Annotated in this window: 62 protein-coding genes (2 of these 62 only partly in view); 60 read left to right on the top strand and 2 right to left on the bottom strand. The window is 30.6% G+C overall.

All coding sequences use genetic code 11. The features are described 5' to 3' along the window. The 26 genes from FVE75_RS08175 to FVE75_RS08055 all read left to right on the top strand — a co-directional run. Positions 1-1,264, top strand: the 3' portion of a protein-coding gene (locus tag FVE75_RS08175) for a phage tail sheath protein (protein WP_147006017.1). Its footprint begins 182 nt before the window's first position; the window shows 1,264 of its 1,446 coding nt (coding positions 183-1,446); its start codon lies beyond the left edge, outside the window; the stop codon is at positions 1,262-1,264. Positions 1,265-1,275: 11 nt separating this feature from the next. Next, positions 1,276-1,803: a phage major tail tube protein gene (locus FVE75_RS08170; RefSeq protein WP_018450282.1), complete on the top strand. Its 528-nt coding sequence runs from the start codon at positions 1,276-1,278 to the stop codon at positions 1,801-1,803. A 10-nt stretch (positions 1,804-1,813) separates the two neighbouring features. Continuing rightward, entirely contained in the window at positions 1,814-2,146 is a 333-nt protein-coding gene (locus FVE75_RS08165) for a hypothetical protein (protein WP_147006016.1), read from the top strand. A 194-nt stretch (positions 2,147-2,340) separates the two neighbouring features. Continuing rightward, complete coding sequence (locus tag FVE75_RS08155; RefSeq protein WP_147006014.1) at positions 2,341-5,418, top strand: phage tail tape measure protein; 3,078 nt, start codon at positions 2,341-2,343, stop codon at positions 5,416-5,418. Continuing rightward, positions 5,418-5,639: a tail protein X gene (locus FVE75_RS08150; protein ID WP_147006013.1), complete on the top strand. Its 222-nt coding sequence runs from the start codon at positions 5,418-5,420 to the stop codon at positions 5,637-5,639. Before FVE75_RS08155 ends, FVE75_RS08150 begins: the two co-directional genes overlap by 1 nt. A gap of 2 nt (positions 5,640-5,641) precedes the next feature. Further along, positions 5,642-6,496, top strand: coding sequence for a phage late control D family protein (locus tag FVE75_RS08145; RefSeq protein ID WP_147006012.1), 855 nt, complete (start codon positions 5,642-5,644; stop codon positions 6,494-6,496). A gap of 10 nt (positions 6,497-6,506) precedes the next feature. Then, positions 6,507-7,055 (top strand): hypothetical protein, encoded by a 549-nt coding sequence (locus FVE75_RS08140; RefSeq protein WP_147006011.1) that lies wholly within the window; start codon positions 6,507-6,509, stop codon positions 7,053-7,055. A gap of 544 nt (positions 7,056-7,599) precedes the next feature. Beyond that, positions 7,600-8,058 (top strand): phage baseplate protein, encoded by a 459-nt coding sequence (locus FVE75_RS08135; RefSeq protein WP_232052511.1) that lies wholly within the window; start codon positions 7,600-7,602, stop codon positions 8,056-8,058. Further along, positions 8,055-8,585, top strand: coding sequence for a phage tail protein (locus FVE75_RS08130; protein WP_147006009.1), 531 nt, complete (start codon positions 8,055-8,057; stop codon positions 8,583-8,585). Before FVE75_RS08135 ends, FVE75_RS08130 begins: the two co-directional genes overlap by 4 nt. Next, positions 8,569-8,883 carry a hypothetical protein gene (locus tag FVE75_RS08125; protein ID WP_147006008.1) on the top strand — a complete coding sequence of 105 codons (315 nt, stop codon included), beginning with the start codon at positions 8,569-8,571 and terminating at the stop codon, positions 8,881-8,883. Before FVE75_RS08130 ends, FVE75_RS08125 begins: the two co-directional genes overlap by 17 nt. Continuing rightward, positions 8,876-9,994, top strand: a complete 1,119-nt coding sequence (locus tag FVE75_RS08120) for a baseplate assembly protein (protein ID WP_147006007.1) — start codon at positions 8,876-8,878, stop codon at positions 9,992-9,994. The genes FVE75_RS08125 and FVE75_RS08120 overlap by 8 nt, the downstream gene beginning before the upstream one ends. Then, positions 9,991-10,629, top strand: a complete 639-nt coding sequence (locus tag FVE75_RS08115; RefSeq protein WP_026745304.1) for a phage tail protein I — start codon at positions 9,991-9,993, stop codon at positions 10,627-10,629. The genes FVE75_RS08120 and FVE75_RS08115 overlap by 4 nt, the downstream gene beginning before the upstream one ends. A gap of 10 nt (positions 10,630-10,639) precedes the next feature. Then, a complete protein-coding gene (locus tag FVE75_RS08110) occupies positions 10,640-11,578 on the top strand; it encodes a phage tail-collar fiber domain-containing protein (RefSeq protein WP_232052510.1) in 939 nt (312 codons plus the stop codon). Between the two features lie 81 nt (positions 11,579-11,659). Continuing rightward, entirely contained in the window at positions 11,660-12,397 is a 738-nt protein-coding gene (locus FVE75_RS08105; protein WP_147006006.1) for a hypothetical protein, read from the top strand. Positions 12,398-12,415: 18 nt separating this feature from the next. Next, complete coding sequence (locus tag FVE75_RS11760) at positions 12,416-12,541, top strand: hypothetical protein (protein ID WP_269447643.1); 126 nt, start codon at positions 12,416-12,418, stop codon at positions 12,539-12,541. Continuing rightward, positions 12,542-13,078, top strand: coding sequence for a glycoside hydrolase family 108 protein (locus tag FVE75_RS08100; RefSeq protein WP_232052509.1), 537 nt, complete (start codon positions 12,542-12,544; stop codon positions 13,076-13,078). Position 13,079: 1 nt separating this feature from the next. Further along, positions 13,080-13,661: an N-acetylmuramoyl-L-alanine amidase family protein gene (locus FVE75_RS08095; protein ID WP_147006005.1), complete on the top strand. Its 582-nt coding sequence runs from the start codon at positions 13,080-13,082 to the stop codon at positions 13,659-13,661. Position 13,662: 1 nt separating this feature from the next. Beyond that, on the top strand, positions 13,663-14,058 hold the full coding sequence (locus FVE75_RS08090; RefSeq protein WP_147006004.1) for a hypothetical protein: 396 nt from the start codon (positions 13,663-13,665) through the stop codon (positions 14,056-14,058). 80 nt (positions 14,059-14,138) lie between these two features. Beyond that, entirely contained in the window at positions 14,139-14,318 is a 180-nt protein-coding gene (locus FVE75_RS08085; protein ID WP_147006003.1) for a hypothetical protein, read from the top strand. 8 nt (positions 14,319-14,326) lie between these two features. Continuing rightward, positions 14,327-14,893: a hypothetical protein gene (locus tag FVE75_RS08080; protein WP_172618802.1), complete on the top strand. Its 567-nt coding sequence runs from the start codon at positions 14,327-14,329 to the stop codon at positions 14,891-14,893. A 236-nt stretch (positions 14,894-15,129) separates the two neighbouring features. Further along, positions 15,130-15,279 (top strand): hypothetical protein, encoded by a 150-nt coding sequence (locus FVE75_RS10965; protein ID WP_172618801.1) that lies wholly within the window; start codon positions 15,130-15,132, stop codon positions 15,277-15,279. Between the two features lie 199 nt (positions 15,280-15,478). Further along, entirely contained in the window at positions 15,479-15,691 is a 213-nt protein-coding gene (locus FVE75_RS08075) for a hypothetical protein (protein ID WP_147006001.1), read from the top strand. Between the two features lie 85 nt (positions 15,692-15,776). Beyond that, a complete protein-coding gene (locus FVE75_RS08070) occupies positions 15,777-15,971 on the top strand; it encodes a hypothetical protein (RefSeq protein ID WP_147006000.1) in 195 nt (64 codons plus the stop codon). 1 nt (position 15,972) lies between these two features. After that, on the top strand, positions 15,973-16,428 hold the full coding sequence (locus FVE75_RS08065) for a DUF2335 domain-containing protein (protein WP_147005999.1): 456 nt from the start codon (positions 15,973-15,975) through the stop codon (positions 16,426-16,428). Positions 16,429-16,751: 323 nt separating this feature from the next. Further along, positions 16,752-17,471 carry a queuosine precursor transporter gene (locus FVE75_RS08060; protein ID WP_147005998.1) on the top strand — a complete coding sequence of 240 codons (720 nt, stop codon included), beginning with the start codon at positions 16,752-16,754 and terminating at the stop codon, positions 17,469-17,471. Positions 17,472-17,486: 15 nt separating this feature from the next. Continuing rightward, positions 17,487-18,191 (top strand): radical SAM protein, encoded by a 705-nt coding sequence (locus tag FVE75_RS08055; RefSeq protein ID WP_147005997.1) that lies wholly within the window; start codon positions 17,487-17,489, stop codon positions 18,189-18,191. 11 nt (positions 18,192-18,202) lie between these two features. Here FVE75_RS08055 and FVE75_RS08050 read toward each other — a convergent pair whose 3' ends face one another. Beyond that, complete coding sequence (locus FVE75_RS08050) at positions 18,203-18,586, bottom strand: hypothetical protein (RefSeq protein WP_147005996.1); 384 nt, start codon at positions 18,584-18,586, stop codon at positions 18,203-18,205. Positions 18,587-18,982: 396 nt separating this feature from the next. On the opposite strand from FVE75_RS08050, the gene lptB reads away from it, so the two are divergent. The 17 genes from lptB (at position 18,983) to FVE75_RS07970 (ending at position 37,689) form a co-directional block, all read left to right on the top strand. Further along, entirely contained in the window at positions 18,983-19,717 is a 735-nt protein-coding gene (gene lptB, locus FVE75_RS08045; RefSeq protein ID WP_026748294.1) for an LPS export ABC transporter ATP-binding protein, read from the top strand. An 85-nt stretch (positions 19,718-19,802) separates the two neighbouring features. Beyond that, positions 19,803-22,418: an alanine--tRNA ligase gene (alaS, locus tag FVE75_RS08040; protein WP_147005995.1), complete on the top strand. Its 2,616-nt coding sequence runs from the start codon at positions 19,803-19,805 to the stop codon at positions 22,416-22,418. A gap of 149 nt (positions 22,419-22,567) precedes the next feature. After that, a complete protein-coding gene (gene ruvX / locus FVE75_RS08035) occupies positions 22,568-22,984 on the top strand; it encodes a Holliday junction resolvase RuvX (RefSeq protein ID WP_147005994.1) in 417 nt (138 codons plus the stop codon). Positions 22,985-23,388: 404 nt separating this feature from the next. Further along, the gene (gene secD, locus FVE75_RS08030) at positions 23,389-24,564 is read left to right on the top strand and encodes a protein translocase subunit SecD (RefSeq protein ID WP_147005993.1); all 1,176 of its coding nucleotides are present in this window, start codon (positions 23,389-23,391) and stop codon (positions 24,562-24,564) included. Then, complete coding sequence (secF, locus tag FVE75_RS08025; protein WP_147005992.1) at positions 24,554-25,525, top strand: protein translocase subunit SecF; 972 nt, start codon at positions 24,554-24,556, stop codon at positions 25,523-25,525. Before secD ends, secF begins: the two co-directional genes overlap by 11 nt. A gap of 39 nt (positions 25,526-25,564) precedes the next feature. Continuing rightward, positions 25,565-26,662: an alanine racemase gene (gene alr, locus FVE75_RS08020; RefSeq protein ID WP_147005991.1), complete on the top strand. Its 1,098-nt coding sequence runs from the start codon at positions 25,565-25,567 to the stop codon at positions 26,660-26,662. 11 nt (positions 26,663-26,673) lie between these two features. Further along, a complete protein-coding gene (locus FVE75_RS08015) occupies positions 26,674-27,255 on the top strand; it encodes a CvpA family protein (protein ID WP_147005990.1) in 582 nt (193 codons plus the stop codon). Between the two features lie 71 nt (positions 27,256-27,326). Next, on the top strand, positions 27,327-28,424 hold the full coding sequence (locus tag FVE75_RS08010) for an LptF/LptG family permease (RefSeq protein WP_147005989.1): 1,098 nt from the start codon (positions 27,327-27,329) through the stop codon (positions 28,422-28,424). A 13-nt stretch (positions 28,425-28,437) separates the two neighbouring features. After that, positions 28,438-29,514 (top strand): LptF/LptG family permease, encoded by a 1,077-nt coding sequence (locus tag FVE75_RS08005; protein ID WP_147005988.1) that lies wholly within the window; start codon positions 28,438-28,440, stop codon positions 29,512-29,514. A gap of 342 nt (positions 29,515-29,856) precedes the next feature. Then, positions 29,857-30,555 carry a M16 family metallopeptidase gene (locus FVE75_RS11755; protein WP_269472154.1) on the top strand — a complete coding sequence of 233 codons (699 nt, stop codon included), beginning with the start codon at positions 29,857-29,859 and terminating at the stop codon, positions 30,553-30,555. Then, the gene (locus tag FVE75_RS11750; protein ID WP_332069809.1) at positions 30,537-31,076 is read left to right on the top strand and encodes a M16 family metallopeptidase; all 540 of its coding nucleotides are present in this window, start codon (positions 30,537-30,539) and stop codon (positions 31,074-31,076) included. Before FVE75_RS11755 ends, FVE75_RS11750 begins: the two co-directional genes overlap by 19 nt. A 132-nt stretch (positions 31,077-31,208) precedes the next feature. After that, positions 31,209-32,312 carry a rod shape-determining protein RodA gene (rodA, locus tag FVE75_RS07995; RefSeq protein ID WP_147005987.1) on the top strand — a complete coding sequence of 368 codons (1,104 nt, stop codon included), beginning with the start codon at positions 31,209-31,211 and terminating at the stop codon, positions 32,310-32,312. Between the two features lie 15 nt (positions 32,313-32,327). Then, the gene (locus tag FVE75_RS07990) at positions 32,328-33,302 is read left to right on the top strand and encodes an RluA family pseudouridine synthase (RefSeq protein ID WP_172618800.1); all 975 of its coding nucleotides are present in this window, start codon (positions 32,328-32,330) and stop codon (positions 33,300-33,302) included. Positions 33,303-33,409: 107 nt separating this feature from the next. Further along, positions 33,410-34,261, top strand: coding sequence for an acetyl-CoA carboxylase, carboxyltransferase subunit beta (gene accD, locus FVE75_RS07985; protein WP_147005985.1), 852 nt, complete (start codon positions 33,410-33,412; stop codon positions 34,259-34,261). Positions 34,262-34,293: 32 nt separating this feature from the next. Next, the gene (locus FVE75_RS07980; RefSeq protein ID WP_147005984.1) at positions 34,294-35,241 is read left to right on the top strand and encodes an acetyl-CoA carboxylase carboxyltransferase subunit alpha; all 948 of its coding nucleotides are present in this window, start codon (positions 34,294-34,296) and stop codon (positions 35,239-35,241) included. Between the two features lie 461 nt (positions 35,242-35,702). After that, a complete protein-coding gene (locus FVE75_RS07975; RefSeq protein ID WP_147005983.1) occupies positions 35,703-36,752 on the top strand; it encodes a 2,3-butanediol dehydrogenase in 1,050 nt (349 codons plus the stop codon). Positions 36,753-37,269: 517 nt separating this feature from the next. Beyond that, positions 37,270-37,689 (top strand): hypothetical protein, encoded by a 420-nt coding sequence (locus FVE75_RS07970; protein ID WP_147005982.1) that lies wholly within the window; start codon positions 37,270-37,272, stop codon positions 37,687-37,689. Positions 37,690-37,884: 195 nt separating this feature from the next. Here FVE75_RS07970 and FVE75_RS07965 read toward each other — a convergent pair whose 3' ends face one another. Continuing rightward, positions 37,885-38,553 carry a hypothetical protein gene (locus FVE75_RS07965; protein ID WP_147005981.1) on the bottom strand — a complete coding sequence of 223 codons (669 nt, stop codon included), beginning with the start codon at positions 38,551-38,553 and terminating at the stop codon, positions 37,885-37,887. A gap of 254 nt (positions 38,554-38,807) precedes the next feature. Here FVE75_RS07965 and FVE75_RS07960 point away from each other — a divergent pair, with 254 nt between their 5' ends. From FVE75_RS07960 to FVE75_RS07890, 17 genes are all read left to right on the top strand, one after another. Further along, entirely contained in the window at positions 38,808-40,913 is a 2,106-nt protein-coding gene (locus FVE75_RS07960; protein WP_147005980.1) for a glutamine synthetase III family protein, read from the top strand. 158 nt (positions 40,914-41,071) lie between these two features. After that, entirely contained in the window at positions 41,072-42,034 is a 963-nt protein-coding gene (locus FVE75_RS07955; RefSeq protein WP_147005979.1) for an AEC family transporter, read from the top strand. Positions 42,035-42,303: 269 nt separating this feature from the next. Beyond that, on the top strand, positions 42,304-42,819 hold the full coding sequence (locus FVE75_RS07950) for a hypothetical protein (protein WP_232052508.1): 516 nt from the start codon (positions 42,304-42,306) through the stop codon (positions 42,817-42,819). A gap of 46 nt (positions 42,820-42,865) precedes the next feature. Further along, positions 42,866-43,354, top strand: coding sequence for a hypothetical protein (locus FVE75_RS11550; RefSeq protein ID WP_232052507.1), 489 nt, complete (start codon positions 42,866-42,868; stop codon positions 43,352-43,354). Between the two features lie 137 nt (positions 43,355-43,491). Continuing rightward, positions 43,492-43,734, top strand: a complete 243-nt coding sequence (locus FVE75_RS11545) for a hypothetical protein (protein WP_232052506.1) — start codon at positions 43,492-43,494, stop codon at positions 43,732-43,734. A gap of 363 nt (positions 43,735-44,097) precedes the next feature. Further along, positions 44,098-44,961 (top strand): adenosylmethionine decarboxylase, encoded by an 864-nt coding sequence (gene speD / locus FVE75_RS07940; RefSeq protein WP_021746703.1) that lies wholly within the window; start codon positions 44,098-44,100, stop codon positions 44,959-44,961. A gap of 590 nt (positions 44,962-45,551) precedes the next feature. Then, positions 45,552-47,015: an aminotransferase class I/II-fold pyridoxal phosphate-dependent enzyme gene (locus tag FVE75_RS07935; protein ID WP_147006464.1), complete on the top strand. Its 1,464-nt coding sequence runs from the start codon at positions 45,552-45,554 to the stop codon at positions 47,013-47,015. A gap of 73 nt (positions 47,016-47,088) precedes the next feature. Further along, positions 47,089-47,619, top strand: a complete 531-nt coding sequence (locus FVE75_RS07930; protein ID WP_147005978.1) for a glycoside hydrolase family 108 protein — start codon at positions 47,089-47,091, stop codon at positions 47,617-47,619. A gap of 139 nt (positions 47,620-47,758) precedes the next feature. After that, positions 47,759-48,601, top strand: a complete 843-nt coding sequence (gene speE, locus FVE75_RS07925) for a polyamine aminopropyltransferase (protein ID WP_147005977.1) — start codon at positions 47,759-47,761, stop codon at positions 48,599-48,601. 30 nt (positions 48,602-48,631) lie between these two features. Next, a complete protein-coding gene (gene speB / locus FVE75_RS07920) occupies positions 48,632-49,483 on the top strand; it encodes an agmatinase (protein ID WP_147005976.1) in 852 nt (283 codons plus the stop codon). A 135-nt stretch (positions 49,484-49,618) separates the two neighbouring features. Then, entirely contained in the window at positions 49,619-51,586 is a 1,968-nt protein-coding gene (locus FVE75_RS07915; RefSeq protein ID WP_232052505.1) for a DUF2339 domain-containing protein, read from the top strand. An 86-nt stretch (positions 51,587-51,672) separates the two neighbouring features. Continuing rightward, positions 51,673-52,215 (top strand): DUF2339 domain-containing protein, encoded by a 543-nt coding sequence (locus tag FVE75_RS11540; protein ID WP_232052504.1) that lies wholly within the window; start codon positions 51,673-51,675, stop codon positions 52,213-52,215. Then, a complete protein-coding gene (locus FVE75_RS07910; RefSeq protein WP_147005975.1) occupies positions 52,199-53,371 on the top strand; it encodes a DUF3999 domain-containing protein in 1,173 nt (390 codons plus the stop codon). The genes FVE75_RS11540 and FVE75_RS07910 overlap by 17 nt, the downstream gene beginning before the upstream one ends. Positions 53,372-53,387: 16 nt before the next feature. Continuing rightward, complete coding sequence (locus tag FVE75_RS07905; RefSeq protein ID WP_021744016.1) at positions 53,388-53,954, top strand: LemA family protein; 567 nt, start codon at positions 53,388-53,390, stop codon at positions 53,952-53,954. Positions 53,955-53,991: 37 nt separating this feature from the next. Then, a complete protein-coding gene (locus tag FVE75_RS07900; protein ID WP_147005974.1) occupies positions 53,992-55,302 on the top strand; it encodes a DUF2207 family protein in 1,311 nt (436 codons plus the stop codon). Continuing rightward, positions 55,289-57,241, top strand: a complete 1,953-nt coding sequence (locus FVE75_RS07895; RefSeq protein WP_147005973.1) for a DUF2207 domain-containing protein — start codon at positions 55,289-55,291, stop codon at positions 57,239-57,241. Before FVE75_RS07900 ends, FVE75_RS07895 begins: the two co-directional genes overlap by 14 nt. A gap of 106 nt (positions 57,242-57,347) precedes the next feature. Then, positions 57,348-57,671, top strand: the beginning of a protein-coding gene (locus FVE75_RS07890; RefSeq protein WP_232052503.1) for a DUF2207 domain-containing protein. The gene runs 1,569 nt beyond the window's last position; the window shows 324 of its 1,893 coding nt (coding positions 1-324); the start codon lies at positions 57,348-57,350; its stop codon lies off the right edge, out of view.

Raw genomic sequence — 57,671 nt, 5'->3', positions numbered from 1 at the left:
GGACACTTACGACTTAGATTTTTCAATTTCACAAGCTATAAAAGTGTTTTTTGAACTATATAAAGTAGCGCCACTTTATGTTGTGAATATCTTAGATCTTGAAAAGCATAAAACAGTTAAAAAGACTCAAAATGATTTGAGCTTAACAAATGGTAAAGTTGTTATTCCAAACCACAAACTTATAACAGATACATTGGTAGTAAAAGAAAATGCAACATCACAAGTTATTTCAGACGCTGTAACGATGTGGACGAATGAAGGACTCGAAATATATGCTAAACCGTCAAATGGCACTAAAATTGATATTGAATATGAAGAAATCGACTTATCAAAAGTAACGAAAGCACAGGCTTTAGGTGGATATGATATTTCAACGATGAAAAGAACAGGGCTAGAGTTATTAGATGAAGTTTTTTTAAAATATTCGGAATTACCAGCTTTCATTGATATTCCAGATTTTTCAAGCGATAGTGAAGTTGCTGCAATTATGCAAACAAAAGCTAAAAATATAAATGGGAATATGTTTGAGGCAGTTGCTTTGATTAATGCACCGATAGACAAGCCTTATGACCAAATTCCAAAATGGAAAGATGATAATAACGTTAACGGAAATGACCAAATTGTGTTATATGGAACACTGGGATTGGCTGGTAAAAAATATATTCAGTCTATTCAGTATGCTGCTTTGTCGTTATCGGTAGATAATGAAAATGGTGGAGTTCCATCACAAACTCCGTCTAATTATTTATATAAATGTGACAGTTTATATTGGAAAAATTCGAGTGGAAATCTTGAAGAGATAATCTTGGATAAAGAACAACAAGCTAACTTATTAAATAAAAACGGAGTAGTAACCGCTATTAATTTCAAAGGTTGGAAATGTTGGGGGTCTGAAACTGCACTTAATCCAATGGCAACAGATCCTAAGGACAAATTCATATATACTCGTAGAATGTTTAAGTATATAGGGAATGAATTGGTTATAAGTTATTTTGATAAAGTGGATAAGAAATTTTCTAAAAAATTAGCTGAAACAGTAACAAAATCAATGAATATTAGATTAAACGCTATTGTAGCTAGAAATGATTTATTGAGTGCAAATGCTGCTTTATCAGCTGAAGATAATGACACGATTAATGTCACAAATGGGGATATAACTTGGGTTATTAAATTGGGAGTAATTCCTGGTATGAAATCAGCAACATTTAAGAAAAAATATGACGCAGATGCATTAACTGAGTTTGCAAATAGTTTAGGAAAATAGGAGGATAAAGAATGGCTAAAAAGAAACTGCCTTTGGGAATCGTTGACGCTGACCTTTATGTCAATGGTTCGAATGCATTAGAAGGAGTTGGAGTAGTAGAACTTCCAAACGTTGAGTCTGCAACAATAACAACTGAACAATTTGGTATGGCTGCAGAATTTGAAGCTCCGCTAATTGGACATTACAAAAAAATGTCAGCTAAGGTCAAAATGGATAGTATGAATGATACATTATTAAATTTTAATAATAATGATTCAATCACATTAGAGTGTTTGGGAGCTTTACAAGAATTAGATAGAATGTCGCACTCGCCAAAAGTAACTGGTGCAGATGCAACATTGAAAGGATTTATCACAAAATTTGATGGTCCAAAAGTTGAGAACGGTAAGAAATTTGAAGGTTCATTTGATTTGAGTATAACTTATTACAAATTAATGATAAATGGTAAAACAATCATTGAAATTGATGTGTTGAATGGAATTTCAAATGTAAATGGAAGTTTAAATAATATCATAAGACAATTATTAGGACATATTTAGGAGGAATAGAATGATTATAAAATTAACAAAAGAATATGATTTAGGAAGTAAAAAATACAAAGAAATAGATTTGAAACTGGATAATTTGACAGGGGCAGATTTATTGGAATGTGGAAAAGATTATAAATCAAGAATGAAGTCTAATGCCGAAAACTTTAAAGATTTTGATGATGCTTGGGCTTTGACTGTAGCTGAAAAGGCATCAGGTATTAAATATGGGCATTTAATGACATTAGGCGCTGAAGACTTTTTAAAAGTGGTAAATCAAACTAAGAATTTTTTAGTAAAAGGTTGGGGAACGGACGAAGACAAGGACGAGAAAACTCCAACGGCGGAAGCGTAACAGATGACTTTTTAGACTTGATTACAGATTTATTGAGTGGGCTCAACTATTTTAAAATGAATATTAGTTATGAAACGCTTATGAAATGTACATTTGATGAGCTGGATTACTGGATAGCAAGGGCTAATAAATTGATTGAGGAAGAAAAGGCGAGGCAAGAAGAAAGCGAATAAAAGGGAGGAGGGAGGTAAATTGTGGCAAAAAATTTAGAGTTGAACATAGTTCTGGGTGCAGCAGTAGCCAGTGCTATTAGTGGAATGAGTCAAGTTGCAAATGCTTTAAAAAATACGACGAAATCTGTCAAAGAATTTGAAAAAGAAATCAAAAGCATGGAAAAAGCACAAAAAGCTTTTCAAAATATGGACAAAGCTCGTGATGGATTAAATAAAATTAATTCAGAGTACAAAAAAGCTTCTGAACATTTGCAAAAATTGAAAGCTGAATATGAAAGAACTGGGAGTAGTAATAAACAGTTAGCTAAGGAAATAGAACAGGCTGAAAAAAATGTTGGAAAATTGAATAAGCAAAAAGAACAACAACAACATGCATTTGAAGCTGCAAGAAGTAAGATAGAAGCTGAAGGCGCTAGTTTATCTAACTACAGAAACAAGGTCCAGGAAGTTGAAAAAGAAATTGAAAAAATGAATAAACTGAAAGAAGCTCAAAAAAGATATGATGCTAGGCAAGAAACTGTTGGTAAAATGAAAGACTTTGGGGATAAGCAAATAATGCAAGGTGTGGGAATGGCTGGAGCTTTGGCTGTTCCTGTTAAATTAGCAGTTGATTTAGAAAATGCTCAAGCAGACTTAAAAAAAGTTGCTGATTTTAGTTCAAAACAAATGGAAACAGGATTTTACAAAGCAATGAGAAACTTTAGCGAAAACAGTCCACTATCTCAAGTAGAATTATTTCAAATTGCAGGAGCAGGAGCTCAAGCGGGAATAAAAACAGATGAATTGGAAAGATATACTAAAGATGCGGCTAAAATTAAAGTTGCTTTTGACATGAATACTGAGGCAGCAGGGAACTTTTTGGCAAAAACAAGGGCACAATTAAATTTGGATCAGAACGGAGTAATGCAATATGCTAACGTAATTAACTATTTAGCGAATAATGTAGCGGCAACAGCTCCTGAAATAGCTGATATTTCAAGCAGAGTAGCTGGACTTGGTGGTATGGCTGGAATTTCCAAAGAAGGAGTTGCGGCATTAGGAGCGAGTTTAGTGTCTGTTGGAGTTCCATCGGAAGTTGCAGCAACAGGATTAAAAAATATATCATTGGGATTAATGGCTGGAACATCAGCAACTAAAAAGCAAGCAGCAGCCTTTAAATCGTTAGGATTAGATGTGGAAGACGTAGCTAAGAGAATGACAAAAGATGGAGAAGGAACATTAATTGATGTTTTCCAAAGAATTAAAAAGCTTCCCAAAGATGTTCAGGCAGCGACTCTAAAAGAGTTATTTGGTAAAGAATCTATCCAATCAGCCTCTGAATTAGCAAAACATATTGATGAAGTTGGGACAAATATAAAGAATGCTCATGACAAGATGAAAACATCAGGAAGTGTTGATGCAGAATATAATCAAAGATTGAAAACAATGGGGAATTCTTTTGATACTTTAAAAAATAGAGTTATAAATATGGGAGTAGATTTAGGTTCAGCGTTAGGACCAAGTTTAGTACAAGTTGCTAACTCTTTTGGTCCACTTATTTCAAAATTTGCTCAATTTATTCAAAAACATCCACAATTAACTACAAATATTTTAAAAGGTGTAGCAGTATTAGCCGCTTTTAAAATAGGAATTGGTGGATTGACGAAAGGTTTTGCCCCTTTATTTAGTGGTGTATCTAAAGGGATTCTAATATTTGATAAATTTAAGGCTGCTGGAAGTTTTGCTGAAGGATTTAAAACGGCATTTCCTGTTTTAACTAGAGTAATATCGTTAATTAAATCTATTGGATTGGCTATAAATAGTGCTTTTTTATCCAATCCTGTGGGACTTATTATTGTAGCGATTGTTGCTGTCATAACAATACTTGTGGTTTTATATAATAAATGTGCTTGGTTTAGAAATGGAGTGAATGCGATATTTAAAGCAGTAGCTAACTTTATAAAACAAGTCTGGCAAGGGATAAAGCCAACAGTAATGAATGTGATAACAGGAATAAAAAATATTGTTAAACAAGGTGTGGATTTTATCAAGCAAATTTGGCAGATCATAAAGCCAACAGTTATGGAAGTATGGAATGCTATTAAGGTGGTGGCAAGCGTTGTTATGCAAGGTATAGCGATTTATGTAAAAACCTATATAGCCGTTATAAAAGCTGTTTGGAAAGTGTTGCAACCAGTGGTAGTTGCTGTGTGGAACGTTATTAAAGTCGTGGTAGCTGTTGTAATTAAAGCAATAGTGATGTATGTAAAAATGTATATCAACATTATAAAAATGGCTTGGAAAGCGCTGTCAGTAGCTGTTAAAGTTATATGGACTGTAATAAAAACAATAATTTTAGCTGTAATTATAGCGATTGTAATTCAAATAAGAATACGAATTATGGTAATAAAGGCTATATGGAGAACTTTAGTTGCTGTTGCACGATTTGTATGGAATGCAATTAAAGGAGTGGTTATTGGAGTATGGAATGTTATAAAAAGCAAGGCAGTAGAATTGTGGAATAAAATAAAAACTGGGATTGAGGATGTTAAATCTTATTTTTCAACTAAGTGGAATGAAATGAAAACAAAGGCAACAGAAGTTTGGAATGGAATAAAAAGTGCTTTTGATACAGTTGCTGGTGGGCTAAAAAAAGCTATTGATGGAGTAGTTGATTATTTTAAGCAAAAATGGAACGATATAAAATCAGCAGTTGCAAATAACCCGATTTCAAACGGAATCAAAGGAATGTTAGGAATGAATGCTGCTGGAACAAACTATTGGAGCGGAGGACTTACAACAGTAGCAGAACGTGGAGCAGAATTAATTCAAATGCCAGGTAAACCAGCTTTCTTAGCAGAACATGAAATGTTATTAAATTTACCTCGTGGTACTCAAATCTTGAATAATCGTGAAACTAGAAATAGTTTTAGAGATAAAATTAGTGGACTAAAAGAGAGAATGTCAGGGCTTAGAAATAATGAAGGTTCGAGTGGCGGAGATGTTATCAATATTAGCATAACAGTAAATGGAAATGCTGATACAAGTGCAATTGAGAAAGCAGTAATGAGAGCATTGGCGAAAGCTAAAAATAAAAAAGAAAGGACGGCGTTTGGATAATGGCTAACGTTAGAGTTTACAGGACACAAAGTGGTGACACTTGGGATTTGATAGCTTATAGAGTTTACAGAAGTGAAGGCTATTATCATGACCTTGTTAGAAGTAATTTAGCTTTAATCGACATCGCCGTCTTTGACGCAAATGTTCCAATTATTCTTCCTGAAATTGCTGAAGAAAGTAATAATGATACAAGTTTGCCACCTTGGAAAAGGGGTGAATAGAAGTGGCTTTTGCTAGGAACATAAGAGTAATTGTTATTTTTAATAAAGTTGATATTTCTGATGAGATAGCCCATTCTATTTCATCTCTAAACTATACTGATAATTCTAAGAATGCAATAGATGACTTGGAGCTGGAACTGGAAAATTTAGATTATCGCTGGCTTAAAGAATGGTATCCTGACGAGAACGCTCAATTACTTGTTGGGATTCATGAAGAGCTGGAAAATGAAACTAATTTTTTGGATTTGGGAACGTTTTATGTAGATGAGCCAACTTTTGAAAATAACAGGCTTAATCTGAAATGCTTAGCTTTACCATTAGACCAGAATATTCGAGACCAAAAGAATAGTGTTGCTTGGGAAAGGATAACTCTAAAAGAGCTTGTTACACAGATTGCCAATAAGCATGAAATGAATGCGGAAATATATGCAGATAACGAATTTTTTGAAAGACTTGACCAAAATCAGGAAACAGATTTAGCTTTTATTAATAGAGTTGTTAAGGAAACTGGATTAAATATGAAGGTATCTGATGACAAGATAATCATTTTTGATGACGAAGAAATGGAAAAGAATGATACTGTTGAGCTTTTTAACATTAATGATGAAAGAATAAGAAGTTTCAGCTTGAAAAAGAAAAATAAGGAAATTTATGACAAAGTTGAAGTTTCCTATTATGATCCTGACAAGAAAAAAGTTATTAAGGAAATTATTACAAAAAAAGAGCTTGAAAAACGTAATCAAGTTACAACTGAAAGCTCAGAAGAAAAATCATCAGAAAATAAAAAATCAAAGAACAATAACAAATCTTCTAAAAACAAGAAGTCTAGCAAAAAGGTTAAATCCAAGAAAAAATAAGAGGTAAAAAATGAGTTATGCGTCTTTTAAAAAGGAAAAAAGTAAAAAAACAGGAAGTAAAAATTCTTCCAAAAAAGGAAAAACAGTTAAGGAATCGAAAGAGAAGTTAAAAAATAAAGCCGAAGGTAAAAAGGGCAGAAGTAAAAAAGAAAAAACTTTAAAAGTTAAGACGAAAGGGAAAAGTACAGCCAAGAAAGTAGCTAAAAAGACATTAAAAGAAAACATGAAACAGGAATTTCAGATAACTTTAAATGTTGATGGAAATACTAAATATTTGGCAGGAGCAATAATAGAACTAGATGAGAGCTGGGGAAAATTTGAAGGTAAATATGTAATAGATAAAGTAACGCATAATGTAACTGGTGACTACGCTTGTGAAATCAATGCTATGAAACTTGGAGCAAGAGAAAATGCCGAACAAAATGCGATTGCCCAGACTAAAGAGGAGCAACGGCAAAAAGAAGCAGAAAAACAGGCTAAATCTAAAGGCAGAAAAGGTAGAAGTGGTAAGAGTTCTAGCAAGAAAAGAGGACGAAAAGCTAGAAATAAGAAGAAGTAAATTATTTATAGGACAATTACAATTAAATATAATAACTGTGATGATACATTGACAAATTCCAAGAGGTGCAATATAATAGTTCTGTAGAGAACGGAAAGGAGGATATGTGGTAATGAACATAATCGAAAAAATTCATCTACTTGCCAGTATCTGTACAATATTACAATTTGTATATATGATATACAAAGAGTATAAAGACGGAAACGACAAGAAGAAATAACCAACAACGAGGCTATGGTTGCCAAACCCTCTAGCCTTTTCTCTACACTTTAATAAAAAAATAGAAAGAGGTAGCTATTATGTATGAAAAAATACAACTGGTATTATCAATAACGATAATAATTTTATTCTGCACTTTCTGGACTATAAAGTTTATAAAATGGAAAAAAAGCAAAAAAAAATAAGCCCAACAACGAGGGCTTGAACATAATCGAATTTTATTTGATTATATTATAGCATATTTTGGAAAAAAGTCAATATAAAAACTATTATCACAGTTATTAATTTAGCTGTGATTTTTTTGTTACAAAAAGTGATAAGGCAGGTGGTTAAATTGATTGAAACATTAAAAGCAGGAGAAGTAAGTGCGATAGATTCAAAAACTGGAAAAGTAAGAGTGTTGTTAAAGGGCGATGATGATAAAACAACGGACTGGCTTAATGTGTTAGTTCCTTATTCTGAAAGCCACAGTGATAATTATACACTTGGACTAGGACAGACTGTTTATTGCTTATTTTTTTCAGAAATGCCTGAACAGGGAGTTGTGCTTGGTTGTCCTATGCGTGGTGCTTCTAGTAGCGAGAGTGAAGTAAAAAAGACTTTTTCTGATGGCGGAAGCTGGAGCTACGATAAAAATACGTTGACTTTGAATATTGGCAAGATTTTAATTAATGGAGATTTAGAAGTCAGTGGAACTACAAAAACTGGTGGAAGCATTAATCTTAATACACATAAACATGATGGAGTAACTGCTGGCGGAGATATGACTGGAGGTCCGCAATGATAGGAAGTTTTGGAGATGTAATTTTTGAAGCGTCAGAAGATCAGATTGTATCGCTTAATAATCAAATAAGCAGATCATACAAGGCTAAAATATCGGAACATCAAGCAATTTACGGTCCTGGAATGTTAAGATTCCAAGGTAGAGATTTACTAGAAGTTAGTTTTACAATGACTTTGGTATCATCTTTAATACAACAGACTACTTTGAAAGAAGAACTAGATACAATCAAGCAAATGCTTGAGCTTGGAGAATATGCTAATCTAGTCTTTGGTGGTCAAGTATTTGGCGAATACCCTTTTTTGATAACAGAATTATCAGAAGAAAGCAGTTATTTTAACAAAGAAGAGGGTGGATTTGATGTTGTTAAGTTGAATATTACGCTTAAAGAGTATATTAAAAATCCTAAGTTGTATAATCAATTAATTGAACAAAGAAAAATACAAAAAAATCAGCAAGTCACTGAAGAGAATCAAGATGACATCGAGAATGAGCAGAAGGAGGCTGTAAATAATGATAACAGTAAATAGTTCTGAAGAAATAAATTATAATCCGAAGAACACTTTAGAAGAAGTAGTTACAAACGTAGGAATGATTTTAAGAGTTTGCAAAGAAGAACAGCCACTCAATCGAGATTTTGCATTTGACAGTGATTTGATTGATAAGAACATTAATGTTGTGCAGAATAGGGTCACAAGCCACTTGACTAAAATTATAAGAGAATACGAGCCAAGGGCTGTTTTAAGACAAACTAGAATCATTATGAAAGATACATATAATAATGATTTTGACATTGAATTAGGAATTGAGGTGGTAAACATTGAGTGAACAGATAGATGAAAATTATGAAATTATAGATGCTGATTCATGGAAACTTAAAAGAGATATGATTGATAAATTTCAGGAATTAAGTGGAAGAAAGCTTACAGAATCAAGCCCAGAGACATTGATTTTTGAAACAGTAGCGTATTTATTTGGATTAAGAGAAGAAAAATACAACGATGAAATGAAACAGAATTATTTAAGATTTGCAAGAAATGAGCGGCTAGATTTGAAAGGAGAGTTTTACGGAAATAGAGGTAAAAGACTTGTAGAACAACCAGCCGTGGCGACATTTAGATTTTATATTACTGATATTCAAGTAACGGATATAATAATTCCGAAAGGGTCAAGGATTCAATACAATGAGTTGTATTTTTCAACAGATGAACAATATAAAATAGAGAAAGGCGATTTATATGTAGATGGAATCGCAACTTGCAACACATCAGGAACTGTTGGAAATGATATTCCAGTCGGACAAATTAACACGATGGTCGACATTTTTCCACATTACGATAAAGTCGAGAACATTACAGCATCAAATAATGGAGCTGAAATAGAGCAAGACGATAATTATAGAGCTAGAATCAGAGAAATCCCTGAATCGTTTACAACAGCTGGAAGTAAAGGAGCTTATGAATTTTGGGCTAAGTCGACAAGTACGAATATTGTTGATGTTGTAGCGTATAGTCCAAGTGCAACAAATGTGGATATTTATGTTTTAACTGATTCTCTGACACTAACAAATGAGCTAAAAAAGAGAATTGAAGAAATGCTGAATACTGATAATATAAGACCTCTAACGGATAATGTAACAGTAAAACAGGCAATAAAAACATCATACACAATTGATTTTGACTACTACATTGATAAATCTAATGAAACGCTTGTAAATGTTATTAAAAATAATGTTGAAAAAGCCGTGAAAGATTTTAAGATTTGGCAACAAAATAAAATGGGCAGAGATATTAATCCAGACGAGCTTATAAAGTTACTAAAATTAGCTGGAGTAAAAAGAGTTGTATTAAGAAGTCCAACATTTAGAGTTTTAGATTTTAATGAAATAGCAGAGAATACAAGTGTTACAAGCAATTATTTAGGAGTTGAAAATATATGATAACTATTGATGATTTAAAATTAACTGATATAGCAGCAAAATCAACTTTGAATGATAAAACGACGCATTGGATATATGAATCAATAAATTTTGCTATCAAAAAGAAGCATGAAGCGATTAAAAGAAAATTTTTTTTGGAGTTATCAGAGTTAAATGATGTAGAATTAGATTTTTTGATGTGGGAATATCATGTTGATTACATTGATTCTAATATCACAAGAGATACTAAAATAAAATTAATAAAAAGGTCTGTTTTTTCACACTTTAACAAAGGGACTGTAGGCGGAATTAAAGAAATATGTGAAATATTATTTAATGGAAACGTTGAAATAATAGAATGGTTTAAATATGGAGGAAATCCTGGATATTTTAAAGTAAATACAGATGGGAATTTATCAGATTATGAAGGCTACAAGAAAATAATTGAAGTTGTAGAGCAGTATAAAAATATTCGTTCTTGGCTTGAAGGAATAAGGCTTTTAAGAAAAGAAGAAAAGACAAATTATTATGGTTTCGTTGAAAAAAATAAAAAGAAATATTACTTGAACTCAACTGACATAAATATTCCAAATGAAATTATAACAGAAAATTTTGGAACAGTACACAGAACAAGAGTTCTAAGAGAAATAAGATAGGAGGTAAATTATGGCAAAATTTAATGGATTTATTTTAACGGAAAAAGGAAGAGAACTATTAGCAAAAGGATTGGCAGGAGAAACAATAACATTCACTAAAATGGGGATAGGAGATGGAACATCATTAACTTCTGAAAGAGAAAGGACAGCATTAGTCAATCAAATCACAACATTGCCAATTTTAAATATAAACGTAAAAAGAAATGGAACTTGTGAAATTAACGCTTTATTGACTAATAAATCAGTAACAACAGGGTTTTATATCAAAGAGTTAGGAATATTTGCACACGGAAATGATAACGTTGAAATACTTTATGCTTACAATATTTCGACTAGTCCAGATTTTGTGCCGCCTTTTTCGGCTAACAATGTCGTAGAGATTGAATATGTAGATACGATTATTGTAGATCAAGTGGCAAATGTGACGGCTATTATTGACCCAAGCATAACATATATTACTAAAAAATATGCGGATGAAAATTATTTATTTAGTTCGAGATTAGCTGAAATTCTAGGATTGCAATTTGGCGGAAATATTCAGGACACAGGAAACAAAGTAAAAGGGAAATTTTACTTTGATAGTGTGACTAAGTTCTATTATGAATGTATAGAGAATACAAATTTGACATATAACGATGCTACAAAATTTAGGGCAATAAGCAATAAGCCAATTTCAGATAGGGTAGAAGGGTTATTAGAAATCGGAAATAATCACATTAAATTTTCAAATGGGATTATTCTAGGATTTGGAACTTGCATAGCAAGTCCAGCAGGAACTATGAACAATTACGGAACAAATTTAGGGGGGATTGTTTCCTTGGTACTCACTGTAAATGGAGGTGCCTATATAGCTTCAGGAGAAACAATAAGTGGAACAGCATTTAAAGCTAGAACAAATGCTCCTGGAAGCGTTTCTGCGTCTTACTTAGCTATTGGGAAATGGAGATAGTGAGTATAAAAAATAAGCTGTTAGAAATTCGTAAAAAGGCATAATTTTAGCAGTAAATAGTAAAGAAATGGAGTGATAAAAATGACAGTAATTTACATTTATTTAATTGCAACAATGGAGTGCATAGCACGACCGACAGTTACAACAGCAGAGGAATTTAAAAAAAATCCAAGTTTATTTTATCCTGACTGGAATGAAGAAACAATGAAATCCTCAACATCGTTACTTTCGAATCCAGTCATTGATTCAAAAACTGGAGAACTTAGAGAAATGAGCGAAATAGAAAAACTGAAGTCCGGAAAAACAACTTTATCAGATGGAAGTTATTTAGATGAAGTTAATGAAACAATCGTAACAATTGCAAAGCCGAACGAATGGAGTGTATGGGATAAAAACTCGCACGCTTGGAAAGTTGACAATGATTTATTAAATGCAAAATTAAAAGAATTAAGAGAAAAAGCATTAAAAAACTTAGCAGAAGCTAAATCAAACTTTTTGAATCAGCCGCTTGAAATCGAAAAAAACAGCAAAAAATATACTTTTGAGAATAATGAAAAAAATAGGAATAGTTTATCATTAAAAATGTCTTTAATGTGGACTTTAGAACAAGACAAAATTGAAAAAGTAAAAGTTTTAAATGATAAAGGATTAGTTGAATTTATCGAATTGAATCGAGTTGAATTAAAAGTTTTGGCTAAAAAGATTCAGGATATTTTAGAAATTGCTGACATGGCGGAACAAATGGCGGTAGTGGGAATCAGTAGATATAACATTGAACAAATGTTAGAGTTAAATGTAAGCGATTTTTTTCAAAATTAATTAAGAGGAGTAATTTGAATGAATATAGAAAAATTGATATGCACAGAAATAGAATTGGATGGTAAAAAATATAAAGTTGTTGGAGTGAAATTTGAAGAAGACAACATAATATTGAATGTTGAAGAAATAAAGGAAGTGATGTAGATGGATAGATTTGACAAAATTTTCAACTTTACGTTGTCTGTCGAGGGTGGCTATACCAACGACAAAAATGATAAGGGTGGAGAAACAACTTGGGGAATTACAAAAGAGGAAGCAAGAAAGAATGGCTATCGTGGTTCTATGAAAGATTTAACGAAAGAGTTTGCCAAAAAAATATTGGAAAAAGACTATTACCTGAAAAATCGTTTGAATGAAGTAAAAAATGACAAGATTGCATTATCAATATGTGACTGGAGTTTTAACTCAGGAAAATGGGCAACTAAAAAGGCACAGGTAACGTTAAACAAATATTTTGGTTATGATTTAGTTGTAGACGGTATTTTTGGAAGCAAGACTATAAAAGCCTTGAATGAAGTGGAAGAACAAGGAAAGTCAGAAGAATTTTTGAAAGAATATCACGACATACAGAGAAAATTTTATCATTCTGTAGTCGAATATAATCCAACTCAGAAAGATTTTTTGACTGGGTGGTTGAATCGTGTTGACAGAAAAGAAAAATATTTAAAGGAGATGGTGTAAGATGAAAAAAATTTGTATAATAATTGGGCACGGCGGAAATGATTGCGGAGCAATTAACCCTTATACAAAAGAGACTGAGCTTGCTTATAATATCGAACTTGCTGATATGCTTATGGAAGCATTAAAAAATGAGTATGAAGTCGTAAAATATAACAGGGGATATAACAAGGTTGAAAATATTGAGATAGTCAACGGCTACAAATCAGACTTGATTTTATCACTGCATTGTAATTCATTTGATGGAATTGCTTCAGGAACAGAGGCACTTTACTGGCATTCAAGTGAAAAATCTAAAAAATTAGCAGAGATATTAAGTAAAAATATTTCCGAAACTTTTGGAATTCATAACAGAGGAGCAAAACCAAGAGTTACAAACGAAATTAAAAAGCGAAATCCTGTCAAGTTTAAGGATATGGAAACGAGGGGTAGCTATTTGCTATATAAAACCAATGCACCTTGCAACATTATTGAACCGTTTTTCATAGATAACAATAGCGATTTGAAGCTCGGAAAACAGAAAAAGCAAGAATATGTGGAAGCTATAAAAAAATCTATAAAAGAATATTTTGAAGGAGTGATGTAAAATGAACATGATAACAACAGTATTAAATCAATTTGGAGCAAATTTAACAAATTTAGTGGCGGTAGCATTAGCCGGACTGATAGCAAGGGGATTATCTTTAATTGTAATTAATGGGCATAAGTATTTGCTTAAAAGAAAAATATCTAAATATGTACTTAAGTTTATTCCGCAGGGAATAGCTTACGGAGACATGCTGAAAGGCATAAAGCCAAATCATGAAAGACTGGTTCAGGCTGTTCTAACTGTTCAAAATAGAGTTCTGAAAATGTTCCCTGAAAAACAGAGACCAACAATAGATAGATTGATAGATGAAAATGCTATCGCAAGGGAAATAGAAAGAAAGTTGAACGAGTACAAGCAGGAGGGTTTAGCAAAGCCGACAGCAGTGGAAGAATAAAAGCTACTGTCGGAGAGAAAATAGAAAAAGTAACTGAACAGGCTACGGAAAAAGCAATTGATAAGGTAATTGAAAAGGTAGTGGAGAGTGGAAAACTCTCTGCTACTGACAATAATAAACTGAACTTCAATGTGATTGATTATAAGCGTGACTACAGTCGAAGTAATATATATGCTGATATAAATTACCGTGATAATTTCAGAGGAGACAGAGAATTGCTTGCCAGAGCTGGGTTCGTTTATTATTTTGATAGAAAGTAGGAATAGCAATGCAGTTAAAGGAACTTATATTGTACATAGAAAACCATGGGATTTCAATAGTATTTATGTGTCTGACAATAATTATACTCTACCGTTCTGTAGTTCCTTTCATGAAAGAAGCTCTTGAAACACAGAAAGAAATGAAGAAGTTTATGCAGAGTATGAACATGAATACTATGAGAGGAAAAGGGCTTGAGATGGTATTAAACTTTACATCTCAAGGGCTAAGATGGAGCTTGCAGAAGAGAATAGTTCAGTATATCGTAGATAATAATATCAGCCTTAACTGGATAATAATATTAAGGGAAATAGACCTGAAAATAGAAGAAAAGAAACATGAAATATATACAGATTTAAGAGATATAATTGACAAAGCTGTATTAAAAGTGTTTATGACAATTTTAGATGAAGAACTCACTGAAACTAAAAATCTCATAATTGCTCTACTTGAAGACTTAAAAGAGCATGGTAAACAAGATAAATCACTCTATGTGACAGCAGAAAGAAGTGTAGAAACACATTTTGAACATTTTGAAAATAGAATGTATAACAAGATAAAAGATTTGTTGAATTAGGATACTTTATGTATCCTTTTTTTAAAAAAATACAGTATTTATACATATCGCGAAATGCTTATTTATAAGGATTACAAGTAATCGTAATAGGGGTATTTTAAGGTATATTTTTTGCAGAAATTACCATTATTTTTAAATTTTGAAAAAAATAAAAATATTTTATCAAAAACGCTTTCGTTTTACATAAAAATATGTTACTATACATATGTAAGAGGGAGATAGAAAGGTGGTGGACAATGAAAAGAAAATTAAGTCGAAAGGAAAAAGAAAGGAGGCGAAAAAAAGAGGACTTAAAACAAGTCCTCGAAATAATCAAATTGTTAGCAGAAATCATACTCGCAATATTGACGATACTAACAATTTTAATAAAAGGGCTTTTTAAATAAAGCCCTCCCCCTTAGGGGACGACTTAATTATATCTTTTTATAAAGATTATGTCAAATAACAATTTATGGATAATATTTGCATTGGTAAATGGATATTTTGCTTTTGCAGGACAAAAAAAATATACTGTAGCAAGAACAATAAGCTTAATAGCATGTATATTAAGTCTAATAATGTTTTTCTTAAGATAGGAGAGTGACTATGGAAAAAAAAGAAACCAGGGGGGCTAAAAAAGGCAGACCAAAGCCCCTGGGGAGTGGAAGAAAAAAAACATTAGAGCCAAAACGTGATAAAGTCTTTACTGTAAGATTTACAGTAAAGGAACTGGAGTTTATAAACAACAAATTAAAAAAGGTGGGTGGAAGCAAACCTGACGCATTACTTAAATTACTGAATTATAAAGACGAAAAATAGAAAATATACTTTATATTCAAAAAAAATTTGTTTTTTTTAGAAAAATTTGTTATACTTTATTAAACAAAATTAGGAGGAAATTTTTATGAAAAAACATTTACAAGACTTTATAAACGGGATTGCAGATATTGTTTATTCTCCTGAAATATCGTTAAAAAAAAGTAATTCTAATTTTGAAAAAAATGATTTAAAAGCATTACAGTCAGATTGGGAAAAAGTTGGGAATGATATAAGAAATGCAATGTCTGAATATGATAAACAATACAAAGTAGGTAAATAGAATGTCTAAGAGAAAAACAAATAAACCACCAGTGTCCCAAACTTCAAAAATTGGAACAAGAGCAGTTGCTAAAAGTGTTTCTTTCCGTTCTGCCCCTATACCAACAGTTGAAGAATTACAAGGATATGAAAATATTCAAGAGGGATTAGCAAGCAGAATTGTAGCAATGGCAGAAAATCAACAGAAAAACAGACAAAAAATAGAATTACAGGAGTCAGAGAGTTTTCAGAAATGTCAAGAAAAGTTAGTTAATGGAGCAGTAACATATAGAATTTTAGGACAGGTAATAGGTGGAATAGTAGTTTTATCTGCTCTAATAGGTGGGATATATCTGTTAAGTATAGGGCGTAATTTAGCAGGATATGTAACTATGTTAGGAGCTATAGGTGGATTAGCTATTTCTGTAGGTTTAAGAAATAAAGATGAAAATAAAAATCAATCAGAAGAAGAACAGTAAAATCTGTTCTTTTTCTTTTAAAATATATTTGTGGTATTGATAGAGAATTTTTATTTTATCAATCAGGGGGCAAAAAAGGGGCAAATTTTTAAAAAATTATTATTTTCTTGCATTTTTTGCTAAATGCTTGTATAATAAAAGACAATAAAAATAACTATAAATAATAGTAATAAAAAATATAATGATGTTTGGGAAAATCCATCTCTAAAAAAAACCTTTTGGAAACACATATTATTCAAAAGGATAGTGTGTGTTTTTTATTTGTCTAAAAAAATAGGGAAAATTTAATTAAATAAAAAATAAAAATTATAAGGAGGAAAATTTTGGAATTTTTTAGAAACTTTCAGTTTGGAGTAAATGAATTAATGTGGTTAGGATATTTGTTACTTAATTTTACAGCGGTTATCTTGGCTTATAGATTTTGGGGAAAGGCAGGATTGCTTTCAATTGTACCACTTTCAATAGTTATCGCAAATATTCAGGTTGGGAAGATGATGACCTTGTTTGGTGTGGATACGACAATGGGAAATATTGCATTCGGTGGGATTTATTTAGCATCAGATATCCTTTCTGAAAATGAAGGGAAGAAGTATGCTAGAAAAGTAGTTTCACTAGGATTTGCCTCAATGCTGTTTACAACTTTTATTATGCAAATTGTCCTAAAAATACAGGTAGCACCGTCTGACACCATGCAAGGGGCTTTGAGTCAAGTGTTTGGATTTATGCCAAGACTGGCAATAGCAAGTGTAACTGGATTTGCGGCTTCACAGGCATTTGACATCTGGTCTTATCAGGCAATCAGAAAATTGCGTCCGGGCTTTAAAGATATTTGGATTAGAAATAATGCAAGCACTATGTTAAGTCAAATACTTGATAATATAGTATTCTCGTTTATGGCATTTTTAGGAGTTTATTCAATGAAAGAAATAATTGTAATTATATTTTCAACTTATTTCCTAAAAGTAGTAATTGCATTATTGGATACACCGTTTGTATATATTGCAACAATTTGGAAAAATAACGGAAAAGTAAGTGAAGACTAATGAAAAGGAATAAAAATGATAAGATATAGTGTAATAAAAGAAAAAAATCCTAGAGAAATAGTACTTTTAAAAGGATTCAGCTGTGCATATGGAAAATGTGCATTTTGTAATTATATTTTGGATAATACAGATGATGAAGAGGAAATGAACAGAGTAAATTTGGAGGCGATTAATCAGATTACTGGTGAAAAAGGAGTTTTACAGGTTATAAACTCTGGCTCTGTTTTTGAACTGAACGATTTTACGCTTTCTAAAATTAAGGAAGTTTGCAGTGAGAAAAATATAAAAATATTGTATTTTGAAGCGTATTTTGGGTATATAAACAGGCTTAATGAAATTAGGGAATATTTTAGTGAGCAGGAAGTGCGGTTTGCTATTGGAATGGAAACTTTTGATAATGAATTTAGAACAAAAGTGCTTACCAAAAATTTTATTACAAATGATAAAGTTTTGGAAAAAATAAAAAAAGAATATAAGATGGGACTTTTTATGATTTGTATAAAAGGGCAGACAAAAGAAATGATTTTACAAGATATAGAACTTGCTCAGGAGTATTTTGATGAAATAGCCTTAAGTGTATTTGTGAATAATGATACAAAAGTGGAGCGGGATGAAGAACTTGTAAAATGGTTTTTGACAGAAATTTATCCAGAGTTAAACAAAAAGAAGAATATTGAAATTCTTGTGGACAATAAAGATTTTGGAGTATATGTACAATAAAAAAGGGGGAGTTATTCCCCTTTATTTTTTGAAACTCCAATTCCGTTTTCAAACATATCAATTTCATTTTCCAGTTCCTTTAAATCGCTTCGGACATAATGCTCATTGTCAGTTCCAAGTCTAAAAGTACGAATCAGTGGATTATTTTTATGATTTACTTCAAACATGTATTCTTCCACAACCATTTTTTTCCGATTGTTAGTCAAATCATCTTCAAAATCTATAACAAGTGTCACATTCAAATCAGAAAGTTCACTAATATCTATCCCTTTTTCATTCACTAAATAGTTCAAAATACTTTGCTTTATTACAAATTCAAGTTCTTCTTCAATTATTTCACGTGGTTTTTCAATATTTTGCGTTAAGTATAAAATAGCTTTATCTAAAAAAATCATATTTATTCCTCCTTTGATAATTATATTTTTTATTATATCATAATTATTAATGTTAAATCCAATATTTAAAAAAATTTTAGAAATTCAATAAGATATTTAAATATAAAAATAGTTTTAAAGTTCAGATTAAGTATTATAACTGCTTTATTTAAATATAGTTTTTCCTTATTAAATTAGTTAAATTTTGAGAAAAAGAAAATATAATATAAGTGAAATTAATAAAAATAATTATTAATTTAATAAGATATACTAAATTTTTACATTATCAATTTTAAAAAAAAGTAGAAAAAAAAGCAAAAATGATTTATAATATAGCGAAGTAATAATAATTTTAATAATTTAAAGTTATTGGAATATATAAATAGATATTTATTAAAATATAAAATAGGAGAAGATATGGCTAGAAAAATTAGTATAGAAGCCGATAGCTTGAAAAAGATATATAAAAACAGGGAAGTTGTAAAAAGTGTGAGCCTGTCGATGGAAAAGGGTGAAGTTGTAGGACTTCTTGGGCCTAATGGAGCAGGAAAGACGACTACCTTTTATATGATTACGGGGATTGTAAGGCCTAATCATGGCAGAGTAATGTATAACGGGGAAGAAATTACAAATTTGCCGATGTATAAGAGAGCTAGGCTTGGGCTTGGTTATTTGCCACAGGAGGCATCTGTCTTTAGGAACTTGACTGTGGAGGAAAATATTGTATCGGTTCTTGAAATGCGAGGAGTCAATAAAAAAGAAAGAATTGCCACAATGGAAAATCTTATCGAAGAATTTAAATTATCTCATGTAGCAAAAAGCTTGGGATATGCACTTTCTGGAGGGGAACGTAGACGTGTGGAGATTGCTAGAACTATTTCTACAAATCCAGATTTTATACTGCTTGATGAGCCTTTTGCGGGAGTAGATCCGATTGCGGTTGAGGATATTCAGAATATAATAATGCAGTTAAAGGAACGTGGGCTTGGAATACTGATTACCGATCATAACGTGCGTGAAACCTTGAGAATTACGGAAAGAGCTTATATAATGGCGGAAGGTACAATTCTGATTGCAGGAACAGGACAGCAGATTGCAAATGACGAAACAGCGAGAAGGGTTTATCTGGGTGATAACTTCAAGTTAGATTAGAAAATTAAAAATAATAATTTTACAATAATAAAATAAAGATACAATAGGAAAGGAGCGGGATTGTTTCAACAATCTCAAACAAATAATGACAGGAAATGAAATAAGAAAAAGTTTTGTAGATTTTTTTAAATCAAAAGAGCATAAGCATTTTGAAAGTGCATCGCTTATACCAGACGATAAGAGCTTATTGTTAACAGTAGCAGGAATGGTACCGTTTAAGCCATTCTTTTTAGGAGAAAAGGAGGCACCATTTAAAAGAATCACTACTTATCAAAAATGTATTAGAACTAATGACTTGGAAAATGTAGGAAGAACGCCTAGACATCATACATTTTTTGAAATGTTAGGTAATTTCTCGTTTGGAGATTATTTTAAAAAGGAAGCTATTGAATGGTCTTGGGAGTATATAACGAAAGTATTGAAACTGGAAGAGGACAGACTTTGGGTATCTGTGTATAAAACAGATGATGAGGCTTATGAAATTTGGAACAAGGAAATTGGAGTGCCAGCAGAAAGAATTGTTAGGCTTGGAGAAGAGGATAACTGGTGGGCAGCAGGACCTGTGGGATCTTGCGGGCCTTGTAGCGAAATTTATTACGATACTCAGAATATGGGAAAAAATAATGAAGAAGCTGACAGAAAGCCAGGAGATGACGGAGATAGATTTTTAGAAATCTGGAATTTGGTATTTACTGAATGGAACAGGCTTGAAGATGGTTCACTTGTGCCTCTTCCAGAAAAAAATATTGACACAGGGGCAGGACTTGAAAGAATTGCTTCAGTTGTACAAAACAAGGATAATAACTTTGATACTGATTTGTTTACAAATATTACAAAAGGGATAAAATCTGTACTTGAAATTCAAGGAAATGAAAATGAGGAAGCAATAAAAATTATTGCCGATCACGTTAGAGCCTCTGTATTTTTGATTGGAGATGGGGTATTGCCGTCAAATGAAGGACGTGGATATATTTTAAGAAAAATTATAAGACGTGCTTTTGGAGCTGGAAGTTCTGCAAAACAGAAAGTTTTTGAAAAAGAAGATATATTTCTTTATAAATTAGTGCCTTACGTTCTTGAAACAATGAATGAAGCATATCCAGAGTTAGCGGAAAAGCAGGAATATATCGAAAAAGTTATAAGACTGGAAGAAGAAAGATTTGCAACAACTTTGAAAAATGGAACTGAAATGCTGGAAGAAGAAATTCAGAAATTAAAAGCGGAAAATCAGAAAGAATTGCCGGCTGAACTGACTTTCAAACTGTATGATACTTTTGGATTCCCGTTTGAACTTACAAAACTAATTTTGGAAAATCAAGGATTTGAAGCATCGGAAGAAGAATTTGAGAAAAAGCTGGCAGAACAGGTGCAACGTTCAAAGGACAGCAGAACAACAATTTCTGATATGATAAAAGATGAATTTATAGATGAGTTTTTTGAAAAACATGGGAAAACAGAATTTACTGGATATTTACAAAATTTTGAGGGAAAAAGCACTCTTTTACATATTGCCAAAAGTGAAGGAATTTCAGGATATGAGATGATTTTTGATAAAACTCCGTTTTATGCTGAATCTGGAGGGCAAGTTGCTGATACAGGAATTATCACTTCTGGAGAATTTGAAGGAAAAGTTGTAAACGTGGTTAAAAAACACGATGTCTTTATTCATCAGGTTGAAATCACAAGGGGAATTGCTCCAGCGGTAGGCGTAGAAGTGAAATTGCAAATTGATGTAAACCGTAGAAAAGATATTCAGAGAAATCATACAGCTACACATATTTTACACAAAGTTTTAAGAGAAAATCTAGGAACACATGTAGAGCAGTCTGGATCACTTGTGGATGATGAAAAATTAAGATTTGACTTTTCACATTACGAAGCAATCAATCCAGAAATGATTCAAAAAATTGAAAAAGGTGTAAATGACATTATTTTATCAAATTTACAGGTAAAAATAAATTACGAAAATATTGAAGATGCAAAAGCAAGAGGGGCGATGGCATTATTTTCAGACAAATATGGAGATATAGTTCGTGTTGTTGAAATTGACGGATATTCTATTGAGCTTTGCGGAGGAACACACGTTAAATCAACTGGAGAAATAGGGTTATTCAATATTGAATCTGAAAGCGGAATTGCTTCAGGAACACGTAGAATTACAGCTACAACTGGATATAAAAGTTTAAGTTATGTAAATAGGCTTGAAGATAAAATAAAGGAAATATCTGATATTTTTAGAACAGATGAAAAAAATGTTGTCGATATTATCGAAAAATATATTGGAGATATGAAAGCGGCAGTAAAAGTGCATGAAGAAATGCAAACAAAACTTGTAAAATATGAAATTAATGAAATGCTTGAAAATGTTGAAGCAGTAAATGGTGTGAAAGTGCTAAAATCTTCATTTGAAGATAAAAATGTTGATGAACTGAAAGAGATTGTAGACAGAGGAAAAGAAAAAATGCAGTCTGGAATCATTATTTTGGGAACAAATAACAATGGAAAGGCAGTTTTTGTAGTTGGAGTTACAAAAGACTTGATTTCAAAAGTGAAGGCTGGAGAAATAGTAAAAGTTGCAGCACAAGTCGCTGGCGGAAACGGTGGAGGACGTCCTGATTTTGCACAGGCTGGTGGAAAAGATGGAAGTGCTGTAAAAGAAGCTGTTGAAAAAGCATTTGAATTTGTAACTGAAAAATTATAATAAATTTACTTTTAGATATACAGGTTTAGATTTTTACTAAAGCAGATGTTATTAAGTAAGGGGGTAATCTCCCCCTTTCAAGATAATCTAAAAAATAATTTTATTAAGTCTATAAAATAGTAAATTGTTTAAGAAATGAGAAATAAAAAATGAAAAAATTTATTGGATTGGATGTGGGAGATGTCAGAATTGGAGTTGCAAAATGCGATCCTTTGGGAATTCTTGCAACTGCTCTCGAAGTAATTGACAGAACAAAGACAAATCCTGTTGAAAGAATAAAGGAAATATTAGATGATGAAGGCACAAAAAAAGTTGTTGTGGGAATGCCAAAGAGCCTTGATGGCACAAAAAAACGTCAGGTGGAAAAAGTAGAGGAATTTGTGGAAGAGTTGAAAAAGAATATTCCAAATATTCAGATTATCTTTGTGGATGAGCGTTACACAACAACAGAAGCTGAGCATTATCTAAAAAACTATTCCAAAAAAAATGGAAAAGAACGTAGAAAAGTAGTAGATATGGTTGCAGCGTCAATAATTTTGCAGAAATATCTTGATACATTGACTTAAAAACTCTAAATGTAAAATTTTTAATTAGAATAACAATTAAATTTTATTATAAGCGTTGATGTATTTTAAAATAAGCAAAATTTCGTTAAAAGAAAAATAGCTGTTTGAGCTTTTGGAATAAATTTTGAAATATATTTAATTATTTATATTAAAAATAATTGAAATTGAAAAGCGAGTTCTATTTTTCTTTTATAAGAAAGTTTTGTGTAAAGTCGGGATGCAAGGACATGGCGTTTGATGTCCTTGCTTAAATAAAACTTAAAAATAAATAAAACTTAAAAAGTAATAAAAATATATTTATTTTAAAATGTATTAAACATATTTATAAGAATAGTATTTAAATAAAATAAAAAAGAAAGGATGATAAAAGGAGACACTAAAAATCACATTATGTTTGGTTACTTTTGGTAATTTTTGTTCCAGCTCTTATTTTGTACTTTAATAAAGTAAAACTGGGACTTGATTTACGTGGTGGAACATCAGTTGTATTACAGGCACAGGGGAAAATTGAGCCTGATACAATGAGCAAAGTTAAAAATATTATTGAAAGAAGGGTAAATAGTATTGGAGTTGCTGAGCCTGTTATTCAGCTTAGTGGAAATGATAAATTGATAGTGGAGCTTGCGGGGATAAAAGATCCTCAAAAGGCTATTGAATTGATTGGTACGACAGCAAAACTTGAGTTTAGAATAAAAAATAAGGACGGTTACGGGCCTGTTTTATTAGAAGGTTCTGCATTAAAGACAGCAGGAGTTTCTAGAGATCAGGTTGGGATGCCTTCTGTAAGTTTTGAATTAAATTCACAAGGAGCAAACACTTTTGCTAAGATTACAAGGGAGAATATAGGAAAACAGCTGGCAATAATGCTTGATAACAAGGAACAGTCAGCACCTACAATTAACAGTGAAATTAACGGAGGAAGCGGAATTATAACTGGAAGATTTTCAATCGAAGAAGCAAATAATCTTGCAAATCTGTTAAAATCAGGGGCATTGCCTGTGGAAATTAAAATTGTTGAAAATAGAACAGTTGGAGCGACACTTGGAGTAGATTCAATAAGACAGACTGGAATAGCTGGGCTGATTGCTCTAGGTGTAATTTCAGTATTTATGATTGCTATTTATAAAATACCTGGAATTGTTGCAGATATAGCACTTTTAATAAATGGAGTTCTAGTTTTAGGATTACTTAGCGGAATCGGTGCGGCGTTGACACTTCCTGGAATTGCAGGATTTATATTAACATTAGGAATGGCAGTTGATTCAAATGTAATTACTTATGAGAGAATAAAGGAAGAATTACGGTTTGGAGAATCGCTTCATGATGCAGTTGAAAGAGGTTATGAAAATGCTTTTCCTGCCATAATTGATGGAAATTTGACTACAATGCTTGTGGCGGCTGTGCTGTTTTTCCTAGGAACTGGGCCAATTAAAGGATTCGCAGTAACATTGGCACTTGGTGTGGTTGCTACTGTAATTACAGGAGTATTTGTTTCAAAAATATTTTTGAAATTATTCATAAAAACATTTAACATAAAAAGAGAACAGCTGTTCTGGAAAGGAGCTTTAAATGAAGATTAATTTAAAAGTTATACAACGTAGAAACCTTTATTTAGGTATTTCAGCAATAATGGTTATAGTTTCATTGATTTCGCTGTTTGCAATAAAGCTAAATCTTGGTGTAGATTTTAAAGGTGGAGAATTAATTCAGTTAAAATATGATAAGAAAATTGATCAAAATGCAGTAAATGAGACATTAAACAGTTTAATTGGCGAAATTCCTAAATTAAAGGCAAAAAGAGTTCAGTTTTCAGATACAGATAATACTGTTATCATAAGAACAGAACAGCTTGATAATACACAAAAAACAAAAATAATGTCAGAATTAAGCAAAAAAACTGGTAAATATGAAGTTGTAAAAAATGAAACTGTGGGAGCAGTAATCGGTAAGGAATTAACTGCAAATGCAATTCAGTCTTTAATAATAGGAAGTATCCTGATTATTATTTATGTTACTATAAGATTTGAGTTTGTTTATGCTCTGGCAGGAGTTATAGCACTTATTCACGATGTTATTATTGCCTTTGGAGTTATTGCGATACTTAAATATGAGATTGATACTCCATTTATAGCTGCAATTCTTACAATTTTAGGATATTCTATTAATGATACGATTGTTGTATTTGATAGAATTCGTGAAAATATTCAGAAAAATAGAAAAGGTAAAAATAAAACTGTGGAACCATTTGATCTTGTTATTGAAAAATCAATAAATCAAGTGTTCACAAGATCGATTTATACTTCATTGACAACTCTATTTTCAGTAATTGTACTTCTGATTTTAGGTGGAGATACATTAAAAACATTTAGTATGACTCTATTTGTAGGAATGCTTGTTGGAACGTATTCATCAGTATTTGTAGCAAGTCCTTTAGTTTACATAATGAAAAAAGGTAAAAATGAGCCTAAAGTTAAAGATGTTATAAAAAGTTCTGGTAAAACAGTAAATGGATATGATGAAAAAGATAAAGTACTGGTATAATTAAAAATAAAATGATAAATTTAGAAGGTGAATTGAAAAATGCGATGCTGGGCAGAAATAAATATAAATAATCTATATAGCAATGTTGATGAAATTGAAAAAATTGTAGCAAAGGATAAAATAATAGCAGTTATAAAAGCAGATGCTTACGGGCATGGAATGCTTGAAATTTGTAATGCTCTTATAAAAAAAGGGATTAAGAATTTTGCAGTTGCAACAAGTGACGAAGCGCTTAAAATAAAAGAACTTCATGATGATATTATGGTGCTGATATTAGGACCTGTGGAAAATGAGTACATGGATTTGATTGCTGATAAAAATATTTATTTTATGGTAACAGATTTTGAGGAAATAGAATATTTGGAAAAAACTGGAAAAGAAAAAGGGAAAACTACAGATGTGTTTATAAAGATAGATACAGGAATGGGACGTGTAGGCTTTCAGGAAAGTGAGACTGAAAAACTGAATGAAATTCTTAAAAATTCCAGTCATATTAATCCAATAGGAATTTTCTCGCATTTTTCATCATCGGATAGTGACAAAGACTATACAAAATTGCAGGAAAGCAAATTTAAAGCAATGTGTGAAAAAATATCAAGTGGGATATCATCAATAAAATACAGACATCTGCACAACAGTTTTGGAACTTTGAAGTTTCAAGATAGCATAGAAGATTTTGTGAGAGTGGGAATTATACTTTATGGAGGGGTTACAGACAAAGAAACAGCTCCGTATAAATTTAAGCCAGTAATGTCTCTCTTTGCAAAAATCAGCTATATAAAGACATTAAAGGAAGATAGTTTTATAAGTTATGGAAATACATATAAAGGAAAAGCTGGAAAAACCTATGCTACAGTTTCTATTGGATATGCTGACGGAGTAAGACGTGACTTGTCAAATAAAGGCTATGTTTTTTATAAAGGATATAAATGTGAAATTGTAGGACGTGTCTGTATGGATCAGCTTATAATTTTACTTCCTGAAGAATTGAAAAATGAAGCTAAAAAAGGCGATGTTGTAGAATTTTTTGGTGAAAATATAAGTGTTGTAGAGGTTGCTGATTTATGTAATACTATTTCGTATGAGATTTTATGTGGAATAAGTCAGAGAGTGCCTAGAATTTATGTGGAAAAATAGAGGTAGGGAAAATGATGCTGGATATTGGCTTTATAGTTTTACTGATAATATTTATTTTTCTTGGATATAGAAGAGGATTTTCTTTGGAATTTTTCAATATGTTTAAATATATTTTTATTATTTTTATAACAAATTATATTTGTAAACTTTTTTTTAATTCAGAGAAAATTAAACCTCAAAATCAGTTAAAAATTTTTGTTATTATAGTTTTAGTCCAATGTATTGTCTATTCTGTAGTTCTTATAGCCAATAGAAAATTTTTAAAAAGTATAAAAATAAAAAGATTTGATAAATTTTCTGGAATGATATTCGGAATAATGGAGTTATTCTTTGTTGCAGTTATTGTTTATATTACAGTAATTACAGGATCTATAGGAAGTAAAAGAATACGTGAAATAAGGGACAAAAGCCTTTCTGTTCAGTTTATGACAAAACATGCATTAAAATTTGCAGATTCTTTTCCAAAATTCATAAAAGATGATGTGGAAAGATATGTTGTTAGCCAGAGAGAGAAAGAAGTAATAGATGACGTTTTAAATAATTATAAAAATCCAAAATCAGATAAATTTGAAAAAACAAAAGATATTGAATAAACACCTTGGTACAGAAATAAAAAAATGATTATTAAGATAAAAAGAAAAATAAAAAAGGAAAATTGATAAAAATGAAAATAATTGACAGATATATTTACAATTCACTTTTTTTGCCGTCAATATTTGGAATTAGCATATTTACATTTATTATGATGTTAAATGTGATAATGGAAGTTATGGAACGTCTGTTTGCAAGTGATTTGCCATTTATATCTATAATAGACTATCTATTTTATGCTATACCGGGAGTTCTTGTGCAGACAATACCTATGGGAGCATTTCTTGGGGTTATGCTTGTTTATGGAGGACTTTCAGAAACGAATGAAATCGTTGCAATGGAAGGTTCTGGAATAGGACTTTTTAGAATAATCCGGCCAGCATTTATTTTTGGAATAATATTGACGTTGATTGGCTTAGGACTTGAAATATATGTAAATCCCCGTGCTTTAAAAAATATAAATGCACAGACAAAACAAATTCTAGCTTCAAAACCAAGTTCATTGTCAGAGGAAAAAGTTTTTTTGACAAATGAGGAAAAAGGTTTCGGATTTTACATTGATGAAGTAAATAATGAAAAAGCTACGGCTAAGAATTTCCTGATTATAAATAAACGTGGAGATAATCCATATCCTATAGTATTTCTTGCAGAAAATGCAAAATTTGATCCAGGAATTATACGATTGAAGAAAGTAAAAGGATATGCTTTTGATAAAGACGGTAATAGCCAAGTTTCTGCTTTGTATCAGGAGCAGGAAATACCAATCACTACTTTTTTTAGGGAAAATAAGAAGGAAGTTAAAAAAAGCCGTAAAGAGATGGATATAAAAGAATTGAATGAATTTTATAAACAGAATATAAAAAATCCTGAAGAAAAGGAAACTGCACTAAAAGCACAGGTAGAAATTTACCAAAGACTTATAGGACCATTTGCAAGTACATTTTTATGCTGGCTGGGAGTACTGCTTTCGGTAGGGCATAGACGAAGTGGAAGAGGAATAAGTTTTGGAATAAGTTTGATTGTTATATTTGGTTATATAGGAATGGCAAGTTATGCAAAGATCATGGTGCTAAAAAATAATGTACCTGCAAACATTGCAATGTGGGTTCCTAATTTTGTTTTATTTATAATGTGCATATATTTTTCAATAAAGAAATATAAGGGAAATTAGCGAAAGGAGGAGTATGAATAAATTAGATAAATATATAATTCTAAACTATGTAAAAAGTTTTATTTTAGGAATGATGATGTTTTTCTTAATATTTTTACTAGCTGAAAGTATTAGTCTTACGGGATGGATTATGGACGGAAAGCTTAAAGGACATGACGCCATAAGATATCTGAGATACGGAACACCTGAAATAATAACAAATACAGCTCCTCTTGGAGTTCTGCTTGGAAGTCTTCTATGTATAAGCAAGATGGCAAAACAGCTGGAAATCGCAGCAATGAAAACAAGTGGAATCAGTTTCGCAAGAATAGCTTTATTTCCAATGATTTTTTCATTTCTTGTAAGTATGGGCGTATTTTGGTTAAATTACGACGCTTTAGGAAAATCAAACACTAAAAAAGAAAATTTAAAATCTTTAAAAATTGATAATAAGGAACCTGTCAAGGCGGAGAAAAAATTTATTTTTGTAAAAATTGACAAAAAAACAGTACTTTTTAGTGAACACGCAAATAAAAATACTGGGACCATGGAGAATATTGAAATACTGAAATTTGAAAAAGGCTTTAAGGAAATAAGCAAAATATACACTTCTCCTTTTGGAAAAATTAACCCCAAAACAAATGAATGGACTTTCAAAGACTTAAAGGAGTACGATGATAAAACTAATTTAATGAAGCCTGCTGATACAAAAAAATTCAAATTTATTGCAAAAATGGAGGATGTACTGGCAAGTCCAGTCAAGGCAAAAAATTTGACAATGCCTGAATTACGTGAAAAGGTAGTTTATTTTACAAGAGTTGGAGCAGATTCCTTAAATTTAAGAATAGAATTTTATTATAGAATATCTTTTGCATTATCTTCATTCGTTATGTGTCTAATTGGACTTTCACTAGGAAGTAGGTATGTAAGAGGGGGAGCAGCTCTAAATATAGGATTATCTGTAATAATTGGTTATGCCTATTACGGTGTCAGCACGATTTTACGTTCAATGGCAGTATCTGGAGCAGTTCCAATTTATGCAGCCTGTTTTATTCCATTAATTATATTTTTAATAGTTGGAATAAAATTATTTAGGGATTCTGAATACTAACGAGGATTTTTATCTCTATGAAATGAAAGTATGTTATAAATACTTATTTTTTAAGTTTTATTTTAATAAATTGACGTAGATTTTAGTTGTTCAACTACGATTGTCTGACGACTGAAAGGAGGAGTTTCGGAGTTGGGCAAATAAAAGTCGTAGTCTAGCCATAGGTGCAGGATTTGCGGCAATGAGCAATCCTGCAAAAAAAAGAAGAAACATAACAAAAATAGTAAAAACTGTTATTACGAAATAATAGGTATGGTATTTAATACCTTTGTGTTAAAAAATTAATATAAATAGATGAAAAATAAATATTAATTAGAATAAAATAAAAAAGAAGGGAATGGTATGATAGAGAAGATAAGGACAAATAGTGGAATAGAAGTTATTTTTGATAGGCTTGAAAGTATTTCTACCTGCTCAGTTGGAGTATTTGTAAAAACTGGCTCACGAGATGAAAGTGATACGGAGGAAGGAATCTCTCATGTACTGGAACATATGATTTTTAAAGGGACTCCTACTAGAAATTATTTTGAAATTTCTGAAGAAATTGATTATCTTGGGGCAAATGTGAATGCACATACGACTAAAGAAGAAACAGTTTTTTATATAAATGCCTTAACACAGTTTCTAGGAAAGTCTGTAGATATTTTGTTTGACATTGTTACAAATTCTACGATTGATGAAAAGGAATTGGAAAAAGAAAAAGATGTAATCGTGGAAGAAATTAAGATGTATAAGGATTCGCCAGATGATTTAGTATTTGAAATGAATTATGCAGACAGTATAAATGGGCAGTATGGAAAGCCTATTATTGGAACAGAAGCTAGTGTAAAAGGCTTTACTGCAGATGAAATCAGAAAATATTATAAGGAAAGATACACAAAAGACAATATTTTGGTTGTAGTTTCTGGAAATTTTGATAAAAATGAGATTATTCAGAAAATCGATCAATATTTTTCAAAATTAGGTGCTAAAAAGATTGATAGACGTGATAAAATAGATTTTTCATTTAATGCTGGAAAAAAATTGTCTCAAAAGATATAAATCAAGTTAATATCTGTATTTCTCATCAAAGTGAAGATTATAACAGTAAAAATAAAATATATACGGATATTTTAGCAAATATTATTGGTGGTTCAATGAGTTCTAGACTTTTTCAGGAAATCCGTGAGAAAAATGGACTTGCCTATTCTGTTTATACGTATAATCAATATTATTTATCAGGAGGCCTGACATCGACGTACATTGGAACGAATCTGGAAAATTATGAAAAGGCAATAGAAATAACGCTTTCAGAATTTAAAAAGTTACGTGAAAATGGAGTTACAGAAGATGAACTTCAGAAAGCAAAAAACAAATATATGAGCAGAATCGCCTTTGCAATGGAAAATCCACGTTCAAGAATGGGAATTATAGGAAATTATTATATTAGAAAAAATGAAATTTTAGATACTGAAAAAATGAAAAATGAAGTTAATGACGTAAAAATTGAGGATGTAAATACTTTTGCAAAAACGAAATATTTAGCAGAAAATATAACGGTTTTGGGAAATATCAATAACTAACTAACAAAATTTTTAATAGTGTACTTGAATTTTTTCAAAATTTAGTCAGTATTAGATTGAATAAATAGTTATAACTTTTAAACTTAGTTTTGAAGTAACTTTATTACTAAAAATAAGAATTAGGAGAAAAAAATGTTTCAAAAACAAAGATTAACTGACCGAATAAAAAATAGTATTTTTCGGATGGATAAAATGATTTTATCAATTGTTTATGCTCTTACAACAATTAGCACTATATTTGTATATAGTGCAACAAGGCAAAATGGTATGGTTATTAGGAACATTCTGTGGATTGCAATAGGAACAATACTAGTGTTTGCTATAGCTTCGATTGATTATAAAATTCTAAAATTATATATTTGGCATATTTATGGAATAGGAGCAGTTTTATTGCTGTTGGTTCGATTTGCAGGGAAAAAGACGCTTGGAGCACAACGGTGGATTGCACTGGGACCATTTCAGCTACAGCCGTCAGAATTTGTAAAAGTAGGGATTATTTTGATTATAGCGTACTGGATTGTAACAAGATACAGAGAAGGAATTAATAACTTAAAGGATATTATTGGTTCTATTCTTCCTGCACTACCGCTTATCTTATTAATCTTAATACAGCCTGATTTGGGAACAACACTGATAACAATTTCTTCATTTTTGTTTATGATTTTTTTATACGGTGCAGATATGAAGCCAATTTGGGTAATAGGAATTGTAGTACTTTTGTCAGTTTATCCAGTTTATAGATTTGTTTTGGACGATTATCAAAGAGACCGTGTCGAAACTTTTTTGCATCCTGAAAAAGATAGAAAGGGAAGCGGATGGCACGTAATTCAATCGAAAATTTCTGTCGGAGCAGGAGGAATAATGGGGAAAGGAGTTCTGCAAGGGAGTCAGAGCCGATTGGAATTTTTACCTGAAGCACAGACAGACTTTATTTTTTCAGTATTGTCTGAAGAATTAGGATTTGTAGGCTCTTCATTAGTCTTACTTTTATATTTTATGTTAATCTATGAGATTATGAGGATAGCCCGAATTATACAGGATGATTTTGGCCGCCTCATATTATATGGGTTAGCAGGAGTTATCTTTATGCATGTAATCGTAAATGTAGGAATGACAATTGGACTTGTTCCAGTTACAGGAAAACCATTATTGTTTATGAGTTACGGTGGAAGTTCATTTCTAGCTTCATTTATAATGATAGGAATAATTGAAAGCATAAAAATTCATAATAATTAAGAAATGAGGAAAATCTTGGAAAAAAAGGATGTTGTTGTAAATTCTGAGATGGAAGGAATGCGGCTGGATCGATATTTGAGAAAAAATTTTAAGGATGAGCCGCTTAGCAGAATTTTTGGGGCGGTAAGATCTGGAGATGTTAAAATCAATGGAAAAAAGTCAAAGGAGAACTATCGTCTCTTGTTAAATGATAAAATTACAATAAGAAATTTGTCTGCAGGAAATACTGAAAAAATAGCAGGAATTGAAAATTCAGGCAAAGTAAGAAATTTGAAGATTTCAGAAAACGAATTGCAAAAATATAAGAATATGATTATTTTTGAAAATGATGATTTTTTTATTGTGAATAAAAAGGAAAATATTCCGATGCATAAAGGAACAGGACATAACTATGGACTTGCTGAAGTTTTTAAGGCAATTTATAAAAGCGAAAATATTAATTTTGCGAACAGACTCGATTTTGAAACATCGGGTCTTGTTATTGGCTGTAAAACCTTAAAGTTTCTTAGATATATTTCTCAAAAAATTAGAGATAATAAAATTCATAAAAAATATTTTGCGATTGTTCATAATAGAAAGATAACTGAACATCCTAAGTTTAAAGAAAAAAATCTTAATTTGAAAGATTTTAAAATTGAAAATTATTTGACAACAATGGAAAATAAAGTTATTGTCTCTGAAAAGCCTATTTCAGGAGAGTCTAAAAAAAGTATCACTTATTTTAAGCAGATAAATCTTGATAAATTAAAAAATTCAAAAAAAATATTAAAATTACTAGAAAAAAATAATAAAAATATTTTACTTTTAGATATTGAACTGATTACTGGAAGGAAACATCAGATAAGAGCTCAACTTGCTCACGAAGGTCTTTTTATAGTGGGCGATAAGAAGTATGGCATAAAAGATGGAAGTAGCAGATTTTTTCTTTGCTGTTATTCACTTTCTTTTGACAACTATAATTTTTCGATTATAGACAAAGCATTTTTTTAAAAAGTATTTTTATCAAAGAAAAATCTAATATAAATGTAGTATCATATAAGGTATTGTAACACCTGTTATTTTAACTTAAAAATATAAAATTCTTGAGAGGTGAAGAAATGGGATTATTTTCAAGCAGAAAATCAAAAAATAAATATGTAACACTTACATCCAAATCAAAATTGACAGTTGATATTGTGGATGACAACAAGTGGAAAAAATGTAGTCAATGTAATGAGATTATTTATAATGAGGATTTGAAAAATAATTTAAATGTATGTCCAAAATGTGGAAATTATTTTAGGCTTACAGCTTTTGAAAGAATTGAGCTGTTAATTGATGAAGGAACTTTTATTGAGGAAGATATGACACTTAATTCAAAAGATGTATTAAATTTTCCTGGATACGAGGAAAAATTGGAATTAGCACGTGAGAAAAGTCGAATGTTAGATGGTGTTATTAGTGGAGTTGGAAAAATTAATGGACTAGAAGTGAGTATTGCCGCAATGGAATTTAGCTTTATGGGTGGAAGTATGGGATCTGTTGTTGGAGAAAAGATTACAAGGGCATTAGAAAGAGGGCTTAAAAGAAAAATACCAGTTGTAGTAGTTTCAAGCTCTGGTGGTGCAAGAATGCAGGAAGGAATCTTGTCACTTATGCAAATGGCAAAAACTTCAGGAGCAGTAAAAAGATTGAATGAAGCAGGAATTCCGTTTATTTCTGTACCTGTTGATCCGACTACTGGTGGAGTGACAGCTTCTTTTGCGATGCTAGGAGATGTTATTATAACAGAGCCAAATGCTTTTATTGCTTTTGCAGGGCCTAGGGTAATCGAGCAGACTGTAAATCAGAAATTGCCAAAAGGGTTTCAAAGGGCAGAATTTTTGCTAGAACACGGAATGATTGATATAATTTCAGAAAGAAAAGACTTAAAAACAACGATTTATAGAGTATTGGAAAAATTAGTGTAAGTTTTAAAATTTTTCAAACGAAAGGATAGAATATGAGTATAAAAGATGAAATTAAAGAATTGGAAGATAATATAGCCGAGTTAAAAAGATTTTCAGCTGAAAGAGACATTGATTTTTCTGCTCAAATAACAGAACTTGAAAAAAACCTCGAAGATAAATATAGAGATTTTGAGGAAAATGAAATGGATGCCTGGAATAGAATTCAAATTTCAAGAAATCCTCAAAGACCATATACTTTGGATTATATAAAAGAATTGACGCAGGATTTTGTAGAACTTCACGGTGACAGGCTTTCAAAGGATGATAATGCCATTGTAGGAGGGCTTGCAACAATTGATGGTTATAAAATAATGATAATAGGGCAGCAAAAAGGAAGAGATATTGAATCAAATATTTTTAGAAATTTTGGTATGGCGAGTCCTGAAGGGTATAGAAAGGCTCTTAGATTAATGAGAATGGCAGAACGTTTTAAATTACCAATTCTGACATTAATTGATACAGCTGGAGCGTATCCTGGAATAGAAGCCGAAGAAAAAGGGCAAGGAGAGGCTATTGCTAAAAACTTGGCAGAAATGTTTGGATTCCGTGTACCAATTATGTCTGTTGTTATTGGAGAAGGTGGAAGTGGAGGAGCATTAGGAATTGGTGTAGCAGACTCAATTTTAATGTTTGAAAATAGTGTATATTCTGTTATTTCCCCAGAGGGATGTGCCTCAATTCTTTTTAATGATTCAACAAAGGCTGCAGAAGCTGCAAAAAGTCTAAGAATGGATGCTATCAGCCTAAAAAGTCTTGGAATAATAGATGAGATCATAAAAGAGCCTTTAGGCGGAGCACATAGAAACTTTGAAGAAACAGCGCAAAATTTAAAAGAAATGGTTGTGAAGGAATTTAAGCGTATAGATAAATTTTCATTAAGGGAATTGCTAAAAAGAAGATATGATAAATATAGAAAAATTGGTGAATTTTTTGAAGAATAAAAATTTAAAATAATTATTTTGGGTTATCATAAGTGATTGATAATCCTTTTTTATTTAATCAATTTAGAATGATATACTATTTTCTAATAGGATTTAGTATTAGATTATTTTATTTAATAAACATTTTTTGCTATTTTTATTATATCTTTTCTTTTTTTATTTTCGTAGGATTGCTCATTGCCGCAAATCCTTACCTTGCAATAAATATTTATCCTAATAATTAAAATTATGGCAAGATTGCTACGCAATAACCTATGGCTAGTCTACGACATTTTTTTGCACTGACAAAAAACTCGCGATGCTCAAACAGTTTTGTCATCGCATAAAAATGCTCCGACGAATTAATTTATACTATATTTTATTAAAAAAAAGAAAAATAAGAAGAGGATATTGATTTTAAGAAAAAGTAGGGTATACTATTAAGGTAAGAAATAAAATAGGAAAAATAGGAGGAAATCAAAATGGCAACAATGAAAGCTGCAAGATGGCACAATAGAAAAGATGTAAGAGTAGAAGAAGTTGAAGTACCAGAAATTACAAGAGAAAATCAAATTAAAATAGCAGTAAAATATTCAGGAATATGTGGTAGTGACTTACATGAATATTTAGGAGGACCAATATTTATTCCAGCAAATGCTCCACATCCATATACAAATGAAAAAGCCCCAATCACAATGGGACACGAATTTTGTGGAGAAGTCGTGGAAATAGGAAGCGGAATTACAAAATTTAAAGTAGGAGACAGAGTTACAGTTGAGCCAATTTTAGCAAAAAATGGATTAATTGGGAAATATAATTTGGATCCTAACTTGAACTTTATCGGACTTGCTGGTGGAGGAGGGGGATTCTCTGAATTTGTAGTTGTAAATGAGGATCAGGCTCATAAATTACCAGATGAAATTGATTATGAACAGGGAGCATTGACAGAACCTGCAGCAGTAGCAGTTTACGCAGTTAGACAAAGTAGATTTAATACAGGAGATACAGCAGCAGTATTTGGTTGTGGACCAATTGGACTTCTTATAATTGACGCATTGAGAGCATCTGGAGCAACAGAAATTTATGCTGTGGAAGTTTCACCTGAAAGACAGGAAATCGCTAAAAAATTGGGAGCAATAATCGTAGATCCTACAAAAGTAAATACAGTTGAATATATAAAGGAAAAAACAAATGGTGGAGTAAATGTTTCTTATGAAGTTACAGGAGTTCCTGCTGTATTGCAACAATCTTTAGAAGTTGCTGAAAAAGATGGAGAATTGATGGTTGTAAGTATCTGGGAAACAGAAGCTCCAATTCAGCCTAATGAAGTAGTAATTCAAGAAAGAACAATAAAAGGAGTTATTGCATACCGTGATGTATTCCCTAAAACATTGGAATTAATGAAACAAGGATACTTCTCGAAAGATTTATTAGTAACAAAAAGAATTAAATTAGAAGACATCGTAAATGAAGGATTTGAAGCACTTGTAAAAGAAAAAAGCCAAGTTAAGATTTTAGTATCGCCTAAATAATTGTAAAATATAAGATGTATATACTAGCTTTAAAATCGGAAAAACTTAATTTAACTTATTAATAAGGATTAGTTTCTAAATAAATCAGGGACTAATCCTTTTAATTTGTCACTTATCCTTTTTTGAAATTTTAGTTTAAAATGAGAGTAAGAAACTAGGCTATATTTATAATCAATTCATTATTTTTAAATATTTTTCTTAAATTTTCAAGTAGATTGACTGTATCATAAAATTATGATATAAATTTGTGGAATATAATAAAAAAATTAGAAATAAATGAAAGGAAAAAGATGAAAATAAAATATTCTTGGTTTGATTTTAACCTAATTGATATCTTTGGTATATTTGTTGGGAAGATTGTATATATTTTTATAGATTTATTATTACAATTTTTTGAAAAATACACAGCAATAAATTTTGAAAAATAAAAATAACTATTAATGGATTATTTATGAAAAAGAAATTTATTATGACGACATAAAATTCATATCTATTAGAAAAATTTTTAAAGTATGATTTGGTAATAAATCTTGATGAAACTACCACTTTTTTTAAGTATGCATGTAATTATATTACTGATGCTTTTTCATCAGGTAAAGATAAAAAAAATACTTTTGTTATTTGTGAAATAAAAAATATAAATGAAATCATAAAAGATTTATTAGAAAAAATGGAATTTAATTATGATGATTTTAATAATACTGAAAAAAGCACAATTTACTCTGATAAAGTTCATAAGAAATATAGTTTTTCAAAATCAAAAAACTATAAAAGTAAAGAAATAATAAAAATTTCAGATGGCAATAATAGTATCTATGTGATTGATAACTTTGTTGAAAATGATAAAAGCATAATTTTAGACTGTCCTCTCAATAAAATGCTATATCAAATATTATATAGACCTATGCCGTTGAAATACAGCAAGCAATTAAATTAAAAATGAGAGGTGTATATCAAAATGACTAAAAGAATATTTTGAATACAGGGATAAAGGTTATATTAAAGTTAAATAATTTTTATATACAGTCAATTAAAATAATAATAAAAGGAGTTATTGCATATATTCCCTGAAATATTAGAATTAATAAAATGTAGGGCTACCTGAAAATGGGTAGCCTTTTATAATTTTTTATTAATTTACAGATTTATATATTTCTCTAAAGTTTTTAAGTTTTTCATCAAGTTCAGCAATTCCCCATTTTCCATTATCTTTTTCTAAATAAATTGTTGTTTTCATAGAAGCATACTTATCGGTTCTTTGGAAGGATTGTTTCATTGAGCTAAACATTTTTGTTATTATTTTATCAAAGATTTCGTCTTCTGAGAAATTATCTAGATTTTTCATTTCTTTTTCGTTTAGAAAGTTGCTGTTCATTAATTCTGAATATTTTTGTAAATTTGTTGTGAAATCTGGGGTTTTTATATTTAATGTTACTTCGACAATATCATTTGTAACATATCTTATTTTTTCAACGTCAATTTTGTTTTTATTCATTATATAATCGAACATGTCATTATATAATTCGTTCATTTTTTTCTGAAATTTAAGAGAATTTTTTTGACTTATTGCAGGTAATTGAATTTGTTCATCCATCATTCTGGAAATCATAGATTTCATCCCAACTGATACTGCTCGTTTAATTGAATCATAATCCCTTTTGGCCGCAATCTCAATTTCACTATTATTTTTTGTAATTTCCTGCTGTGATAAAGTAACCCCTTTCTTTAGGACAACTTTATAATTGGCTGAGAATAGCTGGATTGACAGTGTTAGTAAAAGAAAAGTTAGTAGTTTTTTCATGGGTAATAAACTCCTTTGGTAGTTTTGTTTATGTTAGTATTTTAACATATTTTTTAAGTTTTTACTATTTTTTATAGCATAAAGTTTTTTTTGAGTGTGTTTTATCATACAGTCTATCAAATAGAAAAAGAAAATAAGAAATTTTTTGTTTGACTTATATTTTCTCACATTGTATAATAAAACATAGTTAGAAAAATGGAGAGTGGAAAAGCACTGTTCCATAAGAAATTGATACAGAAAAGAGGTTAAATTTTATGGAAAACGCTATGAAAAGCTTTGGAGAAAACGTTTTTAGAGACAGTAATTTGAAAAAAAGAGTTTCCAAAGCCGTTTTTAAAGAGTTTAAGGCGTCGCAACTAGGTGAAACTGAATTGTCGAAAGAAACTGCTGAAGTTATTGCAAATGCAATTAAGGACTGGGCAACTAAAAGAGGAGCTACTCACTTCTGTCACTGGTTTCAGCCATTAAATGACTTGACAGCAGAAAAGCATGATTCATTTTTGGAACCTGTTGAAAATGAGGAGGTTATTTACAAATTTTCTGGAAATAATTTGATAAAAGGTGAATCTGATGCATCTTCATTTCCAAACGGAGGGCTTCGTAGCACATTTGAGGCAAGAGGTTACACAATTTGGGATACAAGTTCATATCCGTTCATAAGAGAAAATAAAAATGGAGTTACATTATATATTCCTACAGCCTTTATTTCATTTACTGGTGAAGCGTTGGACAAAAAGGTACCTTTATTAAGAACAATGAAATATATAAGTGAACAAGCATTAAGAGTTTTACGGGCTTTGGGAAATACTACGGCTAATCACGTATTTAACACTTTAGGAGTGGAACAGGAATATTTTCTTGTAAAAAAAGATATGTTTGAAGCAAGAGATGACTTATTGCTTACAGGAAGAACATTATTTGGAGCATCTGCACCTAAAGGACAGGAACTAAGTGACCACTATTACGGAAAAATCAAAGAAAAAGTAATAAACTTTATGAGTGATGTTGATGTTGAACTTTGGAAATTAGGGATTCCCTCAAAAACAAGACATAATGAAGTTGCTCCAAACCAGTTTGAAGTAGCACCGCTATTTTCAGTAGCAAACTTGGCATCAGATCAGAATCAGATAATAATGGAAACTATTGAAAAAACAGCATTAAGACACGATCTGGTAGCATTGCTTCACGAAAAGCCATTTGCAGGAGTAAACGGTTCAGGGAAACATAATAACTGGTCGCTAGGAACTGATGATGGTAAAAATCTTTTCAGTCCTGGAAAAGATATGAAATCAAATACGCAATTTTTAATCTTTGTGGCCGCAGTAATTGAAGCTGTTGACAGATATTATCCAATGTTAAGATATGCAACTGCAACTGCAACAAATGATCATAGACTTGGTGGACACGAAGCACCACCTGCAATTATCTCAGTTTTTTTGGGAGATGAATTGACAACAGTTTTGAATAATATTGCATACAAAAAAGATGCACCTGTGTCAGAATCATCAAAAGTAAACTTGTCAGTTGATGTATTACCAACATTTAGTATGGATGCTGGAGATAGAAATAGAACTTCGCCATTTGCATTTACTGGAAATAAATTTGAGTTTAGAATGCCAGGGTCAAGCTCTACACCTGCAACTTCTGCGGCTGTAATAAATGCTATGGTAGGAAAAGTTCTGTCTGAATATGCAGATAAACTTGAAAAAGCAACTGAGAAATCTCTGCAAAAAGTGGCAAATGAAATTATTGCAAATGCCTATAAAAAACACCATAGAATAATTTTCAATGGAAATGGATATAGTGAAGAATGGGCAAAAGAAGCTAAAAAACGTGGACTTACAAATGAAGTAGCTTCAAATACAGCACTTAGAAAAATGATAGATAAAGATGTTCTTGAATTAACTCAGGAAATTGGAATGCTTTCTGAACAGGAATCTATCGCAAGATACAATGCCTATGCAGACAGATATGTAACGCAATTAAGCATAGAGTCAAGAACATTGATTGACATTGCAAATAAAAATATCTTGCCATCTGGATTGAAATATGCCAATTTATTAGCTGATCATATTGAAAAAAATGCCAAATATGGAAAAGCATTTATAAAAGAGCAGGAAGAAATATTAAAAGATGTGCTTAAAAATATTACAACTTTAAGAAAAGAAGTAAAATCACTCGAAAAAGAAATTAACAGAGTAAGAAATGAAAAAGATTTAGTAAAACAGACAGATTTAGCAAAAGAAAAATTAGTAACAGGACTGGAAGCGTTAAGAGTACCTTGTGATAATTTGGAAAAAATTATTGATAAGGAATACTGGAATTTCCCAACTTATACTGATTTACTGTTTAAGTTATAATATTGATAAAAAGTGCAGGGACTTTAACGAGTCCTTGCTTTGTTTGTTTAAAATAATATTTTTGTAGTGAATTGTTGTAAAATCAACTTTAAATGTTATGGAATTATTAGATTTGATTTTGAAAGAAATGGGTGTAGTAAAGAAAGGAAAGTTTAAAAATGATTTTTTTGAAATCACTGGGAAGTATTTTCCCTATTATTGTTATGATTGCGATTGGATATATTTTGAAAAAAAGACACTGGTTTCATCACACATTTAGTGAAAATGTGTCAAAACTTATTACAAATGTGGCTTTGCCTTGTTCGATATTCTATTCAGTCTTGAAATATTTGAATATGGATGCTTTGAAGGAAGTGTCAAATCGTTTGATTTTTACATTTGCTTCGGTTATTATCGGATATACTGCAGCTTTTTTTGTAATAAAGCTAGTGAAGATGAGAGAAGGTCGACGTGGAGTCTTTTATAATGCGGTAGTAAATGCAAATACGATATTTATTGGACTTCCGTTGAATATGGCACTTTTTGGAGAAGCGGCTTCCAAATATTATTTAATGTATTATATTACAAATACTGTATCAATTTGGACTTTAGGGTATATGCTTCTGGCAGGTGATTCATTGGAAGGCAATAAAGATGAAAAAAGTGGATTTAATCTGAAAAAGTTGTTATCGCCTCCACTTATTGCTTTTGTAATAGCCTTTATTGTACTTTTATCAGGCATAAAAGTAATAACTCCAATTGTGGAAACTACAAAATATCTTGGAAGTGTTGTAACACCTCTTGCATTACTATATATTGGAATAGTATTGGCAGATGCAGGGCTTCACAGTATTCGGTTTGATTTGGATACAAACTTGGCTTTACTTGGAAGATTTGTATTTTCATCAATTGTCATGATTGTGTTATTGAAAATTGCTGGACATTTTGTGCAGTTAAATGATTTGGAAATAAAAACGTTTGTGCTACAGTCAGCAGCACCAGTGTTTGCAGCATTGCCAATTTTAGTTAATGAAACTAATGGAGATATTGGATATTCCACAAATGTAGTTACAACAAGTACGATTTTATTCATATTGGTTGTTCCAATTCTGATGAGTATTTTGAATATAATTCATATATAAAATTTTAAATTTTGAAAATCATTAATTTGATTTTCTTTTTTTGCAAAAATTTGAAAATATAGTAAATCTTGAAATTAATAAAAAAATGTGGTAAACTTTTATTGAAAAAATTCAATAACGGAAATAAAAGGCAAAATAAAAATTATATAAATCATTTTAAAATTAATAACATATGTAGTTATAAGTTTAAAATATATTTTTTCAAAACTAATTATAATGAATAATTTATAAAATATTTAATGTAATAATTGTAAATTTTAGGAGGAAAAGTGAAAAAATTAATAATAATACTTGTTTTATTGGTATCAGGAATTTCATTTTCAAATATAAATACTTGTAAATGGATAAAAAATCCTAATATATATGTATCTAAGGAAATTGAATTAATAAGCCGTTCTAGACTAAAAGGAAATGTTTATTGTGATGTTGAACGTGATTTTATGACATATTACGTTGGAATAGGGAATCTTGAAGTTGGTCTGGTTTATAATATACGAGAAAGAAAAGAGCTTAGGTATGAAAACATTTTTAGAATATTAGTTGATTTTGAGAACGATATTGCTAAACTCATACCTACAAATCTTCCAAAAAAAGATACAAAAGATAAACCAAGATACTATACTTTTAGATTATATGCTTATGATGCAAGAAAAAAGGATACTTTTATGCTGTTTAAGTATATTTTGGATACAGATAAAGTTGATGGAGATTGGAAAACTTATTATAACAACGAAATTTTTTCAAAAACAAGTGCACAAACACATGTTAAAAACTTTGAAAGATAGCGGGTATCTTCCGACAGAAGATATAGTATACTAATTAAGGGGAAAAATGGAATTAATTTTAGAAGAAGATATAAAATATAAAACACCGATAAATGACTTTGGAGTTGAGCCAATAAATAAAAGAATCATAACGACAGGAGAAAAGCTTATATATTTTAATAAAGAAAAGTTTGAGAAGGAAAGTGGCGGAAAGGTAAAAAACTGTGAAATCATAAAATATATAAAAGAAAAAAATCAGTTATTTGTTTCAAGTATGTTTTTTGTTTCTACTCCTAATGGAAAAGTATACAAATGTGACGGAAATAAAAAGAAAATCGTTGAGCTTGTATTTGATATAGAAGATTCAATTGGAGTAATGAACTTTATAACAAGTGGTAGAATTGTATACATCAAAAATAACGATCTTTTTTCATATGATGTCGATACAAAAGAATTAATTTCCGCTAAGCTCACCAAAAATAGAAAAAATGGAAATTATAAAATATTTACAATTGCCAACTGTGCAACAAAATTTAGGGAAAATGGAAACATATAAACATTATAAGTATTTTTGAAAATAAATTAAAAAAAATATTTGAAGTAAAAACTGAAACAAATCACACTTATTCAAAAATAGTTGGACTCCAATACTTTGCAGGAACAGAAGATGGAGAAATTGAAATATGGAATATTTTGGATCAGGAACTTTATAATTCGATAAAAATTTCTGACAGAAAAATAACATATATTGAAGAATTTGAAGGAAAATATTTTATTGGCTTAGAAAATGGAGAATTGGTAATTACAGATGGTAAGTTCAATATTTTAAAACAGGAGAAAGTATTGAAGGAAAGAATTGTAAAAATTTGTGTAATTGAGAATGAAATTTATGTTATGGGGTGTGAAAATAGGATAGTAAAGTATAGAATAATTTGAAATATTTTATTATAATCACAGTTAGTAATTTAGCTGTGATTTTTTTTGAAAATTCATTTTGTAATTTTAATTGTAAAAATTGTGTATAAATGATATAATTTGGCGAAAAATAAAATAAAAAATAAATAAAAATATGTAAAAAATAAATAAATTTTTAAGACTGAGTCAGTAATGTTTTGAAAATATACTCAAACCTATTTAAAATTAAACTACTAAAAATTATATAAATTTAGGGTTTGAGTAAAATAGTCATAACCTTTTGAGTTTAGTTTTAAAGCAGTTTTACTATAATGCTCAAATTAAAGGTTTATTTGATTTTTAAAGGAATTTTTAGTGTAATATGAAGAAATGGGAGAGGAAGTGATGAATGAGTTGGAAAATAATAAAATTAAGTTATATGGATTTAACAATTTAACAAAAACATTAAGTTTTAATATTTATGATATTTGCTATGCGGAAACAGAGAGGGAGCAGAAGGACTATATTGCATACATTGATGAGCAATATAATTCAGAAAGGCTTACAAAAATACTTATTCGTGTGGCAGAAATGATTGGAGCACAAGTCTTGAACATATCAAAGCAGGATTACGAGCCACAAGGGGCCTCTGTAAACGTTTTGATTGCAGAAGAAAGAATAAGTCCAGAAAATATCGACAAGTCTTGTAATAGAGGAAAGCCATTTTTTGAGGAAATTGGAATGGATGAAAACAGTATAAAAAAAGGTGGGGCAAGTCAGGATACGGATACAGTCCACGCCCATTTGGATAAAAGCCATATAACAGTGCATACTTTCCCAGAATACCATCCAGATAATTCAATTTCCACTTTTAGAGTGGATATTGATATTGCAACTTGCGGGGAAATTTCGCCGCTAAATACGTTAAACTATCTGATAGACAGCTTTGATTCTGATATAATTACGATTGATTACAGAATACGTGGATTTACAAGGGATATTTCAGGAAAGAAATTTTTTACAGATCATAATATAACTTCTATTCAAGATTATATTGAGCCTGAAAAATTAAAAATATACGATGCGATTGACGTAAATGTATACCAGTCTAACATTTTCCATACAAAAATGCTAATAAAGGAAATCAGATTACAAAATTATCTATTCAATCAAGATGTTTATGAAATCGCACCTAAAAAAAGGCTGGAAATTACGGATAGACTTAGGAAGGAAATGATTGAAATTTATAGTGGAATGAATATTTATTAAACATATTTTATACTTAAATTAAGTCTTCAAATTAACTGTTGTATAAATTTTATTATAGATTTGTCTAGTTAATAGTTATTTTTTATTTTTTTATATTATTTATTTTAACGTAAGGGCATCAAACGCCATGCCCTTACAACCCCGCTTAACGCAAAACTTTCTTATAAAAGAAAAATAGAACTCGCTTTTGAGTATAAATTGTTTTAATACGAATAAATATATTTAACTTCAAAATAAATTACAAAAGCTCAAACAGCTATTTTTCTTCTAACGAAATTTTGCTTGGTATCTATTTTCATCAAATTACATATTATAATTGAATCGAAAATGCTTAGACGAGCTGGGATTAGTGCGTAGTGCTTTCGCCAAAATCTTCAGATATTATAATTTGAAGAAATTGAAATAACTAATATTGCGAAATAAAAGGGGATGGCGATTGTTCCCCTTTGCTTTTAAGAAAAAAACATATAAATTATAAAAAAATAGTTACTAATCAAAATGTAAATGTAATTTGTCTAAATATTTAGTGAAAAATTTTGAAATTTAGAATTGTAATAATTAAAAGTAAAAATATGAAAGGAGTTGAAGAAATGGGGAAAAATATTGATACAGATAGACAGAATAAGACAGTTCTTTTTGATGCTTTAAAAAATCATCTTTCTAATAGGGTTGTGAGATTTGATGTACCGGGGCATAAAGGAGGGCGTGGAAACAAGGAATTTCGGGACTTTATTGGGCTAGATGCGATGCAGATGGATGTTAATTCGATGAAGCCGCTTGATAACTTATGCCATCCAACTTCGGTTATTAAAGAGGCTCAGGATATAGCGGCGGAGGCTTTTGGGGCAAAAGAGGCTTATTTTATGGTAAGTGGAACAACTGGGGCTGTGCAGGCTATGATTATGGCGACTTGTAAAGCTGGAGATAAAATTATTATTCCGAGAAATGTGCATAGAAGTGCCATTAATGCAATGGTAATTTGTGGAGCAATTCCAGTTTATATTAACCCTGGACTTAACAAAAAATTGGGAATATCACTTGGAATGTCGATTAATGATGTGAAAAAGGCAATTCAGGAAAATCCTGATGCAAAAGCAATATTAGTGAATAATCCCACTTATTACGGAATTTGTTCAGATTTAAAATCTATTGTAAAACTGGCACATGAAAATGATATGTTTGTGTTAGTTGATGAGGCACATGGAGCACATTTTTACTTTGATGAAAATTTACCAATTTCAGCTATGGAAGCTGGAGCAGATATGGCGGCAATTAGTATGCATAAGACAGGTGGTTCTTTAACACAAAGTTCGATTTTGTTAAGTGGTGAGAGAATAAACGCTGATTATGTTCGGCAAGTTATAAACTTGACTCAAACTACGAGTGCATCGTATTTGCTTATGACTTCGCTTGATGTGGCAAGAAAAAATTTAGCAATAAATGGAAGGGAACTTTTTGAAAAGACAGTTAAATTTGCAGAATATGCCAGAAATGAAATTAATAAACTAGGTGGATATTATGCCTATGGGAAAGAACTGATTGATGGAGATTCGGTTTATGACTTTGATACGACAAAATTATCTGTGTATACAAAGGATATTGGGCTTGCTGGAATTGAAGTTTATGATATTTTGCGGGATGATTATGAAATTCAGATTGAATTTGGAGATTTGGGAAATATTTTGGCGATAATTTCGGCGGGAGACAGAGGTTTGGAAATAGAACGGCTAATATCTTCACTTGCAGAAATTAAACGGCTTTACTCAAAAGACTCTACAGGAATGTTTGATCATGAATATATAAATCCTGATGTTGTGCTTCCGCCACAAAAAGCCTTTTATTCAGAAAAGGAAATGATTCCCATAAAAGAAAGTGCTGGTAAAATAAGTGGTGAATTTGTTATGGCTTATCCGCCAGGGATACCAATATTAGCACCAGGAGAGCGAATTACTGAGGAAATCATAAATTATATTGAATATGCAAAGGAAAAAGGATGTCTATTAACAGGAACTGAGGATATGCATGTTGAAAAGATAAATGTTGTTTTGGAGTGAAAATTTTTGATGTAAAAACGCAGACAGTATCTGCGAAATTCCAATTAAAATAAATGAAAGAAGGAAACCAAAAATGGCTGACAGCAGATTTTTGAAATTTTTTAATTATATTTTATTAGTTGAAGGAAGCTACTCTAATGATAAGAATGATAAAGGCGGGGAAACAAAATATGGTATTACTAAGGAACGAGCCAGAGAATGTGGATACAAAGGTAGCATGAAAGATTTAACAAAAGCAATGGCACAAAAAATTTATGAGGAAAAATATTATAAGGCTAGAAAATTGGATCAAGTCAAAAATGATAAAGTGGCACTAAGCATATTTGATTTTTCAGTAAATGCTGGAAGATATGGAATTAAAAAGGCTCAGGAAGCTGTAAACAAGGTTTATGGTAAAAATGTAATTAGTGTAGATGGAGCGGTTGGGCCTATGACATTAAAATATTTAAACGAAGTTAATCCAGCTAAATTTTTGATGGTTTATCATAATTTACAGCGTGAATATTACAAATCTCTTGCTAAAAATAATGTAACTCAGAATGATTTTCTAGCTGGATGGCTGAACAGAGTTAAGGTTAAGGAAAATTATTTGAGAAACGTTTAATGAGTGTAAGAAATAGAATAAAATTATAAACAATGGAAATTTTGAGGAATTTATAAAAAAGTTTTAAAGTACAAAACATTGGAAATAAAAGATTAGATATTAAAAAAATAGGTAATACAAATTGAAAGGAGTGTAGCAGATGGAATTATGGTACACAGAAGAACATACGAAAAATGTTCGTTTTTCTATAAAGATTGATAAGCAGTTAGTTAGTGCGAAAAGTGATTTTCAGAGAATTGATATTTTTGAGTCGCCAGAGTTTGGGCGATTTTTGACATTGGATGGATTTATGATGCTGACAGAAAAGGATGAGTTTATTTACCATGAAATGATAACTCACGTTCCTATGGCTGTAAATCCTAAGGCTAAGAAAATATTGGTAATCGGTGCTGGAGATGGCGGTACTGTTCGTGAACTTATAAAATATGAGCATATTGAGAGAATTGATATGGTGGAAATTGACAAGATGGTTGTCGACCTTTGTCGTGAATATTTACCTAAGACAGCGAATAAGCTGGATGACAAGAGAGTTCATATTTATTATGAGGATGGATTGAAATTTGTACGTTCCAAGGCAAATGAATATGATATTGTAATTGTGGATTCGACAGATCCGTTTGGGCCTGGAGAAGATTTATTTACAAGAGAATTTTATGGAAACTGCTTTAATGCATTAAAAGAAGACGGAATTCTTGTGAATCAGCACGAGAGCCCATATTATGAGGCAGATGCTAAAGCAACAGCAAGGGCAAACAAACAATTAAGGGCGGTTTTCCCATTTGCAACAGTTTATCAACTGCATATACCGACATATCCGTCAGGACATTGGCTATTTGGATTTGCTTCAAAAAAATTCAATCCTGTAGAAGATTTGAAGGCTGATGAATGGAATAAGTTTGGGATAGAAACGAAATATTATAACACGGAATTGCATAAAGGAGCATTTGCTTTGCCAAATTATGTGAAAGATTTAATAAAATAATTTAGAATAAATACGATAAGGAGAATTTATATGAGAAATAAAAATATACATACATTTATAGGTTGCGACAATGAATACAATGAGAGTAAAATTGCTATTTTTGGGGCGCCGTTTGACAGTACAACTTCGTTTAGACCAGGGACTAGATTTGCTTCAGCAGTTATGAGAAATGAGAGTTTTGGAATAGAAACGTATAGTCCTTATCAAGATAAGGATTTGGAGGATATTAAGGTTTTTGATGGAGGAGATTTGGAACTTTCGTTTGGAAATTCAGAAAGTGCATTGCAGGATATTCAGGATGAAACGGCAGAAATTTTGAAGGATGGGAAAATTCCGTTTATGATTGGTGGAGAGCATTCTGTTACATTGGGAGCTGTAAGAGCGGTTGCTGAGAAATATCCAGATTTGCATATTATACAGTTTGACGCACATACAGACTTGAGAGATGAGTATTTAGGACAGTATTATTCACACGCTTCTGTAATTAGAAGATGTTGGGACATTGTTGGAGATGGCAGAATTTTTCAGTTTGGAATAAGAAGCGGTGAAAGAGATGAATGGAAATTTGCAAAGGAACATCTTCATACAACAAAATTTAATTTTGATGGACTTGATGAAGTTGTAGAAAAATTAAAAGGGAAACCTGTGTATTTTACATTAGACTTAGATGTACTTGATCCATCGGAATTTCCTGGAACTGGAACACCTGAAGCTGGAGGAGTCACTTTTGTGGAACTTCATAAGGCAATAGAAAAAATTTCGCAGTTAAATATTGTTGGGCTTGATATGAACGAATTATCGCCTGTGTATGACCAGTCTGGGCAATCTACAGCACTAGCTTGCAAGTTGCTAAGAGAAATTTTATTGTTTATTTATAAATAGTTTATTTTAAAGAAAAAAGTGTTTGTGCATAAATGGTACAGATACTTTTTTGAATATAGTAGATTGGATAATATGTTGCAAAAAACTGACAGAATACATTTATAAAAAATTTGCGAGTTTTGAGGTGGTTTTACAATGATTGACAAACTAAAAGAATTAGAGAATCTTGAGAATAAGTATAAGGAAATTGGGAGAATAAATTCGGAGATAGAATTAATAATTGCAAATATAAAAAATGAGGCTGGAATAAGCAGGGAAAAGGAACTTTTGGAAGAGAATGAAAGGCTAGTGAAAGATTTAAAGGCATTTCATGAAAAGGTGAAAATTAGGGAAGAGGAAATTGGAAGGCTTAAAAATAGTAATGCAGTGCTTATTGAGGAATTGAAGGAAGCGAAAAAGGTTAGGAGAAATGGTGAGATTGATAAGTTTCAGAATATTTTGGCTGCGAAGATGAATGTGGAATTGGAAAGTGGAGTGACTAGAAGACTTTCTAATTATGCAGAGGAAATGAAGAGAAAAGTCAAAATGCTGGAAAGAAATCTTTCTCACGAATTTTCAGATGAAGCTGATTCATTAAGAGATGAACTCAAAAAAATTAATGGGAAAATTGGTGATTTTTTAGAGAAAAGTAATAGGAAAACTTTTGAAAATAAAGTATTTCTTCAAGAGGAATCTTCGGTGTTTCATAATAAGATAAAAGAAGAAACGGCTTTGAAGGAAGGGGAAATCCTTTTTGAAAGAGAGAAAAAAAGATTTGTATTTGAAAAACTTATTGGTTTGAAGGGATTTAACTTTTTAGGGATAATATCAATCTTTTTGGGAGTTTTTTTGGTATTTCGGACACAGTTTGTAAAAATTCTTTCAAATAATTATGTAAAAAGTTCGGCTTCGTATTTGCTTGGGATGTTTTTTCTTTTTGCTGGAGAAAAATTTTATCAGAAAAATAAAAAGCATTTTGCAGTTGGGCTGATTGGCGGTGGAATTGGTATTCTTTATTTGACTACGCTTCTTTCTACGCTTTATCTTAAACTCTATCCAATGACAGCGGGACTTTTTATATCGGTAATACTGACAGGGCTGGTTGTGATTCTTTCATTGCGATATGATAGCCAGATAATTGGAGTATTGTCGCTGATTGGTGGATATTTGCCTTACGGAGCTTATATTTGGGTGAATAAGAGCAATGTCCAGATTTATTATGTTTTGGCATATTCTTTGATTTTGCAGGGAATTGTGCTTGGAGTTTCTTGGAAAAAAGACTGGATATATAGCAAGATTTTTGGATTTGTTACAGGTGTAGTAAATATGACGGGGCTAGTTTATTATTTGAATCATAGTATTCACGACAAGATTACAGCATTTTTCTACATCATAATTTTCACAACAGCATACAGTTTCATTTTCCTAAATTCACACAAAAAAGAAAATCGCCAAAGCAACATAATCGACTATATATTTCTAAGTTTAAATCTAATTATAAAATTTTCATTGATTTACAGCTTGTTTGACAAGGCAACGCCAAGTTGGCTAAAAGCCGTATTAGTTGGAACAGTCGGAATAATTTACGGATTTTTTGGCGACAGGCTAAAGGACAACAAAGTTGCAAAAATCTTTTATATAGTTGCATTAGGAAGTTTTATCCTGATTATTCCGTTAATTGTGCCAGAAAAATTTGTTGTGGTTGCGTGGGGTGCTGAAACTGCACTATTATATTTCTTTTATAGAAAATACAAAAACAAAGAAATGCGATATGGAACGATTGCGATTTATCTAGTTTCGCTGGTAAGTAATTTAATTGTGCGGGAAGAAAAATATTTGCTTGTGTATATTCAAGATTTGATGATAATATCTTTTTCATTTGTGCTTTATTTCCTGATAAAACAAAAAAGCTACAAGACGGAAGTTAGGATTTTAAATGGAATATTTAAATATCTGATTTTTACATATTCAATATTTTTTATAAATAAAGTTGTTTTTAATGTTGTTACTTCATTTAAAATGATAAATTATGGTGAAAATATATTTTTGAGTTTATTAGTTTCGCTTTTTGTTTTAAGAACAGTAACGTGTAAAGCGAAAAATTACAAGATAGTTTTAATTTGAAATTCTTGATAATAATTGAAATAATTTATTTGTTATTCATAAATATGATTAATCTTATCCTGTATTTTTTTGGTTGGAGTTCGGATATGGATATATTAATAGAAAGAGTAGCAATAAGTTATATATTTCCGTTCTTTTTGCCAATTTTAATAAATATATATTTATTTATGGTTGCTAAAAATGATATTCATTTATGCTTTTTCAAAAAAAATGAGAAAAAGCCGTTGTGGATACTGGGAGAATCAATATATTTCCTTTGTGTAGCAAATATTATTTTACGGATATATGAAGATTCAGGTGTATTAATTTTAGGAGCTGGACTAGCTTTGGATATAGTTGGACTGCTATTATGTGGATATTTAGTCTGGAAAGGATTTAGAGTGCCAAATAGGAATGTTAGAAGAATTGGGCTTGGAATAGGAATATTTTTTGTGGCAAAAAGTTTTTTATGGGATTTCTTACGATTTGATAATTCCTATAAGTTGATTGCTTATTTTAGTATGGGGGCTATTTTGATTGGAACTTCTTATATTTATCAGACGGCTTTAAAGAAGTTGGAGCAGGAAGTGAAAGAGAGCTTGAGTGACAAGAATTTTGGGAAAGGTGAGAAAAATGAAGAAAATAAATAAAATAATATTGTTTTTATTTTTATTGACAATTGTTCAACTTTTTTCCAGTCAGTATTTTAAAACTATAAGAATAACAGGAAAATCTGCATACAAGCAATTTTTTCTAACAGAGGATATTTATGAGAACAGTAAAAATAATCTTGGAGATATACGGATAATTGATAAGAATGGTAAGGAAGTTCCTTATGTTATCGAAACTGGAAAAGAACAGGAAAAACACAGCGAAAAAATTGTAGCAAGGGCAAAAATAGATGAAGTATTGACGAAAAAGGATAAAATGGAATTTATTGTAAAATTTAATTCTGACAGTTTGTTAAAGGATATAATTGGAAACAGGCTTGCGCTGATTCCTTCCAAAAATTTTTACACCGAATATACTTTGCTTGGAAGTAATAACGGTACAGATTGGGAACAGATAACTTCGGGAGAAATTTATAAGACACCTGATAAGTCAAACTTGACAATCGAATTTTCAGAAAAAAGATATGAATTTTATAAAATTGTAACGCCATTAGATAAAGGAAATATCTTTAGTGAAGCAATTTTGAAATTGTCAAATAATGAGGCTGGAAAACTTAAAACTGTAGGGATAAAATTGGATTATAAAATTGAGCAGGAAGGAAAAAGTACAATTCTGAAAATCAAGAGCAAGTTTTTGCCATTAAAAAATATTGTTTTAGATGTAAATGATGAGTTTCAGAGAAATTATACTGTGAGAAGCGGAGATAATTTTTATGCAGAAGGGATAATTTCTAAAGTTGGGGAAAAGTCAAATTTGATAATAAATTTAGAAAATGTTCCAAAATTGTCTGAAATAATCGTTGAAATACAGAATGGAGATAATTCACCGCTCAAAATAAATGAAGTAACAGGAAACTATGTTCCAGACAGAATTGTGTTTAGGGCTACAGAAGGGGAAGATTATAAAATAACCTTTGGAGATGAAAGTTTAGATAAGCCTAAGTACGATATTGCGGAATTTGCTGATTCAATAAAAGAACGAGATGAAGTTTTTGTAGGAAAATTGGAAAAAGCAGATGAAAAGAAAGTTTCAAAGCCAAGAGATTACACGGTTTATTATAATGTTTTTATAGGGGTGGTTGTGGTAATATTAATTGGATTTATGGTAAATAAAATAAATAAAAATAAAAAATAGAAGAGGAGAATGAATTATGAGTATTGTATTTATTTTAATAGGAATTTTGGTAGTTTTGGTTGTAGTCGGAATGGGAATTTATAATAAATATATTAGACTAAAAAATCTGAATGAGGAAGGTTGGAGTGGAATAGGCGTATATTTGCAAAAAAGGCTGGATTTGATACCAAATCTTGTTAATACTGTTAAAGGTTATGCAACGCATGAAAAGGAAACGCTGGAAAATGTGGTAAAATTGAGAAGTCAAATGATGTCGATTGATACAAAGGATATTGATAATATTGAAAAAATTCAAAAACTTGAAAATGAAATGACAAAAACGTTAAGATCAATAATGATGTTACAGGAAAATTATCCAGACTTGAAGGCAAATGAAAACTTTTTGAGCCTGCAATCTCAATTGACTCAAATAGAAACAGAAATTCAAAGTTCAAGAAAATATTATAACGGAACAGCAAGAGACAGAAATACTTTTGTAGAAACTTTTCCGAATAATATTTTTGGTGGAATTTTTGGATTTAAAAAAGCCGAGTTCTTTAATGCTGTGGAAGGAGCAGAAAAGGCTCCAGAAGTTAAGTTTTAAAAAATTTTAGTAAAATTATCGTAAAGGAAATAACTTTATGGAAATAAGTTTGACTCAAATAATAATTTTATTGATAATGTTAATAACATTGGTGATTTATAGCTATATTACGTGGAAAAAATTTGGGAAGAATTCTGTTGATGAAATTATTTCGGTGTCAGAGCCGCCTAAAGAAATTTCAGCAATGATGGCGGCTTATATGGATGGTTCAAAGCAGACAATAGATTTGGCATATCTTGGATTATTGGAACTAATAAGCAAAGAATTTGTAATAATTGAAGATTATGTTGATTTGAAAAATTATAAAGTGACAGAAGATGAACACGAAATAAAGAAAGATAAAAAGACTGTTGAAATTGTTGACATTAAAAAATATTATAGACAGATAACCAAGAAGAAGTATGGGTTCAATATGGGTAAAATCAATGATTATGGATGTAGGCAATGGGAACTTTCAGAAGAAGAGAGAATGATTTTAGAATTTTTGATTGAATACGACAAGGAGAGTATTCTTGGGTATAAAAACCCTATTATGAACCAGCTTCTTAAAATTCTTGAGGTTTTGAAGGAAAAATTTGATGGGAGAGGAAACTACGCTTTCTTGTATTTAATTGGAATAAAGTCTATAAATAGGGAAAAATGGGATAAAAGGTTTTATAATTCAAATTGGAAGTTAAAAATACTTTACATAATTATAATATTTTTATTTGGAATTTTACTTTTTATTTTTGAAGGAATGAATGCGATTGTGCCATTAATTGTTCTTTTTCCAACATTTTTCTGGGCAATACTTTTGTCAAATATACTTTTTTTAATTTTAAAAACTAAAGGATTTCCGGTATTGATAAAATTAATGATTTCTCTTTTAATAGGGGTATTCTGTGGTATTGTATATTTTTCGGCAGGACTTATGTTATTTCCTTTTGGAATAGCAGGAGTGATTATAACCTTGGTAACAATTTTACTTGTGCTTTATTTTAGGAATATTGGAAAGTTTACAGATGGAGGGGCTAGGATAAAAAAGGACTTGGAAGGATTTAAGATGTACGTAAAAAGTGGGGAAGTTAAAAAGTTTAATGATGTAGAAGAGTTGATTTCATATTTTAAAAAGATTTTACCATTTTCACAAGCTTTGAAAGTGCAAAAACATGTTGTAGAAATGATAAAAAAATCTATAGAAATATCAGGGCTTGAGGATAAAAAGGAATATATTGAAAATACACTTAATATATTTATTTATAAAAATGATAAATTTATGAAATCATTTGGGAATGAGATATTTGCAAAAGAAATATTGGAAAAAGCTTCTAATGAAGCATTGGAAGGAAATTATTATGAAGAGTTTTAGCAACCGAAAATTAAACAGTATTTTTTCAATAATGTTTGTATTTTTCACATTATTTTTCTTAAGTGCGAAATCATTAATTGCTGAAAAAATAACGAATTATGAAGTTACAGTTCAGATGAATAAAAATGGGACTTTGACAGTAAATGAAGTGATTGACTATGAATTTGACGGTGCGGCAAAGCACGGTATTTATAGGGATATTCCGTTACGTTCAAAGAAAAACGGCGTGGATATTTACAAATCTTATATAAAAATGAATTCGATAAAGAGAAATGGTATTTCTGAAGAATACTCTACAAAACTTTTTGATGAAGGTATTAGATATAGGGTTGGTTCTGCAGACAGATTTGTGGAAAATGGCGTAAATAGATACGAATTTAATTATGTGATTTATAATGCAGTATTTGAAAAAAATGGAATTTATCAGGTTTACTTTAATGCAATTGGTCAATTTTGGCAAGTTCCTATTGAAAAAGCTGCGGTAAATATAAAATTTGGAAATGGAGAACCTGTTTTAAAAAATGAAATTAGGCAATTAGATATTTTTACAGGTGAATATGGACAAAGTGGGAAAGATTATATTACAAATTTGAATAATGGAACTGTTGAAATTAAAACAAATAAGGTTTTAGAGGCATATAATGGATTAAGTTTTCGTCTGAATTTAAAAACAGATAATATAAGCCCAACATTTTGGGATAAATTACAGACACTTTATTATGCTCATCCTTTAATTGCTGTAGGACCGATTATAATAATAATTCTAGCAATTTATGGATTTGTAACGTGGTATATATTTGGAAGAGATGTAAATAAAAAGGCAATTGTTCCTGAATTTAACATACCAAAGGATATTTCTGCCATGTATGCGGCTTATATCAATGGAGAAAGAGAGCCAAAAGAAATACTAACAATCGGAGTGCTTTCATTGCTTTCTAAAGGTTATGTTGAAGCTAATGATGAAGAAGGTAATGGAAGAAATGTAGAATATACATTGTCTGACAGTAGAAAAAGCAAGCCTGAATTAGCAGAAGAAGAAAAGATTGTTTTTAATGCTCTTTCTGATAATGGATACATATTTAAAAAAGAAAGAAGCCTTTACGATGCTTCAAATAAAATATTAAAATCATTTGAAAAAGAGTATAAAAAGAAAGTTTACAAGGATAATAACATTTTTAATATTGTCTTTATTGTCGGTATGATTATAGTTTTTATGATTTCATCAACTGCAAGCAGCGGAACGGCAGGTATTTCGGATGGCATTTCTGGAGCAGTTTCTCTAGTTATGGTTGCTATTTTCTTTGGAATAGTATTAAATACGATTTTTTCAATTATCAATAATATTTATGGAAATAATAGCAAATTTTTAAAAATTATTAAGTGGATAGCAGTATTATTCTTTTCATTAATATATGGAGTTTTAAATTTCATTATAATTGGAATAATTATGGCAATGTATGTTGTTTATTCAAAAATAATTGGAAGATATACTGTTGATGGAATGAGAAAGAAAGAATATCTGGACGGAATGAAAATGTACATAAAGACTGCTGAAGCAAATCAAATTATGAAATTTAATGATGTAGATGAACTGGTAGCCTATTTTAAAGGGATATTGCCTTATGCAGTAGCTCTTGGTGTAAAAAATGAAGCAGTAAAACTTATGAAGAATACAATAAAACTTTATGATTTTGATGAAAGTACATATTCTTACATAAATAGAGGAGTACATTTTAATTCATACAATAATTTCTTTTTATCAGATATGATTTCAAGAGGTTATAACAATGCATACAATGAAATAGCAGAAGAAAGATTTAGCACTTTGAGAGAAAACTCTAGAAATTCGAGCGGAAGCGGTTTTGGAGGAGGCGGATTCTCAAGTGGTGGAGGCTTCTCTGGCGGAGGTTCCGGCGGGGGAGGTGGAGGAAGCTGGTAGAAATACTGGCTTTTTATGATTTTTACATAAATTTTAAATTTGTATAATTTTTAAAGTTTGATACTGAAAAAGTTTTAGAATAACTAAAAATAAGGATAGATAAAATATGATATTTCAAAATAAAAAATTTTCAATATTATTTATGTTTATGGTGATGTTTTTATTTAATTCAAGCAGGCTTGATGCAGTAATATTGCATAGTGAAAAAATAAGAAATTATGAAGTTACAGTGCAAATTAATAAAAATGGCACGCTGACTGTAAATGAAGTGATTGATTATCAGTTTGGCGAAGAGTTTAAGCACGGGATTTATAGAGATATTCCTTTGCGTTCAAAAAGGTTTGGATTTGATGTTCATAAGTCTTTTATCAAAATGAATTGGATAAAGAGGGACGGAAAGGATGAAGAATATACAAAAAATCATTTTTAT

The organism is Leptotrichia hongkongensis, assembly GCF_007990635.1.
Classification (GTDB): Bacteria; Fusobacteriota; Fusobacteriia; order Fusobacteriales; family Leptotrichiaceae; genus Leptotrichia; species Leptotrichia hongkongensis.
Note: the sequence above shows the minus strand (reverse complement) of the source record. Positions and strands in the feature narration are given on the sequence as shown.

What these genes read in the sequence shown, in the direction of transcription:
- FVE75_RS08170 (WP_018450282.1), top strand. Translation starts at nt 1,276, where the DNA reads ATGGCTAAAAAGAAACTGCCTTTGGGAATCGTTGACGCTGACCTTTAT.
- FVE75_RS08165 (WP_147006016.1), top strand. Translation starts at nt 1,814, where the DNA reads ATGATTATAAAATTAACAAAAGAATATGATTTAGGAAGTAAAAAATAC.
- FVE75_RS08150 (WP_147006013.1), top strand. Translation starts at nt 5,418, where the DNA reads ATGGCTAACGTTAGAGTTTACAGGACACAAAGTGGTGACACTTGGGAT.
- FVE75_RS08140 (WP_147006011.1), top strand. Translation starts at nt 6,507, where the DNA reads ATGAGTTATGCGTCTTTTAAAAAGGAAAAAAGTAAAAAAACAGGAAGT.
- FVE75_RS08130 (WP_147006009.1), top strand. Translation starts at nt 8,055, where the DNA reads ATGATAGGAAGTTTTGGAGATGTAATTTTTGAAGCGTCAGAAGATCAG.
- FVE75_RS08125 (WP_147006008.1), top strand. Translation starts at nt 8,569, where the DNA reads ATGATAACAGTAAATAGTTCTGAAGAAATAAATTATAATCCGAAGAAC.
- FVE75_RS08115 (WP_026745304.1), top strand. Translation starts at nt 9,991, where the DNA reads ATGATAACTATTGATGATTTAAAATTAACTGATATAGCAGCAAAATCA.
- FVE75_RS08110 (WP_232052510.1), top strand. Translation starts at nt 10,640, where the DNA reads ATGGCAAAATTTAATGGATTTATTTTAACGGAAAAAGGAAGAGAACTA.
- FVE75_RS08105 (WP_147006006.1), top strand. Translation starts at nt 11,660, where the DNA reads ATGACAGTAATTTACATTTATTTAATTGCAACAATGGAGTGCATAGCA.
- FVE75_RS11760 (WP_269447643.1), top strand. Translation starts at nt 12,416, where the DNA reads ATGAATATAGAAAAATTGATATGCACAGAAATAGAATTGGATGGTAAA.
- FVE75_RS08100 (WP_232052509.1), top strand. Translation starts at nt 12,542, where the DNA reads ATGGATAGATTTGACAAAATTTTCAACTTTACGTTGTCTGTCGAGGGT.
- FVE75_RS08095 (WP_147006005.1), top strand. Translation starts at nt 13,080, where the DNA reads ATGAAAAAAATTTGTATAATAATTGGGCACGGCGGAAATGATTGCGGA.
- FVE75_RS08090 (WP_147006004.1), top strand. Translation starts at nt 13,663, where the DNA reads ATGAACATGATAACAACAGTATTAAATCAATTTGGAGCAAATTTAACA.
- FVE75_RS08080 (WP_172618802.1), top strand. Translation starts at nt 14,327, where the DNA reads ATGCAGTTAAAGGAACTTATATTGTACATAGAAAACCATGGGATTTCA.
- FVE75_RS10965 (WP_172618801.1), top strand. Translation starts at nt 15,130, where the DNA reads ATGAAAAGAAAATTAAGTCGAAAGGAAAAAGAAAGGAGGCGAAAAAAA.
- FVE75_RS08075 (WP_147006001.1), top strand. Translation starts at nt 15,479, where the DNA reads ATGGAAAAAAAAGAAACCAGGGGGGCTAAAAAAGGCAGACCAAAGCCC.
- FVE75_RS08070 (WP_147006000.1), top strand. Translation starts at nt 15,777, where the DNA reads ATGAAAAAACATTTACAAGACTTTATAAACGGGATTGCAGATATTGTT.
- FVE75_RS08065 (WP_147005999.1), top strand. Translation starts at nt 15,973, where the DNA reads ATGTCTAAGAGAAAAACAAATAAACCACCAGTGTCCCAAACTTCAAAA.
- FVE75_RS08055 (WP_147005997.1), top strand. Translation starts at nt 17,487, where the DNA reads ATGATAAGATATAGTGTAATAAAAGAAAAAAATCCTAGAGAAATAGTA.
- FVE75_RS08050 (WP_147005996.1), bottom strand. Translation starts at nt 18,586, where the DNA reads ATGATTTTTTTAGATAAAGCTATTTTATACTTAACGCAAAATATTGAA.
- lptB (WP_026748294.1), top strand. Translation starts at nt 18,983, where the DNA reads ATGGCTAGAAAAATTAGTATAGAAGCCGATAGCTTGAAAAAGATATAT.
- alaS (WP_147005995.1), top strand. Translation starts at nt 19,803, where the DNA reads ATGACAGGAAATGAAATAAGAAAAAGTTTTGTAGATTTTTTTAAATCA.
- ruvX (WP_147005994.1), top strand. Translation starts at nt 22,568, where the DNA reads ATGAAAAAATTTATTGGATTGGATGTGGGAGATGTCAGAATTGGAGTT.
- secF (WP_147005992.1), top strand. Translation starts at nt 24,554, where the DNA reads ATGAAGATTAATTTAAAAGTTATACAACGTAGAAACCTTTATTTAGGT.
- alr (WP_147005991.1), top strand. Translation starts at nt 25,565, where the DNA reads ATGCGATGCTGGGCAGAAATAAATATAAATAATCTATATAGCAATGTT.
- FVE75_RS08015 (WP_147005990.1), top strand. Translation starts at nt 26,674, where the DNA reads ATGATGCTGGATATTGGCTTTATAGTTTTACTGATAATATTTATTTTT.
- FVE75_RS08010 (WP_147005989.1), top strand. Translation starts at nt 27,327, where the DNA reads ATGAAAATAATTGACAGATATATTTACAATTCACTTTTTTTGCCGTCA.
- FVE75_RS08005 (WP_147005988.1), top strand. Translation starts at nt 28,438, where the DNA reads ATGAATAAATTAGATAAATATATAATTCTAAACTATGTAAAAAGTTTT.
- FVE75_RS11755 (WP_269472154.1), top strand. Translation starts at nt 29,857, where the DNA reads ATGATAGAGAAGATAAGGACAAATAGTGGAATAGAAGTTATTTTTGAT.
- rodA (WP_147005987.1), top strand. Translation starts at nt 31,209, where the DNA reads ATGTTTCAAAAACAAAGATTAACTGACCGAATAAAAAATAGTATTTTT.
- accD (WP_147005985.1), top strand. Translation starts at nt 33,410, where the DNA reads ATGGGATTATTTTCAAGCAGAAAATCAAAAAATAAATATGTAACACTT.
- FVE75_RS07980 (WP_147005984.1), top strand. Translation starts at nt 34,294, where the DNA reads ATGAGTATAAAAGATGAAATTAAAGAATTGGAAGATAATATAGCCGAG.
- FVE75_RS07975 (WP_147005983.1), top strand. Translation starts at nt 35,703, where the DNA reads ATGGCAACAATGAAAGCTGCAAGATGGCACAATAGAAAAGATGTAAGA.
- FVE75_RS07965 (WP_147005981.1), bottom strand. Translation starts at nt 38,553, where the DNA reads ATGAAAAAACTACTAACTTTTCTTTTACTAACACTGTCAATCCAGCTA.
- FVE75_RS07960 (WP_147005980.1), top strand. Translation starts at nt 38,808, where the DNA reads ATGGAAAACGCTATGAAAAGCTTTGGAGAAAACGTTTTTAGAGACAGT.
- FVE75_RS07955 (WP_147005979.1), top strand. Translation starts at nt 41,072, where the DNA reads ATGATTTTTTTGAAATCACTGGGAAGTATTTTCCCTATTATTGTTATG.
- FVE75_RS11550 (WP_232052507.1), top strand. Translation starts at nt 42,866, where the DNA reads ATGGAATTAATTTTAGAAGAAGATATAAAATATAAAACACCGATAAAT.
- speD (WP_021746703.1), top strand. Translation starts at nt 44,098, where the DNA reads ATGAATGAGTTGGAAAATAATAAAATTAAGTTATATGGATTTAACAAT.
- FVE75_RS07935 (WP_147006464.1), top strand. Translation starts at nt 45,552, where the DNA reads ATGGGGAAAAATATTGATACAGATAGACAGAATAAGACAGTTCTTTTT.
- FVE75_RS07930 (WP_147005978.1), top strand. Translation starts at nt 47,089, where the DNA reads ATGGCTGACAGCAGATTTTTGAAATTTTTTAATTATATTTTATTAGTT.
- speE (WP_147005977.1), top strand. Translation starts at nt 47,759, where the DNA reads ATGGAATTATGGTACACAGAAGAACATACGAAAAATGTTCGTTTTTCT.
- speB (WP_147005976.1), top strand. Translation starts at nt 48,632, where the DNA reads ATGAGAAATAAAAATATACATACATTTATAGGTTGCGACAATGAATAC.
- FVE75_RS07915 (WP_232052505.1), top strand. Translation starts at nt 49,619, where the DNA reads ATGATTGACAAACTAAAAGAATTAGAGAATCTTGAGAATAAGTATAAG.
- FVE75_RS11540 (WP_232052504.1), top strand. Translation starts at nt 51,673, where the DNA reads ATGGATATATTAATAGAAAGAGTAGCAATAAGTTATATATTTCCGTTC.
- FVE75_RS07910 (WP_147005975.1), top strand. Translation starts at nt 52,199, where the DNA reads ATGAAGAAAATAAATAAAATAATATTGTTTTTATTTTTATTGACAATT.
- FVE75_RS07905 (WP_021744016.1), top strand. Translation starts at nt 53,388, where the DNA reads ATGAGTATTGTATTTATTTTAATAGGAATTTTGGTAGTTTTGGTTGTA.
- FVE75_RS07900 (WP_147005974.1), top strand. Translation starts at nt 53,992, where the DNA reads ATGGAAATAAGTTTGACTCAAATAATAATTTTATTGATAATGTTAATA.
- FVE75_RS07895 (WP_147005973.1), top strand. Translation starts at nt 55,289, where the DNA reads ATGAAGAGTTTTAGCAACCGAAAATTAAACAGTATTTTTTCAATAATG.